The organism is Pseudodesulfovibrio sp. JC047 (assembly GCF_010468615.1).
Classification (GTDB): domain Bacteria; phylum Desulfobacterota; class Desulfovibrionia; order Desulfovibrionales; family Desulfovibrionaceae; genus Pseudodesulfovibrio.
Genome location: NZ_WUEH01000017.1, coordinates 1 through 57,671 on the forward strand (window position 1 = coordinate 1; position 57,671 = coordinate 57,671).

53 protein-coding genes and 1 other RNA gene (1 of these 54 running past the window's edge) are annotated in these 57,671 nt (G+C 54.4%); 38 read left to right on the forward strand and 16 right to left on the reverse strand.

The window, feature by feature from the left end; translation table 11 throughout:
• Nucleotides 1-44: 44 nt before the first annotated feature.
• The 4 genes from GO013_RS11655 to GO013_RS11670 are packed head-to-tail and all read right to left on the reverse strand — an operon-like array spanning nucleotide 45 to nucleotide 2,149.
• Nucleotides 45-236 (reverse strand): hypothetical protein, encoded by a 192-nt coding sequence (locus tag GO013_RS11655; protein WP_163811305.1) that lies wholly within the window; start codon nucleotides 234-236, stop codon nucleotides 45-47.
• Nucleotides 237-247: 11 nt separating this feature from the next.
• The gene (locus GO013_RS11660) at nucleotides 248-631 is read right to left on the reverse strand and encodes a PqqD family protein (protein WP_163811307.1); all 384 of its coding nucleotides are present in this window, start codon (nucleotides 629-631) and stop codon (nucleotides 248-250) included.
• The gene (locus tag GO013_RS11665) at nucleotides 603-1,529 is read right to left on the reverse strand and encodes a hypothetical protein (RefSeq protein ID WP_163811309.1); all 927 of its coding nucleotides are present in this window, start codon (nucleotides 1,527-1,529) and stop codon (nucleotides 603-605) included. The genes GO013_RS11660 and GO013_RS11665 overlap by 29 nt, the downstream gene beginning before the upstream one ends.
• A 2-nt stretch (nucleotides 1,530-1,531) precedes the next feature.
• Nucleotides 1,532-2,149: a hypothetical protein gene (locus GO013_RS11670; protein ID WP_163811311.1), complete on the reverse strand. Its 618-nt coding sequence runs from the start codon at nucleotides 2,147-2,149 to the stop codon at nucleotides 1,532-1,534.
• A gap of 216 nt (nucleotides 2,150-2,365) precedes the next feature.
• On the opposite strand from GO013_RS11670, the gene GO013_RS11675 reads away from it, so the two are divergent.
• The 16 genes from GO013_RS11675 to GO013_RS11750 all read left to right on the forward strand — a co-directional run bounded on the left by GO013_RS11675 (nucleotide 2,366) and on the right by GO013_RS11750 (nucleotide 23,764).
• Complete coding sequence (locus GO013_RS11675; protein ID WP_239057844.1) at nucleotides 2,366-3,844, forward strand: SpoIIE family protein phosphatase; 1,479 nt, start codon at nucleotides 2,366-2,368, stop codon at nucleotides 3,842-3,844.
• 6 nt (nucleotides 3,845-3,850) lie between these two features.
• Nucleotides 3,851-4,624 carry a polysaccharide deacetylase family protein gene (locus tag GO013_RS11680; protein WP_163811313.1) on the forward strand — a complete coding sequence of 258 codons (774 nt, stop codon included), beginning with the start codon at nucleotides 3,851-3,853 and terminating at the stop codon, nucleotides 4,622-4,624.
• Nucleotides 4,625-4,740: 116 nt separating this feature from the next.
• Complete coding sequence (locus GO013_RS11685) at nucleotides 4,741-5,412, forward strand: FtsX-like permease family protein (protein ID WP_163811314.1); 672 nt, start codon at nucleotides 4,741-4,743, stop codon at nucleotides 5,410-5,412.
• A 9-nt stretch (nucleotides 5,413-5,421) separates the two neighbouring features.
• Nucleotides 5,422-6,192, forward strand: coding sequence for an ABC transporter ATP-binding protein (locus tag GO013_RS11690; RefSeq protein WP_163811315.1), 771 nt, complete (start codon nucleotides 5,422-5,424; stop codon nucleotides 6,190-6,192).
• A 3-nt stretch (nucleotides 6,193-6,195) separates the two neighbouring features.
• The gene (locus GO013_RS11695; RefSeq protein ID WP_163811316.1) at nucleotides 6,196-11,094 is read left to right on the forward strand and encodes an FtsX-like permease family protein; all 4,899 of its coding nucleotides are present in this window, start codon (nucleotides 6,196-6,198) and stop codon (nucleotides 11,092-11,094) included.
• Nucleotides 11,091-13,097: a DUF6785 family protein gene (locus GO013_RS11700; protein WP_163811317.1), complete on the forward strand. Its 2,007-nt coding sequence runs from the start codon at nucleotides 11,091-11,093 to the stop codon at nucleotides 13,095-13,097. The genes GO013_RS11695 and GO013_RS11700 overlap by 4 nt, the downstream gene beginning before the upstream one ends.
• Before the next feature lie 53 nt (nucleotides 13,098-13,150).
• Entirely contained in the window at nucleotides 13,151-15,109 is a 1,959-nt protein-coding gene (locus tag GO013_RS11705; RefSeq protein WP_163811318.1) for a peptide transporter, read from the forward strand.
• 702 nt (nucleotides 15,110-15,811) lie between these two features.
• Nucleotides 15,812-17,188 (forward strand): bifunctional UDP-N-acetylglucosamine diphosphorylase/glucosamine-1-phosphate N-acetyltransferase GlmU, encoded by a 1,377-nt coding sequence (glmU, locus tag GO013_RS11710; RefSeq protein WP_163811319.1) that lies wholly within the window; start codon nucleotides 15,812-15,814, stop codon nucleotides 17,186-17,188.
• Between the two features lie 31 nt (nucleotides 17,189-17,219).
• Nucleotides 17,220-17,399: a cell division protein ZapB gene (locus tag GO013_RS11715; RefSeq protein ID WP_163811320.1), complete on the forward strand. Its 180-nt coding sequence runs from the start codon at nucleotides 17,220-17,222 to the stop codon at nucleotides 17,397-17,399.
• Between the two features lie 24 nt (nucleotides 17,400-17,423).
• Entirely contained in the window at nucleotides 17,424-17,663 is a 240-nt protein-coding gene (gene zapA, locus GO013_RS11720) for a cell division protein ZapA (protein ID WP_239057845.1), read from the forward strand.
• Between the two features lie 44 nt (nucleotides 17,664-17,707).
• Nucleotides 17,708-17,891, forward strand: a non-coding RNA gene (gene ssrS / locus GO013_RS11725) — 6S RNA.
• A gap of 183 nt (nucleotides 17,892-18,074) precedes the next feature.
• Nucleotides 18,075-19,631, forward strand: coding sequence for a ribonuclease Y (gene rny, locus GO013_RS11730; protein ID WP_163811323.1), 1,557 nt, complete (start codon nucleotides 18,075-18,077; stop codon nucleotides 19,629-19,631).
• A 206-nt stretch (nucleotides 19,632-19,837) separates the two neighbouring features.
• Nucleotides 19,838-20,701, forward strand: a complete 864-nt coding sequence (locus tag GO013_RS11735; RefSeq protein ID WP_163811325.1) for a protein-glutamate O-methyltransferase — start codon at nucleotides 19,838-19,840, stop codon at nucleotides 20,699-20,701.
• A gap of 72 nt (nucleotides 20,702-20,773) precedes the next feature.
• Nucleotides 20,774-21,550 (forward strand): TIGR00282 family metallophosphoesterase, encoded by a 777-nt coding sequence (locus GO013_RS11740; RefSeq protein ID WP_163811327.1) that lies wholly within the window; start codon nucleotides 20,774-20,776, stop codon nucleotides 21,548-21,550.
• A gap of 45 nt (nucleotides 21,551-21,595) precedes the next feature.
• Nucleotides 21,596-22,876: a tyrosine--tRNA ligase gene (gene tyrS / locus GO013_RS11745; protein ID WP_163811329.1), complete on the forward strand. Its 1,281-nt coding sequence runs from the start codon at nucleotides 21,596-21,598 to the stop codon at nucleotides 22,874-22,876.
• 195 nt (nucleotides 22,877-23,071) lie between these two features.
• Complete coding sequence (locus tag GO013_RS11750) at nucleotides 23,072-23,764, forward strand: queuosine precursor transporter (protein WP_163811331.1); 693 nt, start codon at nucleotides 23,072-23,074, stop codon at nucleotides 23,762-23,764.
• Nucleotides 23,765-24,361: 597 nt separating this feature from the next.
• Here the strand turns inward: GO013_RS11750 and GO013_RS11755 are convergent.
• The 6 genes from GO013_RS11755 to GO013_RS11780 form a co-directional block, all read right to left on the reverse strand.
• Nucleotides 24,362-25,057, reverse strand: a complete 696-nt coding sequence (locus tag GO013_RS11755) for an SPOR domain-containing protein (RefSeq protein ID WP_163811333.1) — start codon at nucleotides 25,055-25,057, stop codon at nucleotides 24,362-24,364.
• A 4-nt stretch (nucleotides 25,058-25,061) separates the two neighbouring features.
• Nucleotides 25,062-26,705 (reverse strand): arginine--tRNA ligase, encoded by a 1,644-nt coding sequence (argS, locus tag GO013_RS11760; protein WP_163811335.1) that lies wholly within the window; start codon nucleotides 26,703-26,705, stop codon nucleotides 25,062-25,064.
• A gap of 108 nt (nucleotides 26,706-26,813) precedes the next feature.
• Nucleotides 26,814-27,848 (reverse strand): DUF2157 domain-containing protein, encoded by a 1,035-nt coding sequence (locus GO013_RS11765; RefSeq protein ID WP_163811337.1) that lies wholly within the window; start codon nucleotides 27,846-27,848, stop codon nucleotides 26,814-26,816.
• A gap of 170 nt (nucleotides 27,849-28,018) precedes the next feature.
• Nucleotides 28,019-29,353 carry a tetratricopeptide repeat protein gene (locus GO013_RS11770; RefSeq protein WP_163811339.1) on the reverse strand — a complete coding sequence of 445 codons (1,335 nt, stop codon included), beginning with the start codon at nucleotides 29,351-29,353 and terminating at the stop codon, nucleotides 28,019-28,021.
• A 125-nt stretch (nucleotides 29,354-29,478) separates the two neighbouring features.
• Nucleotides 29,479-30,231 (reverse strand): ribonuclease Z, encoded by a 753-nt coding sequence (locus tag GO013_RS11775; protein WP_163811341.1) that lies wholly within the window; start codon nucleotides 30,229-30,231, stop codon nucleotides 29,479-29,481.
• 79 nt (nucleotides 30,232-30,310) lie between these two features.
• Nucleotides 30,311-30,565 (reverse strand): hypothetical protein, encoded by a 255-nt coding sequence (locus GO013_RS11780; protein WP_163811342.1) that lies wholly within the window; start codon nucleotides 30,563-30,565, stop codon nucleotides 30,311-30,313.
• A 230-nt stretch (nucleotides 30,566-30,795) separates the two neighbouring features.
• Here GO013_RS11780 and dapF point away from each other — a divergent pair, with 230 nt between their 5' ends.
• Nucleotides 30,796-31,647: a diaminopimelate epimerase gene (gene dapF, locus GO013_RS11785; protein WP_163811345.1), complete on the forward strand. Its 852-nt coding sequence runs from the start codon at nucleotides 30,796-30,798 to the stop codon at nucleotides 31,645-31,647.
• Between the two features lie 115 nt (nucleotides 31,648-31,762).
• Here dapF and gltA read toward each other — a convergent pair whose 3' ends face one another.
• Nucleotides 31,763-33,178, reverse strand: a complete 1,416-nt coding sequence (gene gltA, locus GO013_RS11790) for an NADPH-dependent glutamate synthase (protein WP_163811347.1) — start codon at nucleotides 33,176-33,178, stop codon at nucleotides 31,763-31,765.
• On the reverse strand, nucleotides 33,165-34,016 hold the full coding sequence (locus GO013_RS11795) for a sulfide/dihydroorotate dehydrogenase-like FAD/NAD-binding protein (RefSeq protein ID WP_163811349.1): 852 nt from the start codon (nucleotides 34,014-34,016) through the stop codon (nucleotides 33,165-33,167). Before GO013_RS11795 ends, gltA begins: the two co-directional genes overlap by 14 nt.
• Before the next feature lie 298 nt (nucleotides 34,017-34,314).
• On the opposite strand from GO013_RS11795, the gene GO013_RS11800 reads away from it, so the two are divergent.
• From GO013_RS11800 to GO013_RS11825, 6 genes are all read left to right on the forward strand, one after another.
• Nucleotides 34,315-34,731 (forward strand): hypothetical protein, encoded by a 417-nt coding sequence (locus tag GO013_RS11800; protein ID WP_163811351.1) that lies wholly within the window; start codon nucleotides 34,315-34,317, stop codon nucleotides 34,729-34,731.
• A gap of 45 nt (nucleotides 34,732-34,776) precedes the next feature.
• Complete coding sequence (recQ, locus tag GO013_RS11805) at nucleotides 34,777-36,978, forward strand: DNA helicase RecQ (protein WP_163811353.1); 2,202 nt, start codon at nucleotides 34,777-34,779, stop codon at nucleotides 36,976-36,978.
• 78 nt (nucleotides 36,979-37,056) lie between these two features.
• Nucleotides 37,057-39,540 carry a heavy metal translocating P-type ATPase gene (locus GO013_RS11810; RefSeq protein ID WP_163811355.1) on the forward strand — a complete coding sequence of 828 codons (2,484 nt, stop codon included), beginning with the start codon at nucleotides 37,057-37,059 and terminating at the stop codon, nucleotides 39,538-39,540.
• A 319-nt stretch (nucleotides 39,541-39,859) separates the two neighbouring features.
• The gene (locus GO013_RS11815) at nucleotides 39,860-40,069 is read left to right on the forward strand and encodes a cation transporter (protein WP_163811357.1); all 210 of its coding nucleotides are present in this window, start codon (nucleotides 39,860-39,862) and stop codon (nucleotides 40,067-40,069) included.
• Nucleotides 40,059-40,964: a DMT family transporter gene (locus tag GO013_RS11820; RefSeq protein WP_343219567.1), complete on the forward strand. Its 906-nt coding sequence runs from the start codon at nucleotides 40,059-40,061 to the stop codon at nucleotides 40,962-40,964. Before GO013_RS11815 ends, GO013_RS11820 begins: the two co-directional genes overlap by 11 nt.
• A gap of 14 nt (nucleotides 40,965-40,978) precedes the next feature.
• Nucleotides 40,979-41,623, forward strand: coding sequence for an isochorismatase family cysteine hydrolase (locus GO013_RS11825; protein ID WP_163811361.1), 645 nt, complete (start codon nucleotides 40,979-40,981; stop codon nucleotides 41,621-41,623).
• A gap of 75 nt (nucleotides 41,624-41,698) precedes the next feature.
• On the opposite strand, the gene GO013_RS11830 is transcribed toward GO013_RS11825, so the two are convergent.
• Complete coding sequence (locus GO013_RS11830) at nucleotides 41,699-42,673, reverse strand: TIGR01212 family radical SAM protein (RefSeq protein ID WP_163811363.1); 975 nt, start codon at nucleotides 42,671-42,673, stop codon at nucleotides 41,699-41,701.
• A 178-nt stretch (nucleotides 42,674-42,851) separates the two neighbouring features.
• Between GO013_RS11830 and GO013_RS11835 the strand changes: the two genes are divergently transcribed.
• The 13 genes from GO013_RS11835 (at nucleotide 42,852) to GO013_RS11895 (ending at nucleotide 54,677) form a co-directional block, all read left to right on the forward strand.
• Nucleotides 42,852-43,895, forward strand: coding sequence for a rod shape-determining protein (locus GO013_RS11835; protein ID WP_163811365.1), 1,044 nt, complete (start codon nucleotides 42,852-42,854; stop codon nucleotides 43,893-43,895).
• A gap of 99 nt (nucleotides 43,896-43,994) precedes the next feature.
• Nucleotides 43,995-44,873: a rod shape-determining protein MreC gene (mreC, locus tag GO013_RS11840; protein ID WP_163811367.1), complete on the forward strand. Its 879-nt coding sequence runs from the start codon at nucleotides 43,995-43,997 to the stop codon at nucleotides 44,871-44,873.
• Nucleotides 44,857-45,345 (forward strand): hypothetical protein, encoded by a 489-nt coding sequence (locus GO013_RS11845; RefSeq protein WP_163811369.1) that lies wholly within the window; start codon nucleotides 44,857-44,859, stop codon nucleotides 45,343-45,345. The genes mreC and GO013_RS11845 overlap by 17 nt, the downstream gene beginning before the upstream one ends.
• Nucleotides 45,329-47,203, forward strand: a complete 1,875-nt coding sequence (mrdA, locus tag GO013_RS11850) for a penicillin-binding protein 2 (protein WP_163811372.1) — start codon at nucleotides 45,329-45,331, stop codon at nucleotides 47,201-47,203. The genes GO013_RS11845 and mrdA overlap by 17 nt, the downstream gene beginning before the upstream one ends.
• The gene (gene rodA / locus GO013_RS11855; protein WP_163811374.1) at nucleotides 47,193-48,305 is read left to right on the forward strand and encodes a rod shape-determining protein RodA; all 1,113 of its coding nucleotides are present in this window, start codon (nucleotides 47,193-47,195) and stop codon (nucleotides 48,303-48,305) included. Before mrdA ends, rodA begins: the two co-directional genes overlap by 11 nt.
• Nucleotides 48,306-48,363: 58 nt before the next feature.
• Nucleotides 48,364-48,729: a polymer-forming cytoskeletal protein gene (locus GO013_RS11860; RefSeq protein ID WP_163811376.1), complete on the forward strand. Its 366-nt coding sequence runs from the start codon at nucleotides 48,364-48,366 to the stop codon at nucleotides 48,727-48,729.
• A 131-nt stretch (nucleotides 48,730-48,860) separates the two neighbouring features.
• Nucleotides 48,861-49,283, forward strand: a complete 423-nt coding sequence (locus tag GO013_RS11865; protein WP_163811378.1) for an ATP synthase F0 subunit B — start codon at nucleotides 48,861-48,863, stop codon at nucleotides 49,281-49,283.
• 28 nt (nucleotides 49,284-49,311) lie between these two features.
• The gene (gene atpF / locus GO013_RS11870) at nucleotides 49,312-49,881 is read left to right on the forward strand and encodes a F0F1 ATP synthase subunit B (RefSeq protein ID WP_239057852.1); all 570 of its coding nucleotides are present in this window, start codon (nucleotides 49,312-49,314) and stop codon (nucleotides 49,879-49,881) included.
• Nucleotides 49,878-50,429 (forward strand): ATP synthase F1 subunit delta, encoded by a 552-nt coding sequence (gene atpH, locus GO013_RS11875; RefSeq protein WP_163811381.1) that lies wholly within the window; start codon nucleotides 49,878-49,880, stop codon nucleotides 50,427-50,429. The genes atpF and atpH overlap by 4 nt, the downstream gene beginning before the upstream one ends.
• A gap of 4 nt (nucleotides 50,430-50,433) precedes the next feature.
• Nucleotides 50,434-51,942 carry a F0F1 ATP synthase subunit alpha gene (gene atpA, locus GO013_RS11880; protein ID WP_163811383.1) on the forward strand — a complete coding sequence of 503 codons (1,509 nt, stop codon included), beginning with the start codon at nucleotides 50,434-50,436 and terminating at the stop codon, nucleotides 51,940-51,942.
• 17 nt (nucleotides 51,943-51,959) lie between these two features.
• Nucleotides 51,960-52,832 carry a F0F1 ATP synthase subunit gamma gene (locus GO013_RS11885; protein WP_163811385.1) on the forward strand — a complete coding sequence of 291 codons (873 nt, stop codon included), beginning with the start codon at nucleotides 51,960-51,962 and terminating at the stop codon, nucleotides 52,830-52,832.
• Nucleotides 52,833-52,847: 15 nt separating this feature from the next.
• The gene (gene atpD / locus GO013_RS11890) at nucleotides 52,848-54,245 is read left to right on the forward strand and encodes a F0F1 ATP synthase subunit beta (protein ID WP_163811387.1); all 1,398 of its coding nucleotides are present in this window, start codon (nucleotides 52,848-52,850) and stop codon (nucleotides 54,243-54,245) included.
• A gap of 12 nt (nucleotides 54,246-54,257) precedes the next feature.
• Nucleotides 54,258-54,677, forward strand: coding sequence for a F0F1 ATP synthase subunit epsilon (locus tag GO013_RS11895; RefSeq protein WP_163811389.1), 420 nt, complete (start codon nucleotides 54,258-54,260; stop codon nucleotides 54,675-54,677).
• 141 nt (nucleotides 54,678-54,818) lie between these two features.
• Here the strand turns inward: GO013_RS11895 and waaF are convergent, their stop codons facing one another.
• Entirely contained in the window at nucleotides 54,819-55,856 is a 1,038-nt protein-coding gene (waaF, locus tag GO013_RS11900; RefSeq protein WP_163811391.1) for a lipopolysaccharide heptosyltransferase II, read from the reverse strand.
• Nucleotides 55,857-55,949: 93 nt separating this feature from the next.
• Between waaF and GO013_RS11905 the strand changes: the two genes are divergently transcribed.
• On the forward strand, nucleotides 55,950-56,189 hold the full coding sequence (locus GO013_RS11905) for a hypothetical protein (RefSeq protein WP_163811393.1): 240 nt from the start codon (nucleotides 55,950-55,952) through the stop codon (nucleotides 56,187-56,189).
• On the opposite strand, the gene GO013_RS11910 is transcribed toward GO013_RS11905, so the two are convergent.
• Both GO013_RS11910 and GO013_RS11915 read right to left on the reverse strand, forming a co-directional pair.
• Nucleotides 56,186-56,896: a SprT family zinc-dependent metalloprotease gene (locus tag GO013_RS11910; RefSeq protein ID WP_163811395.1), complete on the reverse strand. Its 711-nt coding sequence runs from the start codon at nucleotides 56,894-56,896 to the stop codon at nucleotides 56,186-56,188. The two genes, GO013_RS11905 and GO013_RS11910, sit on opposite strands and share 4 nt — an antisense overlap.
• Complete coding sequence (locus GO013_RS11915) at nucleotides 56,893-57,324, reverse strand: DUF523 domain-containing protein (RefSeq protein ID WP_163811397.1); 432 nt, start codon at nucleotides 57,322-57,324, stop codon at nucleotides 56,893-56,895. Before GO013_RS11915 ends, GO013_RS11910 begins: the two co-directional genes overlap by 4 nt.
• Before the next feature lie 68 nt (nucleotides 57,325-57,392).
• Between GO013_RS11915 and GO013_RS11920 the strand changes: the two genes are divergently transcribed.
• Nucleotides 57,393-57,671, forward strand: partial view of an MFS transporter gene (locus GO013_RS11920; RefSeq protein ID WP_163811399.1) — the start only. Its footprint extends 879 nt past the window's final position; only the first 279 of its 1,158 coding nucleotides appear in the window; its start codon is at nucleotides 57,393-57,395; the stop codon falls past the right edge of the window.

Sequence of the window (57,671 nt, forward strand, 5' to 3'; positions counted from 1 at the left end):
CCATCGACCAAGGAAGAAATTCGGATACAGGACAACCTGGGAAATCATTGAGGAGCAGGGACTTGCCGGGGTGTTAAGTTTGGTTTGACAATTTGCCCCAAGCAAAAAGCAAGTCGCCGTAAAGGCGAAACCTTTGAAATAATATCGAATGACTCCCCACCGCGCAGCGCGCAACGCTCAATAAACAAGGAAAGATTGAGCCTTTCTCTTCCCTCTTTTCTTCCTTCTTCAATCAAAAAGAACCACCTCACTTCAACCCGATGATACCTCGTTGCCCGAGCGTCTTAATATACGCCGTGACACTCAACTCAGCCTCACGGGGCTGAACCTCGTACTCGGCGGCGAGTTCAGCAGCAATCCGTTGAACCGACCGCACCCCGTCAATGCGTTGCCAGACAAATGTCCCAAGTTCATCCAGCTCCACCTGTTTGGTCATGGGCTTCTTGTCCCACATGCCAACCTTCTCGGCCAATCGGCCAAACCAGGGTTTGATCGCCAACGGATAGGCCAACTGCACCATCTCGCTCGAAAGCTCGACCTCCTCCACGGCATAATTTTTCACCGGCACCATGGACAATGCCTCGGTACGGGAAATGACAGGCTCAGTCGGTTTCTTCTTGAATAAGCGCATAGCTCTCACATATTTCGGGAAAAAGTATTGTGGGGACCGAATCTGTCCCAGACGCGCACACAGAGAGAATGGCGTTTCCCGAATCAGTTTGCCACGCCCGGCCTTGAGAAAAGGACTCGCGACGCATGACCGTGCGAAGCAACGATGTTTTGAGCACGGCATCCCAGCGCACCCCGTGCCCATCGGTTTGAAGGACGGCCACATCCGGCGAATCCGTGACGGTTTCGGCTATCCATTTGGCCAGACTGGTCGAACGCAAAAGAACGGATGCCGGAGCAAATCGTTCAAAGACAAGCTGTGTACCAGGGCCTTTTCCCGGCGGCACACGATCTGCCATCTTTCCGGAACGGGGCCGCCAATACTGAACGCGATAATGACCGGGCTGAAAAGAAAAAGTATCCAGAACAAAAGACGCTGGCACCCGCGCAGTCACTCCGAACATGGCCCACGGCAAACTCTTTCCGCCGAAATACTCACGAAACGAGGCAAGGACTTTGGCGGCTTGATCTTCGTCAGACGCAGCACGAATGAAGAATTGAACCAAAGCGGCCAACCCGGTCCCGGAATGGTACACCACGGCTCCAATGCCCCGAACTCCGGGGATCTTCCATATGAAACTGTGCGAACGGAACCCCGACGCAGTCAGCTTTTTCACGGCATCATGCCACGCCGGCGGAGTCTCGGCATCCGACACCCCGCTGACAGACGCTCCCTTGTGTCCCTTGGTGATCTTTTTGATATGCTTTTCAAAAGAAAATGAACCACGAACCCGATTCCACTTGAATTCGCACATAGGGAGCCCGTTCTCGGCAAACGTCAATCCATCCCGCTCGATGGCGGTCGGCTCCCACGAATCCGGCGTAACGATGCCCACGCCATTCCAGATATAATCAGCCATACCTACCGAGGAATGAACGGAGCCAAGGATTGAACGCGACTTTTTTGGTGCATCTTTTCCGTTTTTTCATCCATGGCAAGATAGCAGTCCAACTCCTGCTTTTCACGCGTCTTGTGCGTCATCTTGATGGAGACACCAGGGCGCATCTGCGGACTGCGGCTCCACATGAGCACAAGTGCGACCTCTTCTTTCTCGTCGTTGGTAAAAAGCCATTGCCAGGCAATAACGTTCTTGAAAGCATCCCCGACATAGGTCGCCGGCTCGCCAAATTCCTTGACATACCGCTTGTACAAACGATCAAACAATTTCTTGCTTCGGTCATGAAATTTCAATTTGATCCCGACAAGTTCGTGCTTGTGAAGACAATTACCAAAAATAAGACTGCCACCCCGCACACCGGGAAGCGCGTTGGGTTTAATCATTGCTTCGGATAAGAACGGCGCATCCGAACCCGGGACGGCCTTTTCTAAATGACAATATTCAGAATAGGTTGCGACAACATCTCCCAACCTGAACCCCGCAAGCGTGGTCGGGAAGGTGTCACCTGCCAAAGCAGGCACCCATCCGGAAAAGACACAACACACGAATGCCACGACGATACATACAAACTTCTTTTTCATTGATTCGACACTGCCTTTTTCAGAATTAGGACTTGTCCACAAGGGAGACACTGCTCTATGATTAAACAAGATCGTGACGCTTGGCAAAGGGATAGACGATAAAAAAGGACTGATTGCATGCGCAAGGAAACAACCATGTCGGCCACCAGACCCAGTATCTATTACCTGTTGGCCGTTTTTGGCGGCGCACTCTATGGGGGGCGGGTCTGACCATTCATGATACAGCTCCCGGTCTGGGAGCTGGGCTTGGTCATTCTGATTCCCATGGCAACCGCCTTTCTGATCCGCGAGCTGATTCAACGCCGATTGATTGAAAAAGCTCCACAAATTCGCCAAGCATTCTTGCAATTTAGATTGGATATACTACTTTTCCTTGGTGCGGGTCTCGTTGCCGCGCTCATCCTCCAATTCGGATATAATTTCCCAATCCTCCACAGCGGACTCAAACTCGCCCTCGCGCTGTTCACCGTGGGATTCTTCGCCGCGCTGGACCTCAGCCTGGAACGGGAACGCACGGTCATTCACATGGCATTGGCCGGAAAAGCCAGCTATATCCCGCCGCGCAAACTTTTCCCCATGACGCGCAAATTGTCCTTTGTGGCCACGCTGACGATCTGCCTCATCACCACCATTCTCCTTCTGGTCATCATCCGGGATGTTCAATGGCTGGCCGATCAGGAGCTGACCATGTCCGCCGTGGGATTTCTCAACCAGTCCGTTCTGGTTGAAATCATTTTCATCATGGCATTTCTGCTGGTCATGGTCATCAACCTCATCCTGTCCTACACCAAGAATCTTCGGCTGCTCTTTGAGACGGAAACCCACGTTCTCGAAAGCATCGCACAGGGCAACCTAACCAAACGCGTTCCCGTCATCACGTCTGATGAGCTGGGGATTATCGCCGCCCATACCAACACCATGATCGGTGCGCTGCGAGAAGGAGTCCGAATGCGGGAAGGACTCCTCATCGCCAAAGAGGTACAACAGCACTTTCTGCCGTCCGACCAGCCGGAATTCCCGGGGCTGGACATTGCGGGAATCAGTCTTTTTTCCGACGAAACCGGCGGGGATTTCTACGATTTCATCCCGTGCGACCTCGATGCCTGCGGTCAATTGGCCGTGGTTGTCGGCGATGTCTCGGGCCACGGCATCGGGGCGGCCCTGCTCATGACAGCGGCCCGGGCCGTGATTCGACAAAACGCAGCCACACCGGGGTCGGTCACGGAAAACATCGCTCGTGCCAACATCCACCTGACACGGGATATCGGTGAAACCGGACGATTCATGACGCTCTTCTTCATGGTCATGGAACCGGCCTCTCACACCGCGACATGGGTCAATGCTGGACACCAGCACCCATTGATGTACCGGCCACAATCCGACACATTCTCAGAACTCAAAGGCATGGACATTCCTCTTGGAGTGGAACAGGATTGGCAATTCAATGAACAATCCATGGACCTGCCCGGTCCGGGAGAGATCATGTTCATCTGCACCGACGGCGTGTGGGAAGCACACAGTCCGTCCGGCGAGATGTTCGGCGGCGACCGCATCCGCGACATCATTCGAAACACCACGAAACACGACGCTCAAACCATCATGACAACGATCTGCGACGCAGTGCTCGACTTTGCCGGTCAGGACTTCCGCGAAGATGATCTGACCCTGGTGGTCATCAAGGGCGTGGAGCCATAAGACACCATGATCGTCAAAACACACATCGCTTCCCTCTGGCACACACCGTCCCGGGACGGACTTCGACGGATCACCGACCTCATCGACGAGGCGCCGGATGACACCGCACTCTTTTTCCGAGCGGATGACGTGGCCGTTCCCGGTGGAAACTGCCGCCAAATGATGGACCTGTTCATCGCCCACGGTATCCCTCTGCACATGGCCGTGACCCCGGCGTGGCTCACGCAAACCCGTTGGGAAATCCTCAATGGTTGGGCCGGGGACAGCAATTTGTTCTGCTGGCACCAACACGGCTGGCAACATCGTTCACATCAGACCTCGGGCAAAAAATCAGAATTCGGCGATCACCGGCCCGCACAGGACAAGACAGCCGATCTGTTGAAAGGAAAAGAACGCCTCACACACATCATGGGACCAGCGTTCTCACCGGCCTTCACGCCGCCGTGGAACCGATTCGACGCACAGACGGGCACCGCTCTGGCCGAACTCGGATACACCTGTGTCTCTCGCTCTGCCGGTGAACAGCGCAAGGTGCCGCTTCCGGACAGCCTGCCGGACATCCCCATCAACGTGGACCTGCACACCCGAAACGAAGCAGACCCGAAACAGGGATGGACCGCACTGGCCACGGAGTTTCAAACCGCCATCCAGTCGGGCCGCATAGGCATCATGCTGCACCACCAACGGATGAACCCGGCGGCAATGGCGTTTTTGGACACCTGCCTGCACCACATCAAATCCAACCCCAAAATACAGTGCATCAGATTCAATACAGCATAAAACCACGCTTTTTCAATAAAATCATCCCAGCGGAGTCCATTTCACCTTGTCATGAATACGGGTTGCGCCTAGTATGAGAGGAAGTATATATTTATTCGCGAATTCGAAGGAAGCCTATGCACATTCCTGCTGAGAAGGTTGATCGCCTTATCTCGCTCCCTTTCTCCAAATCGGTGGAGATCAGTTTCAAAAGCCTGAAGGTCCGTTTTTTCCGCTCCATGATTACGGTCTCCAGTCTGGTCCTTGCCGTGTCGTTTCTCAGTTTCGTGCTGGTCAATCTGGACATTGCCACCGGACTGCTCACGCATAACGGCAAAGACGCGGCCCGGACACTGCTCCAGGCGGGCTATGACGTGGATGCCGCACAGGGCGTGGTCACCATGTCCGCCAAAGAACGCTGGATCGTCATTCTTTCCCTGCTGGTCTGCACGGTCGGCATCATCAACGCGCAACTCATGTCCGTGACCGAACGTTTTTCCGAAATCGGCGTCATGAAATGTCTCGGCGCGCTGGACTCGATGATCCTGCGCATATTTCTTCTGGAAGCGGGGATGCAGGGGTTGGCCGGAGCCAGTCTCGGCGCATTGCTCGGCGGCGCGATTTCCCTGCTGGTCGGCATTGCCCGATTCGGTCTCTCCGCGATTCAGGATATTTCCCTTATCTCCATGCTTGGTTCAATGGGAATGGCCACCCTCGGAGGGTGTCTTCTCAGCCTGCTCGGCGTCTTGTATCCAGCCCTGTTGGCGGCGCGCATGGACCCTATCAATGCCATGCGGGCAGAGCATTAAAGGAGGACCATGAGCGAAAAAAAACGCACCATTGTCCGTGTTATCGGCGTGACCAAGACCTTCACCATGGGAAAGGTCGACTTGCAGGCCCTCAAAGGAGTGGATCTGGAAATCTTCGCCGGAGAATACATTTCCATCATGGGACCATCCGGATCGGGGAAGTCCACACTTTTCAACATGATTGGCGGTCTGGACAAACCCACGGACGGCAAGGTTTTCATCGATGAAGTGGATATTTCCCAACTCGACGCCTTTGAACTGGCCTGGCTGCGCAACCGAAAAATCGGCTACATCTTCCAGACCTTCAATTTGATTCCTGTCATGACCGCCCTTGAGAACGTCACCCTGCCCATGACCTTTGCCGGAATGAATGCGGATGATGCTCAGGACAAAGGAATCGAGCTGCTCGAACTGGTCGGACTGGGCAAACGATTTCAACACAAGCCGCTGGAATTGTCCGGCGGCCAGCAGCAGCGTGTGGCTGTGGCCCGCTCATTGGCCAACGATCCCTCCATCATTCTGGCGGATGAACCCACGGGCAATCTCGATCTGTCCACGGGCGAAGAAATCATCGATCTGTTGCAAATGCTCTCGGTGGAACGTGGTGTCACTGTGATCTCCGCCACCCACGATTACAAGATGCTCAATGTCTCCGACCGGGTGGTGTGGGTCCGGGACGGACAGGTTGACCGCGTGGAAAAACGGGAAGAACTGGATATCACCATCGGCGGCATTGGCGACAAGCTCACTGGTCGGTCTCACGACGAGGAAAGGGCCTGATTCATGAAACGCTCAGGACTGACCATATTTATCTGCATCGCCCTGAGCCTTGTGTGGACTCTTCCTGCCATGGCAACCGGCGCGGATTTTCTCCGCCGACTCACCACCATCGAGGACCGATCCACCGGATCGCCCGGAGCGGCCAAGGCTGCGGACATGGTGGAAGCAAAGCTCAAAGCCCTGTTGCCCGATGCCACCGTGGGACGCCACTCGTTCCATGTCCCGGTCCCGATCAAGATGGGGGCACAACTGACCCTGAAGGAATCAGGGCGGACCATCGAACTCAGACAATTTCAGGCCAATGCACTCTCTCCCGGCGCGATATCGCCACCGGGAATAACCGGCCCACTGCTCTATGTGGGATCGGGGCGAGTCTCGGACTTCAACGGGCTGGACGTCCACGGGGCCATTGTTCTCATGGACATGGATTCCGGCAAAAACTGGAACAACGCGGCCATGCTCGGTGCCCGAGGGCTTGTGTTCATCGGGCAAGGAGGCGACGGAGGCCGCACGCCCCGCGCCCTGTTTGAAAGCAAATTCGAACTGACCCCAGTCGATTTCCCAACATTCTGGCTCGCCCGGGAACACGCCAATTCACTGCTGGGCACGGGATTCACCCGCAAAGGTCCTCGACATCTCGGAACCACCACCCTCACGTCCAAGGCGGCATGGCGCACTGTCCCGGCCGACACCATCTATTGTCGAATTCAAGGCAGCGACCCGGAACTCTCGCAACAAACCGTCAGCATCGAAGCATTCTACACCGCCACCGCACTGGTGGATGGTCACGCCCCGGGCGCGGATGAAGGCGCGTCCATCGCCGCACTGATTGATGCAGCGGCCCATTTTGCCAAAGCCCCTCCCAAACGGTCTGTCCTGTTGGTAGCCACGGCTGGCAAATCCTCGGCACGGGCGGGAATGCGAGAATTCACCTATGCCTTGGTCACCCCAAAAAAACGACTTGAACGCCACAAAGAAACCATTCAAACGCGGCTCGCCTCGACCGGACGCAGTCTCGATCTCCTCCGTGAAGACTCTCCGTTATCCGAAAAAACGCTGATGAACGCCGACGACCGGACACTTCTCAAGACCGCGCTCAAGAGTGTTGTCCGCAATCAGGAAGACGACATCACCAAGGAGTTGATGCGATTGCGACTCCTCGAACAACAAGGAGCCTCGGCCACTCAGGACACCCAGGACCGTCAGCGTCACATTCACCAACTCGCCAGTGACCGCATGGTGTTGAAACGGCTCAACTGGATCAACTCCACGGTCGCGGATTTTCCACTGTCCGCATCGGAACGCACCACGCTGACCACCTTTGTCCCATCAGCGATCCTGCACGAAACCGCCATTCTCGAAGAGACTTCCGGCACACTCAAGGATATCAATTCGACCCTGACCCTGCGGGAAACCATCGAAGACGCGCCCATTGTCGCCCATATTTCCCTTTTCCTGTCCAGCCACGGCAATGGCATCGGCGGCTTTGACAAGGGATGGCTCATCGACCTCAAACCAACGGTCAACCGGACCGCCTTTTTCCGGCCGCTGGACACGGTCATGAAAAACGCCGTCAAACAACTTGAGACTGAGCAAAACGATATCGCGGCCCTGTTCACCGACACGCTCCGTCCCGGGAAACGGGCGTGGCAAAGTTATCTGCCAGACACCCCTGAACTGGGCGGCGAACCCATGGCCCTCGCGGGATTTCCGGGATTCACCCTGACGACGGTCCACGATGTCCGACCAGCCTGGGGCACGCCGTATGACACCCTCAATCGGGTCAACTTCGCTTTTCTGCACAAACAGACACAGCTCGTGCTCACCCTGCTCGACGCCATAACCACTGAACCAATTGCCGATGCGGGCAAACGGAACAAGAACCAATTCGTCACCATTCAGGGCCGGGCCAACCTGCTCAGAAAGGGCGAGATCTTCCCGGACCGTCCCGGCACTGGACTGGTCGTCCTCGCCTTTCAGTGGAAAACACGCAATTACGGCATGGTCGATACGCAGGGAAACGTCCGTATTCCGGGCCTTGCCAGCAAGAAAGTCAGCTACCACAAGGCTGTACTCGAAGCATTCAAATTCAACGAAGACAGCGGATTGGCAGAATGGGCGATAAACAAGCCCAAAACCGGCAAGGCCGCCTATCGTATCAAGTTGAAGCGGGCAGAACAGGCCACGGACCTCATCCTGTTCAACTGCACCCAGACCTCGCTGTTCAATATGTTTGATCCACGAACCTTCAAATTTCTTTATCGTCCCACCCTCATTGATGGCCGCACCGAAGCCCCGCCGGTCAGCTTCTGGTACAGTCGACTGGATACCCGGACCTCGACACTGGGCACACTTTTTCTCGAACCGGACACGCCCATCAAGCTGACCTTGTCCGACACAGTACTGGACAAGAAAGTCCTACTTTTGAACACCGATAAAACCCATCCTCAGGGGCTAGGATTCATCGCCCGACAATGGCCGGTCATCCCCATGACCGAATTCCAGGCCGCCAAGGACATGTGGGGACTGCTCGGACCGCGCATCGACAATCTGGAAGACAAAGGCATCATCAATGAGCGCATCAGAGACCTGCGCCGTCAGGGTGATGAAGATCTTGCCAACGCCATTCACTACAAGGCCGAAAAGCAGTGGGACAAATTCGTGGAATCGGCTCGGTCCTCACTCTCCAAGGCAAGCCGGGTCTATAATGATGTGGACAAGACCCAAAAGGATGTCCTGTTCGGCGTGCTGTTCTATGTGGCCCTGTTCGTGCCATTTGCCTATTGCATGGAACGACTCTTCTTCTCCTTCGTGGACATCAAGAAACGCATTGTCGCCTTCCTCGGCTTCCTCACTCTGATCATCGGGGTGATCTCGTTCGTCCATCCCGCGTTTCAGCTCACCTATTCTCCCATGGTGGTCATTCTCGCGTTCTTCATTCTCGCGCTCTCGCTCTTGGTCTCGCTCATCATCTTTTTCCGATTCGAACGGGAAATGGTGGAGCTGCAAAAACGCTCTTCCCACATGAAAATCACGGGCATCAGTCCGGCTGCCGCCTTTGGCGCGGCCTTCGTGCTCGGCGTAGGCAACCTGAAACGCCGCCCGGTCCGAACATTCCTGACCTTTGCCACCTTGGTCATCCTGACGTTTACCATCATGAATTTCACCACGGTCAAATCCGTCCGACAGGCCGGATGGGCACAATTCAACAATTCAGCGTCGTACACGGGATTGATGCTCAAATACCTCAACTGGCAGGACGTTCCTCAGGAAGCCCTGTCTGTCGTGGAAACCGCCTTTGCCGACGAGGGTGTCGTGGCCCCACGCGTCTGGTATGACACCGGCTTCACCTCCGACAAATCCCGCGCCCCACTCATCCCCGTCACCCGAGGGACACAGACCGCACAGGCCCGGGGCATGGTCGGTCTCTCCGCCCAAGAACCACAGGTCAGCGGACTGGATCGCATTCTCATCAAGGGCCGTTGGTTCAAGGAAGGCGAGCGGGATGGCATCATGATGTCCGAACGCATGGCACGCCAGTTGGATGCCGATCCACTCGACCCGAACCGCAACACCGTCACCATCTGGGGAATCGATATCACCCTTGTGGGCATCTTTCGCGACGAAGGGTTGACAGACCATCCCGATCTTGATGGCGAACCGATCACACCGATCATCTTTCCCAATCAGGCCGCGACCCAATTGTCAGAAGTCGAGGCCGAAGCCATTGAAGACGGAGAGGACGTGGTGACCACGGAATCCCGGTACCAACATATTCCCAGTTCAGAAACAGTGCTGGTCTCTGCCGAGATGCTCCTCGCTCTCAAGGCCGGAAAACTCAAGGGCATTGCCGTCAAACCCGACACCGGCGCATTGTCTGAAGTCAGCACCCTCGGCGACCGATTCGGAATGCTTCTCTTCAAGGGCGGTCCCACGGGCACATCCCTGTACTTCGCCTCGGATGCCGTCAACTATTCCGGCATGGCCAATATCCTCATTCCGCTGGCCATCTCCATTCTGATCGTGCTCAACACCATGATCGGCTCGGTCTATGAACGCAAACCTGAAATAGCGGTCTATACTTCGGTGGGACTTGCCCCGCCACATGTGGCATTCCTGTTCATTGCCGAAGCACTGGCTTTTGCCGTCATTTCCGTGGTGGTCGGCTATCTGTTGGCACAGGTTTCCTCAGCATTCCTGGCCGGAACACCTTTATGGGCCGGAATGACCGCCAATTATTCCTCCACTGCCGGTGTGGCCGCCATGATTCTGGTCATCGGCGTGGTACTTGTCTCGGCCCTATACCCGGCCAAGGTCGCCGCCAACATCGCCATCCCGGACGTCAACAAGTCTTGGACCATGCCCAAGGCTGAAGGCGATGAACTCACCGTGATTCTGCCGTTTCTCATCAAGTTGCACGAGATAAACTCGGCAGGCGGATTCCTCCATGAATATTACATGGCGCACCACGACATATCACACGGCGCGTTCTGCATCGATGACATGCAGTGCAACTTTCTGGACCTCGAACAGGTCGAAGCCGACACCGGTCTGGTCAGTGGCCTTCCAAAGGATCACCCCATCCCGGACGATCTCTGTTTCTCCATGGATCTCCGCGTCTGGCTGGCCCCATTCGACTTCGGTGTACGCCAAAAGGTCAAACTCATTTTCTGCCCATCGGATATTTACACGGGCTTCCGGCAGATCAAGGTCATCCTCCACCGGGAAGCAGGGGAACTCAAGGCATGGGAAAACCTGAATCGAAACTTTCTCAATGACCTCCGCAAACAACTGCTGGCCTGGCGATCGCTCAATGACGAAGCTGTGGAAGGGTATGCCAAAGACATGAATGAAACCATCCAGAAATACGTAAACAACAACGGCGAGGAAACCACGGCATGAACGGACAACTCCGACTCCGCGCGCTCCTGACCGGCCTGTTTCTCGGGCTGATCCTGTGTGTTCTCACGCCCTTGAATAATACGGTGCTCCACAACGCGCCTCTGGGGGGTGGACACTTTCCCATGGCCCCCTTCTTCATTGTCGCATGGCTGTTCGTCTTTACCGCCTTGACCTCACGATTGACCAAACGGCCGCCAGTCTTCTCCGGAGTCGAGCTGCTTGTGGTCTGGCTGATGATGGTCCTGTTCACAGCCATCGGCTTTGCCGGACTCACCGAAACATTTTTCATCAACATCACCGCCCCGGAACGGTTTGCCAACGACGCCTATCGATGGACCGAAGTCCTGACCCCGCTTCTGCCGCAATCCTGGTTCCCGCACTCAGCCGATGCGGTCAATCAACTCTTTGAGGGGCTAGACAACGGTAACGCCATGGGCATCCCCGCCATTCTGGCCGCCATCCCCTGGAGTGCGTGGCTCCCGACTCTGCTTATCTGGTCGCTCTTTATCCTGGCTTCCTTTTTTATCATGCTCTGCCTCATGACCCTGTTTGGCCGTCAATGGGTCGTCAACGAACGCGTCCATTTCCCCATGGTTCGCGTCCCCATGCTCATGGGCGAAGCCCTGGACCAGAAACACTTCGCATCATGGTGGTCCAACACCTATCTGCTCGTCGGACTGCTGTTGGCCGGGACCCTGCATCTCATCAACGGATTGCACTTCTATTATCCGTCCGTCCCCCAGCTTCCGACACTCATTCTGGCCGGTTCCTATTTCCCGAAATTCGGACTTTTTTCCGGCTTTTACAAACTCAAGCTGTACATCATTCCGGCCTTCATCGGCTTCGCGTTTCTGACAACGCGACAAATTTCCTTTTCCATGTGGGTCTTTCACCTCATGGCCGGACTCTTCTTCGGACTGCTGTACATCCTTGGCTGGCAGCTCCCCGAAGCGGCTCTGGGCACGACCTTCGGCCCGGACCTGGCCCGTCCCGAAGGCGCGCAAGTCATCGGAGCCTATGCCATCTTTTTCATTTTCCTCATCTGGCTGGCCCGGCATCATCTCAGGGAAACACTCACCTGTTTCATACGTCCGTCCTGCCACAGCACCGAAATCGAAGGAAAAGGGAAATTCGACACCATTCCCGAAAACTGGGGGCCGCCTATCTGGCCGATATGGGGACTTGCCAGCGGCATGATCTTTCTCATGGTCTGGGGCTGGTGGTTCGGCCTCCCGATTCTGGCCGCCGTACTCCTGCCCTGCGCCTTTCTCATCGTCACACTGGTCACGAGCCGCCTTGTCTGTCAGGGAGGGCTTCCCTATTTCACCCTCACTGCCGCGCCCTCGGACGGCCTCATGGGACTCTTCGGCACGGGATTTTTCGGCCCAGTGGGAGTCGCCGCCACCGCTGTCATGCAAAAGATCCTGTTTCTCGACGTTCGCGAGGCCATCGCCCCCACGCTCTTTCACGGCTCGAAAATCAGGCAGGAAACCACCAAACGCAATCTGGTCCTTGTGGCCATTGCCCTGTCACTGGTACTCGCCCTGGCCACCGCATTCGTGACCATGCTCTATCTCGGCTACAAATACGGACTGCGAGAACTCAATCTCGACTGGGCCACCCAGACCGTGCTCGCCAATTACGAAAACGCACAACGGCTGGTGGATCAGCCCACCGGTCCCAACGAATGGCTGCTCACCTATGCGGGATTCGGCGCGCTGGTCATGTTTCTCCTGATTTTCTGCTATTACAAATTCCCATGGTGGCCCCTGCACCCGCTCGGCTATCTGGCCGCCTATTCGGCTGGCATGAAAATACTCTGGTTCCCGTTCTTTCTCGGCTGGATGTGCAATCATCTGGTGCTCCATTACGGTGGAACCAGTCTGTTCAACCGGGTCCGATTCCTGTTCATCGGACTGATACTTGGCGATTTCCTGATGGGCGGCATCTGGACCATGGTCGGACTCTTCAACGAACAGAGTTATCTGGTCTTTCCGCTCTAGAAACAGACAAAGGATGAGACGAGGTGGCCCACGGGCTACCGGAGGCACCCTGAATGTATGACGACAAAGAACTGAAAGAATATCGCGATCTGATGCAGCCCCCCGACAAGTTCGAGGAAGGGTTTGATTGGAAAACGATCGTTGGTGCCGTTTTCATTGGTTTCCTGATGATGCCGGGGTCCATGTATCTGCAATTGGTCATCGGACAAGGCATCGGTCCAGCCGCGCGCTGGGTCACGATCATCCTGTTTGCCGAAATCGCCAAGAGATCCTACACCCACTTGAAACAACAGGAAATATTCCTGCTCTACTACATGGCTGGAGCGGCGTTGGCGTCACCGTTCCAAGGTCTCTTATGGAATCAATATCTTGTGCAGTCGGACGCGGCACGAATGTTGGGATTGACCGAATTCATCCCCCACTGGGTGGCTCCGGCTCTCGGCTCAGGCTCCTATCTGGAGCGGACCTTCATGCACCGGGATTGGCTGATCCCGATTCTCCTGCTCGTGGGCGCGCAACTCGTCCAGCGTATCGACCATTTCGGGTTGGGCTATTCTCTCTACCGGCTCACGTCGGATGTGGAAAAGCTCCCCTTCCCCATGGCTCCGGTGGGCGCACTGGGTACCATGGCCCTGGCCGAATCCACGGAGGACAAGAAAACCGGCTGGAAATGGCGGGTCTTCTCCATCGGCGGGGTCATCGGCTTGGCCTTCGGCTTCTTCTATGTCCTCCTCCCGGCCCTGTCCGGCCTGCTCTTCAGTGAACCGATCCGTTTGATCCCCATCCCATGGATCGAGCTGACCATGCACACCGAAGACGTGCTCCCCGCAGTGGCAACCGGCATTCAATTCGACCTCGGGTTGGTCTTCATCGGCATGGTGCTCCCCTTCTGGGCGGTCATCGGTGGGCTGGTCGGTCTGATAATCACCATCGTCGCCAACCCCATTCTCTATTCTCAGGGCATCCTGCATCGCTGGCATCCAGGCATGGCCACTGTCGAGACCGTCTTTGCCAACAACTTCGATTTCTACATGAGTTTCGGCATCGGCCTCGGATTGGCCATTGGTGCCGTCGGCATCTACTCTGTCGTCCAATCCTTCCGAAGCTCCAGCGGCAACGGGCTGGATTTCTCCGCCCTGTTCAATCCACCCGAGGGGCGAGGCGACATCAATTTCTGGGTTTCCATCGGCATCTATGTCTTCTCCACGCTTTGCTACATCGCGTTCTGCGTCTGGCTGGTGCCGTCCTTTCCATGGATTTTCTTCGTGATCTACGGTTTCATCTACACCCCGATCATCTCCTACATCACTGCACGCATGGAAGGCATTGCCGGGCAGTTCATCGCGTTGCCCATGGTTCGCGAATTCTCCTTCATCGCTGGAGCAAAATTCTTCGGATATCAAGGACTCGAAATCTGGTACGCCCCCATTCCCATTCAAAACTACGGCGAAGCCACGGTCCAATTTCGCCAGATCGAACTGACCGGAACCAGTCTGCGCGGCATCATCAAGGCGGAAATCATCGTCTTTCCCATTGTCATGGTCTCATCATTGCTCTTTTCCCAATTCCTCTGGCAACTCGCGCCCATCCCGTCACCCGAATACCCCTTTGCCCAGGAACTCTGGCATCTTCAGGCCCTCAACACCCTGCTCATGCAGACCTCCACCCTCGAAGGTAACTCGCTCTTTTTCGAGGCACTGTCCGGTCCCATCGTCTTTTCCGGTCTCGGGTTGGGACTCATTCTCTATTCGGTTCTCAACGTCCTTGGCCTTCCCGTCCTGCTCGTCTACGGTGTGGTGCGAGGACTCGGCCAATCAACACCGCACGGCATGTTACTCGAAGTCATCGGCGCGTTGCTCGGTCGATTCTACTTTCTCAAAAAATACGGCAAACAATGGCGACACTATGCGCCCGTGCTCCTCGCCGGATTCTCCTGCGGTATGGGACTCACCGGCATGTTCGCCATGGGCTGCACCCTCATCATGAAATCCCTCGGCCGATTGGCCTATTGACCCCCCCTGCCGGGGGTCGCCTTCAGCGGGACCAGGACGCTGTCCTGGACCTGCCAGAGAACCTTTTGAAAAAGGTTCTCTGGACTCTCCAAAACTTTTTATCGCTCGCTTCGCGAGGGCTGTCGTCAGCGTGAGTTCGTGATATTTAGTGGGAAAAAAGGATTGAGAAATGCCTTTGGTCGCCGAAACTTTTTATCGCTCGCTTCGCGAGGGCTGTCGTCAGCGTGAGTTCATGCGGTTCTTGGAAACACGTTGTACAAAATTGCTTTTTTTGCAGACCCTTTTGAAATATCTTAAAAGAAATATTTTGTACAAGGGTCTCTTAATTCTTTAATTACCCCCTCTTTCTTCTCTCTCCTTCTTCAATCCCACTCAATGGATATCGTGAGACTTCGCCGAAGGCACGATACAAAGTTCTGGAAGGGAGTCCAGAGGGGAACCTCTTCCAAGAGGTTCCCCTCTGGCCGTCGGAGACATTCCACGCCACCCCGGCGAGGGGCCGCCGGAGGCATCACCTCTCATGCCCTATCGTTGTAAAAAGAACAGAGAGGATATGAGAATAAAACTATTCGATATGTATTCAGAATCACTGGGGCATGTTTCTGCAAACGGGTCTTGTTCTTTTGTCGTCAAGCAGGTAAATTATTTTCCGACGAACCATTGATACCAATCGTGCCTGTAACGAAAGACACGGAGAAAATAATGTCAGATACGAAAATCACTGCTTTGGTCCTGGCCGCTGGCAAAGGGACACGAATGCATTCTTCCAAGGCCAAGGTCTTGCAGACGCTTTTAAACGAGCCGATGCTGCATTATGTCTATGCCGCCCTCAAACCGATCATGCAGGACAACATCCTGACCGTTGTCGGTCATGACGCGGAAGCGGTCCAAAGGGCATTCCCGGACAGAAAAACAAAATTCATCACACAAGATGAACAACTTGGTACTGGCCACGCATTGCAGGTATCATGGGATGCGGTTGTAAAAACAGGCGCGACCCATTGTCTGGTCATTAATGGCGACACACCATTGGTGACGGTAGACGCACTGCATCGACTGACAAACGTCGCCGGGTGCTGCGATGTGGCATTCATGACGATCACCCCTCGTGACACCGGCGCATTTGGACGAGTTGTTCGTGACCCGGAACGCAGAATCACGGCGATCGTGGAAGCCAAAGACTATGATCTGAATAGACATGGCCCGGTCACTGGCGAGGTCAATGCAGGCGTGTACCTGCTCAAGATAGACACTATCGGACCGCTGCTTTCAAAACTCAAGAATGAGAATAAATCGGGCGAATATTATATCACGGACATTGTGGAACTGGCTGTCCAGGAAGGCTTGACTATTGACGGCGTCCAGTGCGGCGACGACATCAGCCTCATGGGTATCAATTCTCCGAGAGAACTGGTCACGGCGGAAAACACACTGCGCAGCCAGATCGTCAATGACCTGCTCGATGCAGGCGTGCTCATCCACAATCCGGAAACCGTCATCATTGGTCCCAAGGTTCGTGTCGAGCCGGGAGCAGAAATATTCGGCCACTGCGAAATTTACGGAAACTCAACCGTCGAAGCGGAAGCACATCTCGGATCGTACAACTACATCCTGAACTCGACCTTTGAGGGAGGAAGTGATATCCGCCAGTTCAATCACATTGAAGGCGCCATCGTGTGCAAAGGATGCCGTGTCGGACCGTATGCCCGCCTGCGCCCCGGTGCCGTGATGGAAAGGGATGCCCGTATCGGCAATTTCGTGGAGATGAAAAAAGCAACCCTGGGTGAAGGGGCCAAGGCGAATCACCTGACATATCTTGGTGATACCGAGGTCGGAGCAGGTTCCAATATCGGAGCCGGAACCATCACTTGCAACTACGATGGCAAAAACAAATTTCCCACCACGATTGGGGAAGGGGCCTTCATCGGCTCCAACACAGCATTGGTGGCCCCGGTCACCATCGGAAAAGACGCCCTTGTCGGAGCCGGATCAACCATCACGAAGGATGTCCCGGATGGACAGGGAGCCGTGGCCCGAGGCAGACAGATAAACATCAAACGCAGACTCAAGAAGTCTTGATTTGTTAAAAAAAAAGGACTAGATATACTCTATGGAACTTGTAGCCCAACTTGAAGAGAAATTTGACAAATTGTTGAGTGAAATTAACGATTTAAAAGAATATAACCAGCTATTGAGGGAAGAAGTCGAGACCGAGAAACAGACGCGTCAAGACATCGAATCTCGCATCGACACCTTGCTTGGAAAGATCCAAAACGAGCTGAAAGAATAGTGCGTTACGATGCCACGATACACGTTGACTCTGCTGGGACTCGAAATATCCTTCAAAACAGATGCGGATAACCCCCGCATTGAAGCTGCCCAAGCGTTCATTGAAAACAAGCACCAAGAGCTTGTTGCCGGAGCGGGTGACATCAGCAAGGAAAAATTGCTGGTCTATCTCCTTCTCAGCTTGGCGGATGACTATCTAGTCACTACAGACAAACTGGAGCGGCTGGAAACGAAGGTTGAAGAGATTTTAAAAAAGACCTCATAGAGACCCGTCCCGATACATGGACGGGACCAAAGGTCGGAAAGGATTTCCCCCTGGGGCGTGCGTGATGGTCTGGAGTGTTATTGAGCCAATACTCTGAAAAAGGGCGCCGACTCCAGTGAGCTGGTGAGCAAGCCCGGTATAACCGGGAAGCCTAAAGGTTCACGAGTCATGCCCACCTGGACATGCCAGGTTCAAAACAAACAGGCCACACGGCTCCCCGGGGATTTATAAAGCTCTCTGACCGGCAAAGAACGGCATTTTCAGAGCGCTATATAGTGACACTCCCCTTTCGTTAAAAATCCCCCTTCTTCACTCCTTCGCATAAGAGTACCTGTTGGTGTACTCTTCAAGTTGCATTGCGGCGTCAACAGACCGCCTAAGTCTGTCAACATACAATCAAGGAGTGACTCCATGTTAACCGAAATCGCCATGGTCGGCGGAGGAATTGCGGTCGGGCTAGGAACCGGCTTCATGTTCTTCAAATATATGTCGGACAAACAGATTTCAGACTCCAAGGGCCTGGCGGAGCGCATCGTCTCCGAAGCCAGAAAAGAGAGTGAAGCCTTGAAAAAGGAAACACGGCTCCAGGCACAGGACGAGATTTACAGCCAGAAAAAAGAGCTGGAACGGGATTTCAAAGACCGCGAAAGCCAACTCAAAAACGAAGAGAAACGGCTCCATTCAAAAGAAGAACGCCTTGATACCAAGCGCGAAAAAGTCGCTGACAAGGAAGCACAGATAGTCGAACTGGAAAAACAGCTCATCAAACAGGAAAAACATCTTGGCGACCTTGAGGAAGACCTGGAACACAAAGCCGATGAGCATGAACGAAAACTTCAGGAAATATCCGGTTTGACCGTTGAGGAAGCCAGGGAAGACCTGCTCAAGGAAATAGAATCACGGACCCGGCATGAAGCGGCCAAGATGATCCGCAGCATCGAGATGGAAGCCAAGGAAACCGCCAGTAAAAAGGCAAAAGAAGTATTGTCTCTCGCTCTGCAACGGTATGCCGGTGACTACGCCGGAGAACAGACCGTCACCGCAGTTGCCCTGCCGTCCGAAGACATGAAAGGCCGCATCATTGGCCGCGAAGGACGCAACATTCGCGCTCTGGAAGCCGCCACCGGCGTTGATCTGATTATCGACGACACCCCGGAAACCGTTGTTTTATCCGCATTCAGCCCGCTCAAACGGGAAATCGCCAAACAAGCACTCGAACGCCTCATTCACGACGGTCGTATCCACCCTGCACGCATTGAAGAAATCGTGAGCAAGGTCGAAAGCGAAATGGACACCAAGCTCAAGGAAATTGGCGAACAGGCCACCTTTGACGTTGGTGTTCACGGTATCCACCCGGAAGTCATCAACCTGCTCGGACGGCTGCATTATCGCACCAGCTTCTCCCAGAATGTCCTGCAGCACTCCATGGAAGTCGCATTCTTATGCGGCGTCATGGCGGCTGAATTGGGACTGAATGAAAAAGAAGCCAAGCGGGCCGGTCTGCTGCATGATATAGGCAAGGCCGTGGACCACGAAATCGAAGGACCACATGCCATCATCGGCGCGGACCTGGCCAAAAAGCATGGAGAATCCAAAGCGATTATCCACGCGATCGCGGCTCACCACGAAGACACACCGCCCATGACCATCCTTGCCAATCTGGTGCAGGCTGCGGACTCTCTGTCCGGCGCACGCCCTGGCGCACGCAAAGAACTGCTTGAAAACTACGTCAAGCGGCTTGAGGAATTGGAAGGCTTGGCAACCGGATTCGACGGGGTTCAAAAGGCCTACGCAATCCAGGCCGGACGTGAAATTCGAGTTCTCGTCGATTCTGACAGAATCGGTGATGAAAATACCTACGTCCTCTGTAAGGACATTGCCGAAAAAATCGAAAACAACATGACGTATCCCGGCCAGATTCGGGTCACGGTCATCAGAGAAAAACGCGCTGTCGGCTACGCAAAATAGACATCATACACGCACCCGGTCATCGACATGGCCGGGTGCGTTTTTCGATAAAGACCTGTCTCAAAGACAAATTCCTGATGCATATTATCATGGCATCATCGAGAAATTCCGGTATTCTACCATCACAGAACGATATCCCATGACGCACAAAACACGGGAAAAACACTCGGCAATGGGTCTCTTCCGGGACCAGCCACAGACACGGAATGGATACAAAACACGCAATGAACAAGCCCATTAACGTCACCCAGTCCCAGATGGGCGACACCGAATTTCGACGGTTCAGCGAACTCATTCACACAGAATTTGGCATCAAGATGCCACCGACCAAACGCGTGTTGTTGCAAAGCCGGTTTCAAAAACGGCTCCGTGCTCTTGGCATGGCTTCGTACAAGGAATATTGCGAATATGTCTTCTCCGAAAAAGGACGCGAAGAAGAACGATCTCACCTCATTGACGTGGTCACCACCAACACAACACATTTCTTCCGTGAGCCCAAACACTGGGATATCATGGACAGCGCAGTCCTGCCGGAACTCTGGAGCCGTGGCATTGGCCGCAACAGGGCATTGCGAATATGGTCTGCCGGATGCTCCAGTGGCGAAGAGCCATACACCCTCGCCATGGTCCTCCATGAGTGGCGCGCCACACATCACGGCTTCGATTTTTCCATTCTGGCGACTGACATTTCTCGCCAAATTCTGACTGAAGCGAGTGACGCTGTCTATGCCATGGAAAAAGTCGATGACGTTCCCATGCAGTACAAAAAAAAGTACATGCTCAAATCAAAGAGCAAGAAACTGGTCAAGATGGATGCAATTCTTCGCGACAAGGTCTCGTTTCAACGGCTGAACTTCATGGAAAATTTCAAATTGCCACATCCACAAGACATCATTTTCTGTCGCAATGTGGTCATTTATTTCGACCGCCCTACCCAGGCAACACTCTTTGCCAAATTCTGCAACAACCTGAAACCGGGTGGGTATTTGTTCATCGGTCATTCGGAAAGCTTGTCCGGGCTGACCCTGCCTCTCAAACAGGTTGCCCCCACGGTCTTTCAACGAGTATAATTTTTCCGCACCATTCACCCATTCACCCCACGCAACCGCCGTTTGTCACGGCCATTCACTGACAGGAGTCTCATGCGTATTCTGTTTCTCGGCGATATTGTCGGCATTCCCGGACGCACAGCCCTCAAAAAGTCTCTCGGTTCCATCAAGGAAAAACAATCCATTGATCTGATCTTCGTCAACGGAGAAAACGCCAGCGGCGGCTATGGGCTGAAAGCAAAACACGCCAAGGACTTCTTCAAGTCTGGCGTGGATGGCATCACCGGCGGCAACCATATTTGGAAATACAAAGACCTGTATTCCATGCTCGACTCGGACACACGCATTGTCCGTCCCCTGAACTATGCAGACCACCTGCCCGGCACCGGACTGCGCATCTTTGAAAAGAAGGGATTTCCGCCCGTGGCCGTCTTCAACGTCATGGGCCGAACATTCATGCCCCCCATTGACTGCCCCTTTGCGGCCATGGAAACGGCCCTGGATGCCCTGCCTGCGGACATCCCCATTCAACTTGTTGATTTTCATGCTGAAGCTACCGGAGAAAAAATCGCCATGGGCTATTTTCTGGATGGCAAAGTGTCCGCCGTGCTCGGCACGCACACCCACGTTCAGACCAACGATGCCAAGGTCCTCCCCGGAGGCACGGCGTATCTCACGGATCTCGGCATGTGCGGAGCCGTTGATTCCTGCCTCGGCATGAAGCCAGAAATCATTCTGGACCGATATCTGACGGGCCTGCCACGCAAACTTGAAGCCGCCTCTGGTCCAGGGATTTTACAAGGCGCGATTTTTGACTTAGATGAAACAACCGGCAACGCGGTTTCGATAACCACGTTCAAGCATAAATGACAGACCGTGAGACATTCAACACTTACGGGAAAAATGGGGAAAAACGTGAATATTTTTGACGAACTTAAATGGCGAGGGCTCATCAATCAGGTATCCGACGAAGACAAGGTGCGCGAATATCTCGACACCCCCGGAGCCTCCATGTATTGCGGCTTCGACCCCACCGCGGAATCCCTGCATATTGGGAACCTCGTGCCATTGCTCTGCCTCGTTCGCATGAAACGTGCAGGGCATAACCCGCTCTATCTCATGGGTGGAGCCACGGGGCGTATCGGCGACCCGTCCGGCAAGGACAAGGAACGTGAACTGTCCGATACCAATCTCATGGAAGAACGCCTTGAAAAAATCAAGGCTCAGGTTCGCCGCTTCGTGGAACGCAACACCGGCGATCGTCCAGATATCGTCAACAACTATGACTGGACCAAGGATTTGACCGCCATCGAACTGTTGCGCGACGTCGGCAAGCACTTCACCGTCAACTGGATGTTGCAGAAGGAATCGGTCAAAGGTCGCATCGGTCGCGAGGAAACCGGCATCTCCTATACCGAATTTTCCTACATGATCCTCCAGAGCTATGATTTCTATCATCTGTATAAAACCCGCAATTGCAGGATGCAGATCGGTGGCGGCGACCAATGGGGAAACATCACCTCCGGCTGTGAATTCACCCGGCGTCGTTCCGCGCACGAAGGCGAGCAGGCTGAAGTCTTTGCCTTGACCTTCCCGCTAATTACTACGGCATCCGGCAAGAAATTCGGTAAATCCGAAGGCAATGCGGTCTACATGAACGCGGAAATGACCTCGCCATACGCATTCTATCAGTATTTCGTGAATACCGATGATGCCGACGTCGTCAAATTTCTCAAGATCTTCACTTTCCTCGATCAGGAAGAAATTGCGACCTACGAAAAGTTGGTTGAAGAAGCACCGCACGAACGTGCTGCCCAAAAGAAACTGGCCGAAGAAGTCACGCGCATGATTCATGGTCAAATGGAATTGGATCGCGTTCTGGCCGCCACCGAAGCCCTTTTCGGCAAAGGCGATCTCAAGGCCATCGACCCGAGAACACTTCGTTCAGCCCTGGAATCCGCGCCCAACTTCCGCTATGCGCCCGGCGATGTTCCCGACCTTCCCCAAATGCTGGTTGACCTCGGTCTGGTCAAATCCAAGGGACAGGCCCGCAAGGATGTCAAAGGCGGCGGCGTCTACATCAACGGCGAACGTTTCGAAGAAAATCAGGAACTCGCTGATTCCGATTTCATCGCCGGAGAACTTCTTGTCATCCGCAAAGGCAAAAAGAACTACGGACTCATTACCAAAGGGTAACAGCAACCAACAGAACAGACTGAATGGCCACCTGAATCAGGTGGCCATTTTTATAGACATACTTTTTCAGATACACTTTATCACCCAAAGTCCCCCTTTCTCCTTCCTCTTTTTCTTCCCAATTCCGCTCTTTCTGCCCCCGGCCGCACCCCATAATACTTGACCTGACGCCCAAGAAGAGGCACACCCACGCCCATGAATGAAACGTTATGGATACTCTTCGCATTGGTGGACCTTTCCATGGTCCTGGTCGTCTATCGTCTTTTCGGACGCATCGGTCTTTTCGGCCTCATGGTTTTCAACCTGTTGCTTTGCAACATTCAGGTGCTGAAAACCGTTGAACTTTTCGGATTGACCACCACATTGGGCAACGTGCTTTATGCCAGCGTCTTTCTCTCCACTGACCTGCTCAGTGAATTCTATGGCAAAAAAGAAGCACGCAAAGGCGTTCTGCTCGGTTTCGTCACGCTAGTCATGATGGTGACCTATATGCAAATCGCCCTCTATTTTCAGCCGTCAGCCGATGACTTTGCCCAGCCTCATCTGTCCGCTCTCTTCGGATTCATGCCCCGCATCGCCCTGGCCAGCATGATGGCCTATCTCATCTCTCAATTGCACGACGTCTGGGCCTTCCACGCCATCAAAGCCCGAACCGGCGAAAAGCTCCTCTGGCTCCGAAACAATGCGTCTACCATGATAAGTCAGTTACTCGATTCCGCCATTTTTTGTTTCATCGCCTTCTGGGGACTCTTCCCCATGGACGTTTTCCTCGAAATTCTTCTGTCTACCTATGTGATCAAAATCGCGGTCGCAGGACTGGATACACCCTTCATCTATCTCGCTAAACGACTCTTCGCAGATCGACTCCAGGCTCCCAAAGAAGCATAAATTGCCTTCGGCGACTGGGGGAAAGGGAGAGACAAACCCTTTGAAAAGGGCTTTTTCTCTCCCTTTCCCCCAGACCCCCTATCTCTCTCTTTTCCTAAACTTTATATGTGCCTTCGGCAGGTGTGTGCGCTCGCGTGGGGGCATGGCTGTCGTGTATGGTGTGGAATGTCTCCGACGGCCAGAGAGGAACCTCTTGGAAGAGGTTCCCCTCTGGACTCCCTTCCAGAACTTTTTGGCGCGCCTTCGGCGAGGGCATCCGTTATCCATTGAGTGGGATTGAAGAAGGAGGGGATGGATATGAAAGAGGGAATGGGTAAAGAAAGAAGAGAGAAGAAGGGGAAATTACAAAATTAAAAACCCTTGCAAAAAATGCAATTTTTTACAACGTCTTTCCAAGAGCCGCACGAACTCACGCTGCCGACAGCTTCGAGCGAAGCGAGCGATAAAAAGTTTAGGAAAGTCCAGAGAACCCTTTTCAAAGGGTTCTTTGGTGGGTCCAGGGCAACGCCCTGGTCTCGCTGAAAGCGGCCCCCGGCAGGGCCGGTAGGGCCGGTAGAGTATAAAAAAAAGGCGAACGGTGAGGTTCGCCTTTTTTTATTATTGGGAGAGTGTTTTCTTTTTGAGGAGTGGCTTTTTGATGCCATGCTTGGCGAGGATCGCTTTCATGCCATCGGTGGATGATGGCGTCCCGTAGTGGAGCACTTGAACACGATGCCAAGTTGAACCTTTGGCTTCGCCTGCGGCGACCGTGGCACGCAATCCAGCGGCAACGAGGGCATCGCGGAGCTTTGCAGCCATGTCGGCTTTTTTGAAAGACGCAACCTGATAGACATAGTCATAGACCTGTTCGCCGGACTTGGCCGTGGCCGGATCAAACGCTTCGGGCTTGATAGGACTTTTGACAACGGGCTGCTTTTTCGGTGTGACAGGCTGCTTTACGGACTTGGCGGGCACCGGTTTCGGCTCTGGCTGATCCATGACCTGTTGCGTCGGTGTGGACAAACGATCTGCATAGTCCAACTCTTCGAGTTCGAGCACTTTTGGTGCTGCCAATTCATCTGCCTGCGAACGCTCTGCGGACGGCATGATCTGCTGAAGCGGCGGGACATCTGCTTCGGGGCGATATCCACGTCCGATGAGAATTCCCATGACAAAGAAAAAGGTTAATGCGAGAACTCCGGCTCCAACGGCACTAATCAGGCCTGAAAGAGACAGGGAAAAGGCATAGGTCTTCTTGGTCGCGTTGAGCTTGGGGACTTTGACCTTGTATTTCGGTTCTTTTTTTTCCGCCATAATTCTACATCGATTCCGGGGCGTTCACTCCGAGTAATCCCAGTCCATTCTTGACCACCATTGCCACACAATTCAGTATCATCAATCGAGCTCCCGCCACATCGGCCTCGGCAGAGAGCACATGACAATTGGTATAGTATCTGTGGAGCTTTGATGCAAGCTCTTGCAAATATGTTGCGATCACATTTGGACTTTGCGTGCGGGCAGCGGCCTCGACAGCATCCGGATACAGATCAAGATGCTGTAAAATTTCCATGTCGTACTTCGTGTTGAGCAAAGCCAGGGACTCTGAAGACAGAGATGCCGAAGCAATGCCGGCGTCAGCGGCCTTCTTGTTCAGGGAACAAATACGGGCGTGGGCGTACTGCACGTAATAGACCGGATTGTCCATGGTCTTCTGCTTGACCAATTCCAGATCGAAATCGAGCTTGGAGTCGGACTTGCGGGACAGGAACATGAATCTGGCGGCATCGGAACCGACTTCGTCCACAACGTCCTTGAGGGTCTCGAACTGCCCGGCCCGGGTGGACATGGCAATAGGCTGACCATCCCTGAGCAGGTTGACCAGATTGACCAAAATGACGTGAAGACCACCTTTTTTGCCAAGAGCCTCGCAGGCCGCCATCATGCGGGGAATGTAGCCGTGATGGTCCGCACCCCAGATATCAACGACGGTGTCGAAACCACGTTTGAACTTGTTGTCGTGATAGGCGATATCAGACGCGAAATAGGTGGTGTCACCGTTTGATTTACGAAGCACACGGTCCTTGTCGTCGCCCAGTTCGGTGGACTTGAACCAAAACGCGCCGTCCGCCTCGTAACCCATGCCGGACGCGGTCATGTCCGCAAAGGTTTCATCGACTTTGCCATCGGTGACCAAAGATTTTTCGGAAAACCAGACATCGTGACGCACGCCGAACGCGGCCAGATCCTGCTTGATTCCTTCGAGAATCACGTCCTTGCCGTAGACCTTGCAAATTTCGGTTGCCTCGGCCTCATCCATCTCCAACAGATCGGAATGCTTGGCCATGACGTCACGGGCGATGTCAATGATGTAGTCACCCTTGTAGAAATCCGTGGGTTCGGGAACATCGTGCCCGGCGAGCTTCCGCGCACGATACAGAATGGAACCACCCAAAATGAGCATCTGACGACCAGCGTCGTTGATGTAATATTCCGCTTCGACGTCGTACCCGGCCTTTTCCAGAATACGTGTCAGGGAATCGCCCAATGCCGCACCTCGACCATGGCCAATGTGCAGCGGCCCGGTGGGATTGGCAGAGACATATTCGACCTGAATCCGGGTGCCGTTGCCCATGGTGGATGTTCCGTATGCGGCACCGGCTTCGGTAACCACACTCACGGTTTCCTGCCAGAACGTCGGGGCAAAGGTGAAATTCAGAAAGCCGGGTCCGGCGATCTCGACTTTTTCAATCAGGGAATCGTTGTCAAAGGCCCCCTGAATATCTTCGGCAATTGCGCGTGGAGCCTTTTTGGCCTGCTTGGCAAGCATCATGGCGACGTTGGCCGACATATCACCGAACTTCTTGTCTTTTGGCGGTTCGATAACCGTCTTTTCCGGCCATTCCCACCCGAAACTCTCCAGCACTTTCTTGAGTGCCTCTTCCAAATGTATCTTTGCTCTCATGAGTATATATTCTCCTTAAACTGGCTTTGTGAGGCTGGAACTAGCACGTTTGAGGACGCAATCCAAGCGGAGATACACGACCACTCCCGGCTGGAATAGACAAATTCCCTAGGACCTGAACTGCGGTAGGGTCCGTCGTATCGATTCAGGCACCATGTTCAGGACCACTCGTTCAATGGCCTGCTGGTGCCGATGGTAGACCAACCCGAGCACAATGATGGCCACGCCCACGCCACTGAGGGCAAACGCGAAAAGCAGTTCGTTTTCAAAGACGTCATAGGCAAGGTGGCCGAGATACAGACATACCCCAAATCCACCGAAAATGATGAAGACACGCCGCTGAACAAGAATCGAGACACCGATCAATCCAAGATTCAGACAGACATAGACAAATCGTCCAAGTTCCGTCTCGCTGTCCATGAATGTCAGACCGCCCCAAAAAGCGAACAATCCGAACAGGTAGCCCCAAAATGCGAAATCCTTTTCCGTGCGCCGATCCACCAGAAAACTGCCGATCAGCATTGTCAGGCCGAACCAGATAGAGACGATCTTGCGGTGTTCCCATGAAAAATCAGAACCATACAGAACAGACGTCAAATCCATGGACATGAACCAGAGACTGAACGCGATCGGCAGTGTAATAAACGGAAAACGGAACCACTTCAGCGCGACGAGTCCCGCCAGAACAGTGCCGACCTCCATGACAAACCAGCCGCTCCTGACCCATTCATAAAAATCGGAATAGCTGCCCGGCTCATTCCAGCCCCACCACCCTGTCATTTCCTGAATCCCGTATATCGCCATGGGTGTCATGCAGACGGCGGCGGTTATCAGGATGCCGCCGGGGATGGTCTGCCCCTTGCGCGTCCACAGCCACCGACCGGAAAGGACAAAGGCTCCGGCATAGATCAATGCCACGGCCAAATGGCCGCTCCCGCCAAGGGCTTCCCAGGCCGAACTCACATACAACGTCATGGCCCCGATAATAATGAGTCCCCCCAGATAGGAAAGGACATGGGCAACGGACAGCGACGGGCTGTCGGCGTATCTGGTCTGAAACGCCGCAATCAGGGCATCACGTACTTCGGGAGCGATCACTCCGGTCTCAGCCGCCCAATCAAGATCCTTGCGTGAAAATTTCATTGGTCTCCTCCGAAACAGACTCCATTCAGCACACGGTACGACAAACACCCATTCGTGTACACCGCAGAGACATTCTCTCTGCAAAGAGAATGGTATGCTCCGCAATCACACAAGGCTCTCGCGCAGCACGGCGACCAAACCAACCATGGAGCTCGACCGTTCAGGCAGTCTTATGCGTTGTCTGAAATCGCGGCCAGCTTGCGCTGAGCCGTCATGTTTGTCGGATTCAAGGCAACGGCATTCTCGAAAAGAGGCACGGCCTTGTCGTATTCACGCAGTTCGTAAAAAAGCAGCCCCATATTCATGGAAACCACCTCACTGACCCGATAAAAATCCGGATTCTTTTGCAGGGCATTTTCAAAACACTTGGCCGCCAGCGTGCGCTCGCCCCCGTCCAGATAGGCCATACCCGTGTTGTAAAACAACCCTTCGTCATCCGGTGAAATCCGCAATGCCCGGATATAATTCTCGATGGCCTCTTTCCATTTTCCCTGACCACGAAGCGCGATGCCAAGCTTGTTGAAAAGCGTAATATCACTCCTGTCCAGCCGCTTTCCCTTGGCCTCCAGAACCTGCCGCAAATATTTTTCGGCCATCCGAGGTGACGCCTGCTGAACCGCTTCCGAAATATTTTCGACCACGGAACTGATAAGACTCATGGCCTCAGTGGTTGCGGCCTCGACCGCCTGGTCGAAATACTTTTCCGCCAGCTCCATCTTCTTGCGGTGGACGTAAATCTTCCCGATATCCGTCTTGCGCTCGGCATTGAGCGGACTCAATTTATCGAGCTTTTTCATGTATTCGAGCGCTTTTTCCTCGTCCAATTTCTTGTAGACACCGACCAGTTTCTTGATCGGTTCCAGATACAACTTCGAGTTGTCATGCGCCCGATGAAAGCACTCAAGGGCCTTTTTCGGGTCGCCCTGCGAAAGGAAAACGTCCCCTTTGAGCATCAGTCCGGCAGGGCTTTCGGGTTTGAGCCGCAAAATCTTGTCGGCGATCTGCATGGCATCCATGAACTTGCCAGCGGCAAGGCACCGCTTGCCAATGGACATATATTCGCTCAATTTCCCCTGCGGCTGGACGGTGAACGCCATTTTTTCGATGATATTATTGATGGACGCGGGCTTTGAGATGACATTATTCACGCCGATTTCATAAAAATACGCGATGTTTTCCCGCTTGGTTTCGCCAACCAAAACCACTATTTTCAAATTGGGCAAAACCCGTTTGAGGGTAATTATCGTATCAGTGCTGGGCCGTCCGGCCAGAATGCGTTCGATAAAAACAATCGTATCAACCGATCGTTTTTCCAGTTCCTGTATCTTTTTCAGTCCCTGCTGCACGCCTTCGTAGGCAAAAAGACAATTTCTTTTTGTGCCAAGAACTTTGAAAAGGGTGGTGGCAAGTGTCTTCTTGAAAAGCTGATCCTCAGTGATAAGGACAACACTCCCACTCAATTTCGAAAAAAAATCATACACGATCGAGTCGTATTTTCCCGCCATACTTTCCCCATAAACCAAAAAAACTGCATCACAAAAGCCCTTACCACCGGCTCCACAGGGTGAAACCAAAAGGTAAATTGACATAAAAAAATCGTATTGAAAACAAGAAAGAGGTGGTTAACGGTCTATAAAATATGAATATCACCTGGTTCAGGTAAAAGAACCTTCATATCCGTCACGCCGTTGGCCCGTGCGCGGATCACCGCTTTTCGTTCGCGCCTGACCGTGCGTTGCAAATGTACCAATGCACAGGCTTTAGCCCCGGCCTTGCGTGCAAAATCGACGGAAGCGGTCACACTTCCATGCCCGACATGCTCCGGCTCCAGGGTATAGGACTCATGGACAACCAGATCACTCCCCGACGCCAACGCCAGCGTATCGGCGGTGGATTGGCCGTCTCCCGAATAAAAAAGCGATGTCTTCTGATCGTCAAGTCGAATGGCCTGACACGGCATGGCATGGTTGGTCATGGCAAAACGAAACCGAAAACCAGCGTGTCTGAAGTCCTGTCCCGGATCACATTCCACAAAAAAAATACCAAATTGTGCCCGGGCCATGGCATTGGAATACGCCATTTCCATCAATCGCGTCACGCGGGACTCGATCCCGGACGGCCCGAGAATGGTCAACCGTTTGGTCCGACCCTCCTCAATGGAACGAACCAACAAGGCTGGAAGACCAAAATAGTGGTCTCCGTGAAAATGTGAAATATACACCGCATCCAGGGCGAGTGGATTGTCGGCCATCCCCCAAAAAGCGCAGGCAGCCGTAAATCCGCAATCAAGCAGGACCGACGACCCGCCGGAATGGACCAACAGGGACGTATTGGGCACGGTTTCATCAAAAGCCTCGCCAACTCCGGCAAACGTCACTCGCATGAAAAAAGCTCCGAATCTGAATGTTCATACATGCGAATGGTTATTACCTGAAAAACAGCTTTGGGCAAGGGGCAGAGAATTATTTATCATCATCCCTGTTTCGAACGTCGTCACGCCACAAGTTCAGCGGAGCATAACACCCCTGTCCCGCGTGCTGAGACCGGCGGACCTGCTCGCCCATTTCCGGGTCAAGCATGAGACCACACATGTACCGCCCTTTTTCTTCATCCCAAAAAAGGTCGGGGCATCGGCGCATGTATCCATATTTGCGGTGTGATTCCATACACGGGTCCTGAATGCAGCACCATCCGCATCCGACGCAAGGCTTGGACATATTCACTCTCCTGATTCGTCTCACCCCGCGATACCCGTGGCCGAAACAAATGGCAAGAAAGACACTTGACATTTCTCGTGATCGTTCCGATTCTCTCATCATCCGAGGCCAAGCGGTTTGTACTTTTTTTTGGGCACTCGATCCGCCAAGAAATTGGTATCCATATGCAAAAAGAATTGGACCATATGGTTTTCACCCAGTATTTTTGCAAAAAAATGGAGCTTCATATCATGACTATATTCACGCAATCCGTTCCTTTCTACAAAATGCAGGGATGTGGAAACGATTTCGTTGTTCTCGACAACCGGGAACTGGGCGTCCCCGTCTCCGACATGGGGGCATGGGCAAAAGCGATCTGTGCCCGGGCCTTTGGCGTGTATGCGGACGGACTGTTCTTTCTCGAAAATTCGAATGATCCGACCCTTGACTACCGTTGGCATTTCTACAACTCGGACGGCTCCCGCGCAGAGATGTGCGGCAACGCCTCCCGCTGTGCGGGCAAACTTGCCCACGCCATCGGACTGGCTCCGGCCAACCACACCTTTGGCACCGATGCCGGTCCCATCTCGGCTTCGGTCCTGCTCGACGGCCCGGACGCCGGACGCGTCAAGGTCCAGCTCACACCGCCACGAGCCACCAAAACCAACATTTTACTGGATATGGGCACAGAAACACTGACCGCGCACTTCACCGACACAGGCGTGCCCCACGCCGTGGTCTTCGTGGACGACGTCGCGGCCCTCGACATCATGGACCTCGGTGCAAAAATCCGTCACCACGCGGCCTTTGCCCCTGCGGGAACCAATGTCAACTTTGCGCAGGTCATCGATAGAAACACCCTGCTGCTGCGCACGTATGAACGGGGTGTCGAAGCTGAAACCTATGCCTGCGGAACCGGTGCCGCTGCCACGCAAGTATTGGCCCACACCCTCGGCCTGACGGATGATGTCGCCAACCTGACCACCTCGGCCGGAGAAGTGCTGACCATCTTCCTGAACGGAGAAACTGTTTTTCTACAGGGCGCTGCGGAACTGACGTTCCAGGGCGAACTGTATCTCGGGCCGCTGGGGTTGTCCTTGTAAAAACCTCCACAGACACCCCGGCACACAGAAAACGCGCCCCCAATTCATTGGAGGCGCGTTTCTTTTTCATGACAGCCGAATTCCCGCACGCGGGTTCGGCATGGGGGCATTCGTTCTACAACAGCCGTCGGGCTATCTCGGTCGCGGCCCGCCGTCCCGCACCCATGGCAGAAATGACCGTGGCCGCACCAGTGACGATATCGCCACCGGCAAAGACATTGGGAATCGAGGTTTCGCCGGTTTCAGCATCGGCCTGAATATAACCCCACTGATTCAAGGCAAGGTCCGGCGTCGCGTCCAGCAAAATCGGATTGGGCCGCGTGCCCACGGCAATGATCGCCATATCGCACGGGACCTGTTCGGTCGCACCCTCAATACAAATCGGCGAACACCGACCGGAATCATCCGGTTCTCCAAGTGCCATTTTCTGAACGGTCATACCCTTGAGTCGTCCCTGGTTGTCCCCATGAAAGGACACCGGGCCACACAAACAGCGCAACCGGACGCCTTCTTCCACCGCGTGCTGAATCTCTTCACGCCGGGCAGGCATTTCCTCCTCCGAACGACGATACACGATCGACACTTCATTGGCTCCCATGCGAAGCGCGGTCCGGGCGGCATCCATGGCCACATTGCCCGCACCAAGCACCACCACTTGTCGTGCTGAATACGCCGGAGTGTCGTAGTTGGGGAATTCATAGGCATGACCAAGATTAACGCGAGTCAGGTACTCGTTGGCCGAAAACACGCCAACCAGATTTTCACCTGGCACGTTCAGGAATCGGGGCAGCCCGGCTCCCACTCCCACAAACACGGCCTGATACCCGTCATCGAACAAATCCTGAATCGTGACGGTCTTGCCGCCCACCCAATTGGTACGGAATGTCACGCCGAGTGCTCGCAGACCATCCAGTTCCCGACTGACCACGGACTTGGGCAACCGAAATTCCGGAATACCGTACACCAGCACTCCGCCCGGTTCGTGCAAGGCTTCATAAACATCCACTGAAATACCACGTGTCGCCAGATATCCGGCCACGGTGAGCGAAGACGGTCCGGCACCAATACAGGCGACCTTCACCCCTTCCTGCTCCGAAGCACAGGTCGGCACATCGGCCACGGCCTCACACGCGGAGGTTGCGGCGTATGTATCCGCCACATACCGTTCAAGACGACCAATGGCCACTGGCTCATACTTTTTGCCAAGGATGCACTTGCCTTCGCATTGGGTCTCCTGCGGACACACCCGCCCACAGACTGCGGGCAACGAATTGGTCGAACGAATTACCTTGTACGCTTCGTCAAGCTCATCATCCACCAGATGGGCAATAAATCCCTTGATGTCGATATTGACGGGACACCCTTCCTGACACAACGGTTTCTTGCATTGCAGACACCGTTCCGCCTCTACAAGTGCCTGTTCCCGGGAATAGCCGAGCGCGACTTCCTTGAAATTCTTTCCCCGTTCCAGCGGATCCTGGTGTGGCATGGGGGTCCGGGCACGGACCTTTTTCTTCTTATTTTCCGCCATGGCAGTGACACTCCCTGCTGAACTGTTTCATGGACTCCCCTTCCTGTTCCTTGAACTGCCACAATCGGGCCTTCAATTCTCCAAAATCCACAGCCTGTCCGTCAAATTCGGGACCATCCACACAGGCGAACCGAGTCTCGCCGCCAACCGTACATCGACACGCGCCACACATGCCGATTCCGTCTACCATAATGGAATTGAGAGACACCGTGGTTTTGGTACCAAACGGCTTAGTCACCCGGCAGACCGCTTCCATCATGGGAACCGGACCAACGGCGACCACTTCGGCCACTTCGTCTTCGGTTTCGAGAATATCCTGCAATACCTCGGTGACAAACCCCTTGTGCCCGGCACTGCCATCATCGGTGGCAATACGGACCTCGGGACAAAGCGACGACAATTCGGAACAAAAAAGCAGCAGATCCTTGGACCGCGCACCAATGATCGCGATCACCCGATTGCCCACGGCGGCGTGTCCCTTGGCAATATGGTGCATGGCGGCAATACCGGTTCCACCGCCCACACAGACTACCGTGCCGGATTTCTCGATATGGGTGGGATTGCCGAGCGGTCCACACACATCCAGAATCTGGTCACCCTGCTCAAAAGTATTCAACTCGGCAGTGGTTTTGCCAACCACTAGATAGACGATGGTGATCGTTCCATTGTCCTTGTCACAATCCGCAATGGTCAAAGGAATACGTTCACCGTTTTCCGACGTCCGAAGCATGACAAAATTCCCGGGCAGGGCCTTTTTCGCAACCTGAGGAGCATCAATAACCATCAATGTGGTTTGGCCAGGAATCAATGCTTCCTTGACTAAAATTTCGTAACCCATTTCCATTTTTCTCGCGTGTTGAAGTGACTCTTTTCGACCGCTCCAAAAGATCTTCGGAACAATCAGGTTTCTGCTAGTAGCGTCTTCGGGGCAGGGTTGTCAAAAACCGTCCAAAAGAGTAGCCTATCGGATCTGAATGGTGAGAACAGGTGCCACTTCCCATGGATGGGAAGCGGAGAGCCACGGGTCCCTCTGGGTTGAGCGGGGTAAAAACCCCAGGGACGACCGGGCTGCGACAGAATGTCACGGCCTTTTTTGTCCGCAAAAAAGGTCGACAACCACACCGGAGCAATTGGCCGTGCGCATCGAAGGCCACGCAACAGCACTGTATCGACGGACATCGGCTCTTGCTGAAAAGCAGCCTGTCCGCAAGCAGGAACCGCCACAGGCGACGACAAAGACCACGTCTTTCGGTTTTCGGCTGGGCAAGTTCGGCCTGGACTTTCAACAGCAGAAAACCACACTCGACCCCTCTTTTTCTCACACGCCGTCACCAGACACCCTGACAGCCCGGGCCTTCAATGCCGAGGCCGAAGTCGAGACACTCCGCGCCTCTGTCGGAATGGACGGGGCGTCCTATCGCAATCAAAATACCGACGCCGCACCCACCTCCTCCATCTCGCACACCCGCATCAGGACCGCTTTGTCGGCCTATGCCCGAAACGCCGCGCCAACCATGCCGTCTCCCGGGGCCATGCTGGCGAGTGTGGTCTAGGGTTCCCATTGCCTTGAGCCTCGCTTTGGCATAGGTTCTCCCATCATGAATTCTCCGACCCCGTCCCCCCGCGAGCTGCTTTCGTCCGTCTTCGGTTTCACCGATTTCATCGGACTCCAGGAACCGATCATCGACAACACCATGCGTGGCGGCGATTCGCTGGTCCTCATGCCCACAGGCGGCGGCAAATCGCTGTGCTACCAAATCCCGGCCATGTTGCTGGATGGTATCGGCATCTGCGTTTCCCCACTCATCGCCCTGATGCAGGACCAGGTCCAAGGCCTGACCCAGATGGGCGTCCGCGCGGCCTGTCTCAATTCATCATTGGACCCGAACACGGCCTACGACATTGAACAGATGGCACTCAACGGTCAGTTGGACCTGTTGTACGTGGCCCCGGAACGGCTGTGCAGACCAAATTTTCTCGATTTTCTCTCCCGGTGCAATCCCTGCCTGTTCGCCATTGACGAAGCGCATTGCGTCTCTCAGTGGGGTCATGACTTCCGGCCAGAATACACCCAGCTTTCCGTACTCAAAGAGCGGTTTCCACAGGTGCCCCGACTGGCCCTGACCGCCACGGCAGACACACCGACGCAGGCGGATATCGTCCGCAACCTGCAACTGGAACAGGCCGAGGTCTTTGCCACCGGATTCGACCGCCCCAACATCAGGTATACCGTGGTTCCCAAAAAGAACGCCACGGCCATGCTCAAACGGTTCATCGAGGATAACCATCCGAACGACGCGGGTATCGTCTATCGACTCAGCCGAAAAAAAGTCGATAAGACAGCCGAATTTCTCCAAAAGAACGGATACACCGCCCTGCCGTATCACGCGGGCATGTCCGCCCAGGACCGCGCCGCCAATCAGAACCGCTTCATGCGGGAAGAGGGCGTCATCATGGTCGCCACGGTCGCCTTCGGCATGGGTGTGGACAAACCGAACGTGCGATTCGTCTGTCATCTGGAACCACCCAAGTCCCTTGAAGCCTATCATCAGGAAACTGGACGCGCCGGACGCGACGGCCTACCCGCATCCGCGTGGATGTGCTTCGGAATGCAGGATGTGGCTGTCCTGCGATCCATGATCGACTCGGGAGAGGCGGACAACACCAGAAAACGCATCGAACACGCCAAACTCAACTCGCTGTTTGCCTTTCTGGAGACTGCGACCTGCCGCCGTCAGGCCCTGCTCGCCTATTTCGGCGAACACATCGACCCCTGCGGCAACTGCGACAACTGTCTCAATCCGGTCGAGACATGGGACGGCACCGAAGCCGCGCAAAAGGCACTGTCCAACATCTTTCGCACCGAACAACGATTCGGCGTCAATTATCTCGCACAGGTCCTTGTGGGCAAGGAAACCGACCGCATCACCCGGTTCGGGCACCATCGCGTGTCCACCTTCGGCATCGGCACGGAACTCACTCAGGACCAATGGAAATCCGTGTATCGCCAACTCCTGGCCAGTGGGCTGGTGTCCGTGGACCTCGACCGATTCAATGCCCTGACACTAAACGCCCACTCCTGGCCCGTGCTCAAAGGTCAGCAAACCGTCCGGTTCCGCACCGACCCGGTCCTGCCCCGCAAGTCCAAAAAGAAAAAACGGGCGGTCGTGGCCAGCGAGGTCCTCACCTCATGGGAAAGCGAAACCCTGTTTGACACGCTCCGGGATCTACGACTTCTCGTCGCCGAAGAACAAGGCGTGCCTCCCTACGCCATTTTTCCGGACAAGACGCTGCTGGAATTCGTCCAGTACCGTCCACAGGACCTCGACGAGTTGGGCCTCATGTCCGGTGTTGGTCAGGTCAAACTCGATCGGTTCGGTGATCGCTTCCTGACCGCATTGACCGCCCATGAATCCGAACACGGACGACCGGCGAATGTCGCGGCCATCCCGGAGGAACGGATTGATCGCCGTGACAAGAAACAGGCGCAAAAAAGCACCTTTTCCAACACGGCACAGACATCACTCGACCTGTTTCTGAAACTTCAGGACATCGATCTGGTCGCCGAAGAACGCGGTCTCAAGCCGTCGTCAATCTGGCGACACCTGACACAGGCTGTAGAATTTGATAAAATCGAATATCGAACGGTTATCAAACTGCCCGAGGATGAGATAGAAACCATCACACTCACGCTCAAGGCCTTTGAAAAACAAGGAATCAGCTCATTGACTCCGACCTTCGAAGCCTTGGACGCACGCTATCCATTCGACCTTCTCAGACTTGTCAGATCGTCCTTGTAAACAAAATTGAATTCTCGCTTGCAAAATGTGCCTTCTGTGCGCAGTATGTGCACCAACCATTGAGAAGGATTATCAACGATGAAGAAAGTTCTGGTACAAATCAACGGAATGCATTGCGCGGCATGTTCTGGCCGTATCGAACGCACGGTCAGCGGTATGGACGGCGTTGCATCGGCCAGCGTGAACCTGGCCGCAGAGACACTCAATCTGACGTATGAGCCCGAAACGATCTCGGCCGAGGCCATTACGGCACGCGTCAAGGAACTCGGCTTTGAAGCCATATTCCCCGTGGAAAACGGATTGGAAACCCTGAACCTCGCTCTCGCCGGAATGCATTGCGCGGCCTGCGCCGGACGCATCGAACGGACAGTCGGAGCCCTATCAGGCGTGGAAAGTTCCGCAGTCAACCTCGCTGCCGAGACCGGAAAATTTGCCTTTGACCCGTCTGCCATTTCCCGCCGGGATATCCGACAAGCCATCACGGATGCTGGATTCACCTCGGACGTCCAATCGGACACGGTTGGGCTATTCGAATCCCGACGCAAAAAGGCCGAACAGCGACTCGCCACGCAAAAAAAGGCCCTGATTCCCGCGTTCCTGTTCGCCCTGCCCCTGCTAATTCTGTCCATGGGACACATGTGGGGAATGCCGTTGCCCACATTTCTTGATCCAACACACGCCCCGGCCAATTTCGCGCTTGTGCAGTTGCTGCTGACACTGCCCGTGATCTGGTCCGGTCGGAATTTCTACCTTCAGGGGGTTCCCGCCCTGTTGCGCGGCGGCCCGACCATGGATTCTCTCGTTGCCATGGGAACCGGCGCGGCCTTTCTGTATTCCCTCTGGAATACCTTCGCCATCGTCGCGTCCATTGGTGATCCTCATGTCCATGCCATGGATTTGTATTATGAATCCGCCGCCGTACTGATCGCCATGATTTCCACTGGCAAATATTTCGAGGCCCGGTCCAGACTCAAGACCTCGGACGCCATCCGCGCACTCATGCAGTTGACGCCGGATACCGCCACCCTGCTGACCGATGGCGAACAGTCGTCCATTCCGGTTGACGAAGTAGAAGCCGGAGACCTGCTGCTCATCAAACCCGGAGAACGTATTCCAGTGGATGGCGAAATCGTGAACGGTCGGTCCTCGGTCGATGAATCCATGCTCACCGGCGAACCCATGCCCGTGGGCAAAGACATCGGCGACACCGTGGCCGGAGGGACACTCAACACCCACGGCGCATTGACCATGAAGGTCACCCGCGTGGGAGAAGACACCGTCCTGTCCCGCATCATCAAGCTCGTTCAGGAAGCGCAAGGGTCCAAGGCCCCCATCGCCAATCTGGCCGACACCATCAGTTTCTATTTCGTCCCCACGGTGATGCTCATCGCTTTGGTGGCCGGACTGTCCTGGTACTTTATCGGCAACGCGAGCTTCCCGTTCAGTCTGCGCATCTTCGTGGCCGTCATGGTCATTGCCTGCCCCTGCGCCATGGGACTGGCCACGCCGGTCTCCATCATGGTCGGCACCGGACGCGGCGCACAGCTCGGTGTGCTCATCAAGTCCGGCCAGGCATTGCAGGAAGCTGGCACACTGGATACCGTGATTTTTGACAAGACCGGCACCCTGACTCATGGTCGGCCCGAACTCAGTGCCATCACCATGGTTCGCGGCACCATGGCACAGACCGAGGCCATCTATCTGGCGGCCGCAGCCGAAAGTCAGTCCGAGCACCCTCTGGCACAGGCCATTGTCCGCTATGCCAAAGACAAGAAACTCGAATTCCCGGCACCCAATTCCTTTGAAGCCATTCCAGGCCGAGGGATCAAGGCAACCATTGACTATAGAGAAATCCTCATAGGTAACTGGGCCTTCATGGAAGAGCACGGGCTTGGTTTCGGGGAAGACGGTATAGCGCGAGAGGCCGTCGGCCATTATGAACAACAGGGCGCAACCGTGGTCTACTTTGCCTCGGAAAACAAATTGAATGCCCTGTTCGCCATTGCCGATGAAATGCGTGACGAAACCCCGGACGTTGTCGCCCGACTCAAGGCCGAAGGATTGACCCCGGTCATGCTGACTGGCGACAACGAAGCCAACGCCCGTGTTGTGGCGGACCAGGCTGGTATCGAAACCGTGATCGCCGGCGTCATGCCCGACCGCAAGGCCGAAGAGGTCGTTCGACTCCAAAAAGAAGGACACAAAGTCGCCATGGTGGGTGACGGTATCAACGACGCCCCGGCTCTGGCCCAGGCAGACATTGGCATCGCCATGGGTTCCGGCATTGACGTGGCCGTGGAATCCGGCGACGTGGTGCTCATGAAATCGAATCTGCACGGCCTGCTCACCGCACTCAAATTGTCAAAGGCCACCATGACAAATATCAAGGAAAACCTATTCTGGGCATTCGCCTTCAACGTCATCGGTATCCCCGTGGCCGCAGGTGTGCTGCACATCTTTGACGGCCCGACCCTGAATCCCATGATTGCGGGCACGGCCATGGCCATCAGTTCGGTCACCGTGGTCTCAAACGCCTTGCGACTGCGCTTTTTCAAAGGATAAGAAAACACGTTCTCATGGTTTTCTCTCGTGTGGTTCGGAACAGACTCACCTGTTTCGAACCACACATTTTTTCAATCCTCCGACAACGCGACACCATATCAAACAGAATTTTTGCATCGCTCCGGTACAAAAATCGGGATCGGGATATTGATTTTCTTGCCTAACAGCAAAAAAACACACACAATCAGACAGACACCATGATCAGCTTCAAAGTGCTGGTCATATATCCACAGAAACAGGCCGTCAGACCGTCTTCGAAGCCGTTTTTTTCAACGACTCCCAGCGTGTTCGAACCTTTTTCTCAACCAAGGAGAACCCCATGCCCACCATCACCGTCACAGGCATGAGCTGCCAACATTGTGTCGCATCCGTTACCCAGGCTCTGGAAGCCCTGGGAACCAAAAACGTCACCGTTGATCTACTTTCCGGCGCAGTGACCTTTTCGGAAAATCCTTCACTCTCCCCAGAAGCGGTGAAGGAAGCCATCACCAAAATAGGATTCGAAGTGGTTGCATATCGTGACATCTAATAAAACTCTCGGCTCGATCTGTGCCCTGCTCGCCACACTGGTCTGGTCCGGCAACTTCATCATCGCACGCGGTCTCGGCGACGTCCTCCCTCCACTCACACTCGCGACACTGCGCTGGGCAACAGCCTCGATTGTCCTCCTGCCATTCACGGCGCACATCATGTGGCGTGAACGCGCGCTGCTCCGCACGCACTGGAAGCACCTGTTCATCTCGGCCATGTTCGGCGTGACCATTTTCAACTCATTCATCTACAAGGCGGGCCACACCACCGAAGCGTTGAACCTTTCACTCATCGCCACCACCACACCCGTTTTCGTGGTCATTCTCTCACGCATCTATTTCGGGGAAGCGATCACCCGATTCCGGGCCATGGGACTGCTGGTGTCCATTTCCGGAATCGTTCTGCTGGTCACCCGAGGCCAACTCCAGGTTCTCCAGGACCTGTCCTTCCATGAAGGCGATCTCTGGATGTTGGGAGCGGGTTTTCTCTGGGCAGTCTATTCCATCCTCCTCCAGAAAAAGCCCAAAACCATCAATCCTTACGCGTATCTCGAAACCACATTTATCATTGGTCTGATCCCGCTGATCTTCGGCGCGTTCATCGAGCAATCCATCAGCCCGCAATTCAGCTGCACCCCGACAATCATCGGGTCTGTCCTGTATATCGGTATCGGAGCATCCCTGATCGCCTACGTTCTCTGGACAAAGGCCATGGCCACCATCGGCCCGACCACGGCTTCATTCATCTACTATACACTTCCCGCCTTCTGCGCGGTCGAAGCGTACTTTATCCTGAATGAATCCACGTCATGGGCGCAGGGTGTCGGTTTTCTGCTGATCGTCAGTGGTATTCTGCTGGCGACACACCCTCGCTTCAATCCACAAAAACTCTAACCAAAGCACATATCATGCGCCAAAACGACCCACATACCTGTCCAAATTTCGATGCCTGTGCCCTTGTGGTCATTGACATGCAAAACGACTTTGTCCATCCCAAAGGGAGCGTATCGAGACCGGAAGCCCTTGAAATCCTGCCCGCCACCGTGGGCTTGACCGAGCACTTCCGTCAGGCCGACCGGCATATCATCCATGTTGTTCGTCTGTATGATCCAAGCGGACACAAGGCCGAGCCCTGCCGCCGGACCCTCCTTGAAAATGGAACGGAACTGGTTGTGCCAGAGACTTGGGGAGCGCAGATCGCGGATGGACTTATTGCACCGGACGCCGCCATCAACCACGAAGAGCTTTATTGGGGCAAACCGCACCCCCTGTCACCCAAGGAATGCGTCCTCTACAAGCCAAGCTGGAGTGCCTTTCACAAGACCCAACTCGAATGGCATCTGTTGGAAGCCTCGGCAAACACGCTTGTCGTGACAGGCACGTGGTTTCCCAACTGTGTCCGCCAGACCATCTATGATGCCATGAGCTGTCATCTCCGCGTGATGGCCGTGCGAGATTGCATTGCCGGACTGACGGACAAGGATTGTGCCGATCTCGAAAAGGTAGGGTGTTCGGTCATGACAGCGAAAGAAATCGCCGCGCAACTGAAGTAATCACCTTCGGATTCGTCCGACAGGGGAAAAACAACAATCCTCTGTCCATGCCCCAAAAGAGAAATCGCGTGTCTCTTATCCTTCAAAGGAAGGGGAAAACCATTCAGGAGGACCGCTTTCCGCGCCGTTTTTCTTGCCCTGCCAGATATCATGCTCTTTGAAATGGGCACGAATGGCATTGTGCATCCCGCGCATGTTGGCGGCCCAATCCGGAGCAAGGAGTTCCCCTTTCTGGGGATTGCCGTTGAGTCGGTGAATCACGATTTTCGGATCAAGGCATTGAATGGCCTCGGACAATGCGTCCAGGAATTCGTCCCGAGTCATGGGAACATAGGTTCCAGCCTTGAACCACCGTGCCAGAACAGTTCCGCGACAGACATAGAGATTGTGAAATTTGATCCCGTGGACGGGTAACGCATTGACATACCGGACCGTGTCCAGCAGTTCGTCCACTCCTTCCCTGCCATTCTGTGTAGGTAATCCGGCCATGACATGGGCCACCACCAGCAGCCCGCGCTCGGCAGCGGCATGAACAGCCTCGGCAAATGTGGCCGCGTCATGCCCTCTATTGATATGGGTCAAAGTCGCGTCATTGGACGATTGCAATCCCAACTCAAGGACCACTTCGGCCAACCCCAACGCCTTTTTCTGCTCCACCAACAAATCAAGCTTCTCCGCATCCAGACAATCGGGCCGGGTCCCGAGGGCCAGCGTGGTCAATCCGGGAAGCCCGTCAAGAGCGGTCAGAGTCTCCGCCAGTTTCTCCACGGGACCATAGGTATTGGAATAGGATTGAAGATAGGCCGTGTACCGTTCAATGCCATGTGTCCCGAGATGGATATCTCGCCAAAAGGCCCATTGTTCCGCCAGAGACAGACCGCGTTCACGCATCCCGGAGCCAGAACCGAGCGGATTGCAGAACACGCACCCGAGTTTGGACAAAGTTCCATCCCGATTCGGACAGGAAAATCCGGCATCCAGTGGTATTTTTTGAACACGCTGCCCAAAATGGTGGCGCATATATGTGGACAAAGCAAAGGTTCGGTGCATCGTTTTTTTAGAAAAAGTTGAGAAAAAGCCGTCAAACCACACCTGGCGTATTGCCTGACGGGGTTTCATTTGGTACGAATCTTCTGTTGAAAATGTACGCTAGCGCACTTGTCCACTCTTGGAAAGGGCGCACCACACACAGGGATTTCATAAAAGTTTCGTATTGACCGGGGGATACATGGGTAACCTGCTCAACAGAATTATCGGCTCTTTCTCCAATGATCTTGCCATTGATCTGGGCACAGCGAATACGCTGGTCTATGTCAAGGGCAAGGGAGTCATGCTGTCCGAACCGTCCGTCGTTGCCGTGAAGAAAAATTCACGCGGCGACAAAACCGTACTGGCCGTAGGTGCCGAAGCAAAAAAAATGCTCGGTCGCACGCCCGGTAACATTGTGGCTATCAGACCCATGAAGGACGGCGTTATCGCCGACTTCGAGGTGACTGAAGCCATGCTCAGACATTTTATCTCCAAGGTCCACAACTCTCGGCGGCTGGTCCGCCCTCGCATCATGATCTGCGTTCCCACCGGCATTACCCAGGTGGAAAAACGCGCGGTCAGGGAATCCGCACAAAGTGCCGGTGCCCGCGAGGTCTACCTCATCGAGGAACCAATGGCAGCAGCCATCGGGGCCAACCTGCCGATTACTGAACCGACCTCAAACATGATCGTGGACATCGGGGGTGGCACAACGGAAATCGCCGTGATCTCTCTGTCCGGTATTGTCTACGCCCGAAGCGTTCGCATCGGCGGCGACAAGATGGATGAAGCGATCATGCAGCATGTCAAACGCAAGTACAACATGCTCATCGGTGAATCCACCTCGGAACAGATCAAGATCCACATCGGCTCCGCATACCCTCTGGGCGACCAGGAACCGATCATGGAAGTCAAGGGACGCGATCTGGTCACGGGTATTCCACAGAACCGGCCCATCACGGCCGAAGAAGTCCGCGAGGCCATCAGCGAACAGGTAGAGGCCATTGTTCAGGGCGTGCGTATCGCGCTTGAGCAGACCCCGCCGGAACTGGCGGCCGACATTGTTGACCGAGGCATCGTCCTGACCGGCGGCGGCGCGCTGCTCAAAGGACTCGACCAATTGTTGCAGCATGAAACGCAACTGCCTATCACTGTTGTCGAAGACCCGCTCACTGCGGTTGTCCTCGGCTCAGGCAAGGCATTGGACAACATTGACCTGTACAAGGACGTTACAACCGATTAACAGGCACCCGGCGTGACCACGCAAATACGGTGTTCATCAGCGCACGGTTGCTTCTTTTTGGCAGCCGTGCGTTTTTTAACGGTTCGATAGGACGCACATGTGAAAGGCCCGAAAAAAATAGCCATCATCATTCTGGCAGGACTCTTCGTCTACCTCTCGTTGTATACGTGGAACCTGCGAACAGGACATCTTGACGCCTTGTCCAGTTATACCGGACTCGACATTTCCGGGACCGTGCTCCGCCCTGGCATCTGGGTCACGGACACGGTGTCTGACTTCTGGCATCGATACGTCTATTTCGTCGGACTCAAGCAGGAAAACGATACACTCAAGGCGGAAGCTGCCACGCTTAAACGCGAAAACATGTTACTCCACGCCCAAGCCAGTTCGGCTGAACGGCTGGAACGACTGCTCGACTTCACCCCGCCCGACCAATGGGAATACTTTGGCGCGCGCGTCATCGCCCACCGGATGGGACCGGCCGGAGCACTCGATACCCTGGCCGTGGACAAGGGTAGCCGTGCGGATGTGGAAGACGACATGCCGGTGGTGGCACTGGATGGAATCGTTGGTCGTGTTTTGCGAACCGGAGCCGTGACCTCGTCAATCCTGCTGCTTACGGACGCCAACAGCCGTATCGCGGTCATTGGCGCACAGCATCGCGCTCCAGCCATGCTCGCCGGGCAGGGATACGGCAATCAGCTCATCCTCAAATACATCAATCAGAATGCGGAAATCGAACCGAACGAACTTCTGCTCTCTTCAGGGCTGTCCGGCATCTTTCCAAAAGGGCTTCCCGTGGCCCGGGTGACCCGGATTCAACGATCCGACATCTCACTTTTCCTGACCGTCATGGCTGAACCGCTGGTGGACATGGCCAGCCTGGAAGAAATACTGCTGCTCAAACGCATTCCCGGCACACTCCCGTCCACGCCCCCTGTCACAAAGGAGGATACACACGGTGCCGCTGACCAATAATGTTTTGACCGTGCTCTGGTGGGGTGGATACACCATCCTCTGCATCTGGGGCCAACGAGCGATACCCGGCGTCGATTTTTTCGCGGCAGGACTCATCCTGTCACTGCAAAAAGAAGAACGCCTCGAAGTGACCCTCTCCCTCATCGTTCTCTGGATGCTTCTGCTGGAAGGCACAGGGAATCTCCCCTTTGGCTATGGACTGGCATGGTACGGCCTGCTCACCGCATTCTATTTCATGGGACAATGGTTGTTTGAAGCCCGATCGTTTCTGTTCATGGCCCTGTTGGGTTTGGCTCTGGGAATTCTCCACCCAATCCTCGTCTGCTCACTGTCGTCGCTGGCCAAACTCCATGTTCCCGTACAACCGCTTCTCATTCAAGGAGCGATGCAGGCTGGGGCCTTTTTCCTGATCTGGCTGATCGTGGACTTCTCCTACCCGCAAAGGCTGCGCCAGCATGTCAAATCTCTATAACGAATCAGACCAACAGCCACCCCGATCCGGCCTGCTCCTGCTCCAGACACTTATCCTGGGACTCTTCTGCCTCTTTGCCGTCCGACTCTGGTACCTCCAGATTCACCACGGGGATGAATTCGCGCTCAAGGCAAAGGATAACCAACTCCGTCAGGAATCCATTTTCTCCCCACGCGGCCTGATCCGCGATCGCAACGGTGACCTGCTGGCCATCAATGAACCAGCATACGCACTGGGACTCATCCGCGAAGATTGCCCGGATATCGAAAAAGCCCTGCATCAGGTCGCGCAATGGACTGACGAAGACTATGGCGAGCTTGACGCCCTGTACAAAAAAAATCGCAAACGGGTCAAACCCTTCGAACCGTTGATCCTTGTTCCGGATTTGACATTTGACCAACTGGCGGTCATCGAGACCAATAAACTTCGGTGGCCGGGGCTTGAAATTCAATTCCGTCCACGCCGACTGTATCTTTACGGCACACTTATGGCGCATGTTCTCGGCTATGTGGCCGAAGCCAACGAAAAAGAGCTCTCGAAAAACCCGGACCTTGCGTTGGGCGACGTCGTGGGCAAACAGGGCATTGAATTCATGCTCGAAGACCGGATGCGTGGCGTCAAGGGACTCACCCAGTACGAGGTGGATGTCACTGGCCGACGGCTTCAGGAACGCATTCTCAAACATCCCCGCGCCGGTCATGAAATTTCCTTGTCACTGGATCTCGGTCTACAACGCCTTGCCATGGACTGGCTCGATGAAGAAGCCGGTGGCGTGGCGGTGATGGATGCGGACACCGGCCAACTTCTGGCCCTGGCAACCGCCCCATCCTATGATTCCAATGATTTTTCATCGGGACTGACATCCAAACAATGGGCACGGCTCAGAGACAACCCGCTTCACCCGATGCAAAATCGGGTCATCCAATCCGTGTATCCTCCAGGTTCCGTGTTCAAACACGTTATTGCCGGGGCCGGATTGAGTTATGACATGATCGATCCAAAAGAAACCGTGACATGCACTGGCGAAATGCGCCTTGGCCGACGGATTTTCCGATGCTGGCGCAGAGGCGGCCATGGCAAGGTCGATCTGGAACGGGCGTTGGTCGAATCCTGCGACGTCTATTTCTATAAACTGGGCAAAAAACTCACGGTTGACCGCATGAGCAATTTTGCACAAGCAGTTGGTTTCGGCGAAAAGACCGGCATTCGACTACCGCATGAAAAAGCGGGAAACATCCCGACCCGCGAATGGAAGCGGCGACGTTTCAACGAAGGCTGGCAGGGCGGTGACAGCCTGAACATGGCCATCGGTCAAGGATTTACCCTGGTCACTCCACTTCAGGTCGTTCGATTTTTCGCCAGTCTCATCAATGGGGGAAAACTGTTGAAACCCCTGCTGCTCAAGGATGAAAAGACCGTTGTGCAACGCGAAATCCCTCTGACACCCGATCAACTCGCCCTGCTCCGGGATGCCCTGATTGAAACAGTTGACAACAATCGAGGGACTGCTCGCCGTCTGCGTACAAAAGGCGTGATCGTCGGCGGCAAGACCGGCACGGCCCAGGTCGTTCGTCTGACTGATGAACTGAAGGGGCTCAAGGACGACGAAATTCCCTATCGATTCAGAGATCACGCTTGGATGGCAGCGACAGCTGAAAAAGACGGACGCCGGTACGCCATTGCGGTTCTCATTGAACACGGCCTGCACGGCGGGAGCGGCGCAGGTCCCATCATCAAAGCGTGCATCGATTATCTGTTCAGCGGCACGGTCACCTTGAAACCCGAAGCCAGAAAAGCCAAGGCACGCGCAGTTCGAGCGCTGTCCCTCAAGAAAAAGGAGAAACGCCGTGCCAATTGATCGCAGGCTCCTGCTTTATATTAACTGGCCGTTGCTCGGCATGGCCGTCATCCTTTTTCTGGTCGGCGTTCTGAATCTCTACTCGGCCAGCGGATTTCGACTCGAAGGTGGCATGAATCTCGCCCCGTACTATCACAAGCAACTCTTGTGGGGTGTTCCGGGACTGCTCGGAATGCTCGTTTTCATGTTTTTCGATTATCGACACCTGCGCACCATGGCGTGGCCCCTTTTCTGGACCACGGTCATCCTGCTCATCGCCGTCTTTTTCATGGGCAAAACCATTTATGGGGCTCGTCGGTGGCTCGATCTCGGTTTCATGAACTTTCAGCCCTCGGAACTGGCCAAAATCGCCATTCTCGTCGTGGGTGCACGCATCCTTTCCAAAGAACGAGAACCGCTCGGCTTCATCCGACTCGGCTACGTGCTTGGCGTAGGGATGATTCTGGCGGGATTGATTATCAAACAACCCGACCTCGGCTCCGGCCTGTCCATTCTCCTGATTCTCGGCGGCATGATCCTTTTCCGTGGCGTGACACCAAAGGTCTTCAAAACAGCACTGGTGGCTATCCCGGCCCTCCTCCCCATGTCGTGGTTTTTCCTGCATGACTACCAAAAGCAACGGATCATGACATTTCTTGACCCCACAACCGATCCATTGGGTGCCGGATATCATATCATTCAATCCGAGATTGCCATTGGGTCCGGCGGATTCTGGGGCAAAGGCTTTCTTCAGGGAACCCAATCCCAATTACGATTCCTGCCCGAACGGCATACGGACTTCGCCGTGGCCGTCCTTGGCGAAGAATGGGGCTTCTTCGGAACCCTGCTGTTACTGGCCCTTTTCTGCCTCTTTCTGTACCAAATGGTCCTCATTGCAAAAGACGCACGAGGCTTATTCGGGTCCTACCTCGCAGCCGGCGTGTTCTTCTATTTTTTCTGGCAAATCCTCATTAATACGGGTATGGTCCTCGGGCTTATGCCAGTGGTCGGAATTCCGCTCCCGTTCATCAGTTACGGAGGAAGTGCGACTCTGGTAAATTTTTGTCTTGTCGGGCTTGTGCTCAATGTATCAATGAGACGTTTTCTTTTCAAACAAAACTAAATCTGATACGGCACATGGCCTAATTTCTTCAACACGGTTTTTGCAGGAGCGGTTGTTCATGGCGAGAGACGAAATCAATGCATTTTTGGGGGCCGGAACCAACTACCAGGGAAAATTGCATTTTCAAGGCGCAGTGCGCATTGATGGCAACTTTCAGGGAGAAGTGGTTTCCGAGGGGACACTCGTCGTTGGACAGGAAGCCGTTGTAGACGGACTGGTCAAGGTGGGCCAGCTTGTGCTCTCCGGAAAACTCAAAGGGGAAGTTGAGGCAAAAGACAAGGTCGTCTTGCATAAAACGGCCAACTTGCAAGGGAACATCAAGACACCGAGCCTCGTCGTCGAAGAGGGCGCGGTTCTTGAAGGCGAGCTGGCTATGGGCAGCCGCAGCGTGGGTTCGGACGCACAACCGAAAAATGAATCCTAACAGTTGTAGTAGGTTTTGAATGGCACTAGACGAGTCGTGTCAACGCAAAAAGGCTTTGACACAACCCGCTAAATTGGGTACTTCCCAGTGACTTTGCGCCAAAATTCACAACCTCATCGGGGGCATATGGTATGGTATTACCTGACAAAACAATTTTTATCCAAGGTCTAAACTTCTTGGCTATGATCTTCTTGCTGAATATCGTGCTTATCAAGCCGATTCGCGAGATTATCAAGAAACGCAAGGGGTTAATGGACGACCAGCTGGAAAAAATCGAAGGCTTCAACAAAAAAGCAGAGACGAAAGTTCTTGATTATGAAGAGCAACTCGCCGCTGCCCGGAAGGAAGCTGGAGAGATTCGCACCGCAGCCAAGGACGCAGGGGTAGTCGAGGAGCAGGCGTTGTTGTCCGCCGCTGGCACCAAAGCATCCGGCACCATTCACGCGGCCCGCACCGAGATTCAATCTCAGGTACAGGACGCGATGAAGCAGTTGACCAAGGACGTGGACAAATACGCTGAGCAGGCTACAGGCAAAATCCTGGGCCAGGCTTAGGCAAGAGGAGGGTTTCATCTTGAAACGGATGTATGTGTTTTTTGCGGTCCTGCTGACCGCTTTGGCTATCTCCTCTGTCGCTTTTGCCAGCGCTGCGGAAGGCCACGCACTCTTCACGGCGGATAACGTGAAGGACTATGGCCTGCGTATTCTCAACTTCGTCATTTTCGCATTTCTGCTGTACAAATTCGGTGGTGCGAAAATCAAGGACTTCTTTATGGGTCGCCGCGACGGTATCAAGCAGGATCTCGACGACCTGCAGACCCGTCAGGCCGATGCGGAAAAGAAGCTCACCGACGTTGAGTCCAGCATCGCCAACATGGCGCAGGAAAAGCAACAGATTCTCGACGATGCCAAGGCACAGGGGGAGGCCATCAAGGCCGCTATTATTGCCAAGGCTGAGAAGGATGCACAGGCTCTGACCGAACAGGCCAAGCGCACCGCTTCCAATGAGGCACAGGCTGCCATCGAAACCATTCGTGCCGAAATGGCCGACATGGTCGTCGAAGCCGCCGAAAAGATCGTTGCCGAGAAGCTGAGTGCCGAAGACCACGAAAAGCTCGTGGATGACTATTTAACAAAGGTGGTGCTCAATTGATCGGTAACGTCGTTTCCCGCCGCTATGCCAAAGCGCTGTTTACCGTTGGTGCTGCCAAGGGTGAAGCTGAGCAGGCAAAGTACGGCGAGCAACTGATCGCTATCGGTGCTTCCATCAGTGAAGTTCCCGAGGCGACAGCCTTTTTCAAAAACCCGGCATTCTCTGTCGAGGAAAAAAAGGCTGTCCTGAATCAGTTGATCGAAAAGGTTTCGGTTGACCAGATGGTCAAGAACTTCTGTGACCTCATGGCTGACAAGGGCCGGGTCGAGATGCTTCCCGCCGTCGCTTCCGATTACAAGGCTATGATGGACGCCGTTTCCGGCGTTATCTCCGGCGAACTCACCACGGTGGGTGAACTGAATGAGGAAAGAAAATCTGCAATCCAGGCAAACCTTGAGAAACAGGCCGGCAAGAAGCTGGAACTGTCTTTCTCGACCGACAAGGATATCCTTGGCGGCATTGTCCTCAAGGTGGGGGACAAAGTCATGGACGCCAGCCTCAAGGCGCAACTGCAGATTTTGAAAGAAAATATTAAAAGGGGTGAGTAGGGCAATGCAGATTAAAGCAGAAGAAATCAGCAAAATCATTCAGGACCAGATTCAGAATTATGAGTCTCGTGTTGAAATGAGCGAGACAGGTACCGTCCTCTCCGTAGGTGACGGTATCGCTCGTGTTCACGGCGTTGAGAACGTCATGGCCATGGAGCTGCTGGAATTCCCCGGCGGCTTGAAGGGCATGGTTCTGAACCTGGAAGAAGACAACGTTGGTGTTGCCCTGTTGGGTCCCGCCTCCGGTGTCAAGGAAGGAGACCCGGTCAAGCGGACCGGCGAAATTTACTCCGTGCCCGTCGGTGACGGCGTCATGGGTCGCGTTGTCAACCCCTTGGGCGAACCGCTTGACGGTTTGGGACCCCTCGAGACAACAGAAACCCGTCCTGTGGAATTGAAGGCTCCCGGCATCATCGCCCGTAAGTCCGTCCACGAACCGTGCTACACCGGCCTCAAGGCAATCGACGCCATGACCCCGGTCGGACGTGGTCAGCGTGAGTTGGTCATTGGTGACCGTCAGACTGGTAAAACCGCTGTCTGTGTGGATGCCATCATTGCCCAGAAAAACACTGACGTGCATTGCTTCTACGTCGCCATCGGACAGAAAAAAGCTTCTGTAGCTCTGGTTGCCGACATTCTCCGTCAGCACGGTGCAATGGAATACACCACCATCGTTTCCGCAACCGCATCCGAACCCGCTCCGCTCCAGTACATCGCTGCATACACTGGCGTGACCATGGCCGAGTTCTACCGCGATAAAGGCAAACACGCACTGATCTGCTACGATGATTTGTCCAAGCAGGCCACCGCATACCGCGAAATGTCCCTCCTTCTTCGTCGTCCTCCGGGCCGTGAAGCTTTCCCTGGTGACGTTTTCTACCTGCACTCCAGACTGTTGGAACGTTCCTGCAAGGTCAATGACTCCCTGGGTGCCGGTTCTCTGACCGCCCTGCCCGTCATTGAAACGCAGGCTGGTGACGTGTCCGCATTTATTCCGACCAACGTTATCTCCATTACCGATGGACAGATCTACTTGGAACCGAACCTGTTCTTGTCCGGTGTTCGTCCGGCCATCAACGTCGGTCTCTCGGTCTCCCGAGTCGGTGGTTCCGCACAGATCAAGGCCATGAAACAGGTCGCAGGTACGCTGCGTCTGGATCTGGCTCAGTATCGTGAACTGGCAGCATTCGCTTCCTTTGGTTCCGATCTTGATAAAGGCACTCAGGAAAAACTGAATCGTGGTGCACGCATGGTCGAACTGCTGAAACAACCGCAGTACAAACCGCAGACAGTGCAGGAACAGGTTGCTGTGCTCTTCGCCGGTACCCGTGGATTCCTTGATGACGTTCCTGTCGAGTCCGTGCAGAAGTTCGAATCAGAATTCCTCGAGTTCATGAACAACGCCAAATCCGCTGTGCTCGACTCCATCGTTGAGAAACAGAAGATCGATGACGCTGTCGAAGCGGACCTCAAAGCCGCTATCGATGAGTTCAAGAAAGGCTTCAGTGCATAACCAAGGGGATTAACTGAATGGCTTCTTTACGAGACGTCCAAAATCAGATTGTTGGCGTCAAGAAAACCAAGCAGATCACCAAGGCCATGAACATGGTGGCCTCGGCAAAACTGCGCAACGCACAGGAGCGTATCGAACGCTTCCGTCCGTATGCGGACAAGTTTTACGAGATGCTTGGAGACTTGGCGGCCGGCGCTGATGAATCGGTACACCCGCTGCTGGAAGTCCGGGATGAAGTAAAAACCGTGGGTATCATGGTGACGACTTCAGATCGCGGCCTCTGTGGCGCATTTAATGTCAATATTATCAACAAGGCCATGAATCTGGCAAACAAGAAAGCCGCCGAAGGCAAAACCGTCAAGGTGTATTGCATCGGCAAAAAGGCCACCGAGGCTTTCAAGAAGACCGAACATGAACTCATGCGCGCCGAAACGGATGCCATGACAAAGTTCGACTTCACGCTGGCTGCCAGTATCGGCAATGAACTCATTTCAGGCTACATTCATGGCGAACTGGACGAAGTCCATGTCTGCTATGGTGAGTTCCAGTCCATGGGCAAACAGCCGCCTATCGATCTGATGGTTCTGCCTATGGCAGCTCAAGAAAAAACCGAAAGTGAAAGCGGCTCTGGTGACTATTTGTACGAACCGTCTGTCGAGGGGCTGCTGGCCGAGCTGTTGCCTCGATTCATCAAGGTCCAAGTTTACCGCGGTCTGCTGGATACGTCGTGCTCCGAGCACGCGGCCCGCATGGCTGCCATGGACAACGCCACCAAGGCGTGTGACGAGTTGACGGATTCCCTGACCTTGCTCTTCAACAAGACAAGGCAGGCCGCCATCACTGGCGAACTTTTGGACATTGTTGGCGGCGTCAACGCGCTGCAAGGATAAAGGGGGCTATGAAAAATGGCTAATACTGGTAAAATCTGTCAGGTAATTGGCGCCGTTGTCGACGTCGAATTTGCCGAAGGGAATCTTCCCAACATTCTGTCTGCGTTGGAGATTAAAAACCCCAACAATACTGACGCACCTGAGTTGATCTGTGAAGTCGCTCAGCATATGGGCAACAACGTTGTCCGTACCATCGCCATGGACGCGACCGAAGGTCTTGTCCGCGGCATGGAAGCGGTTGACTTGGAATCACCCATCACCGCTCCGGTCGGATCCGGCTCTCTGGGCCGTATCATGAACGTCGTCGGCGCACCCGTTGACGAAATGGGCGACATTCCCTGCGAAAAACGTCTGCCCATTCACCGCGCTGCCCCCGCCTTCACCGAGCTGTCCACCAAGGTTGAACTGCTCGAAACCGGCATCAAGGTCGTTGACCTGCTCATCCCCTTCCCGAAGGGTGGTAAAATGGGCCTGTTCGGCGGCGCCGGTGTTGGCAAGACCGTTATCCTCATGGAAATGATCAACAACATCGCCAAACAGCACGGTGGTATTTCCGTGTTCGCCGGTGTTGGAGAGCGGACCCGTGAAGGAAACGACCTCTATCACGAAATGAAAGAGGCCGGCGTTCTGGAGAAAGCCGCATTAGTGTACGGCCAGATGAACGAACCTCCGGGAGCCCGTGCTCGTGTTGCTCTGACCGCACTGACCTGCGCAGAATACTTCCGCGACGAAGAAGGCCAGGATGTGTTGTTGTTCATTGATAACATCTTCCGCTTCACCCAGGCTGGTTCCGAGGTTTCCGCACTGCTCGGTCGTATGCCTTCCGCAGTTGGTTACCAGCCCACGCTGGGTACTGACCTCGGTGGTCTTCAGGAACGGATCACATCCACCGACAAGGGTTCCATTACCTCTGTCCAGGCTGTCTACGTCCCTGCTGATGACTTGACTGACCCCGCACCGGCAACCACCTTTGCTCACTTGGACGGTACACTCGTTTTGTCCCGTCAGATCGCTGAGCTGGGTATTTACCCTGCGGTTGACCCGCTTGACTCCACGTCTCGTATTCTCTCCCCCGAAGTTCTCGGTGAAGAGCATTACCGGACTGCTCGTGAAGTCCAGGCCGTGTTGCAGAAGTACAAGGACCTCCAGGACATCATTGCCATTCTCGGTATGGATGAATTGTCTGATGACGATAAGGTCGTTGTTGCCCGCGCCCGTCGTGTGCAGCGTTTCCTGTCTCAGCCGTTCCACGTTGCCGAGATTTTCACCGGTTTCCCTGGCAAGTACGTCAAGACCGAAGACACCGTAAAGGCGTTCCGCGACATTCTGGACGGCAAGTATGACGACCTGCCCGAGCAGGCCTTCTTCCTGTGCGGCGGAATCGAGGAAGCCATCGAAAAAGCCAAGCAATAAGCGAGGTACTTCATGGCCACATTGAAACTAGAGATCGTCACTCCCGACCGGAAAGTACTTTCCGAGGACGTGGATTACGTGGGCGCACCCGGTATCATGGGTGAATTCGGTATTTTGCCGAACCACGTTCCCTTCCTGTCCGCTCTGGGAATCGGCAATCTTCATTATAACCAAGACGGCAAGGCGTATTATGTCTTCGTCTCCGGTGGATTCGCCGAAGTCAGCAACAACAAGGTCACCATTCTGGCTGAAGTTGCTGACAAGGCCACCGAGATCGATACAGAACGCGCGAAACTGGCCAAGGAGCGTGCTGAAGAGCGCGCGGCCGCAGCCAAGGAAAAGATTGACCATATCCGTAACCAGGCGGCTTTGAAGCGCTCTATCATGCGCATCAACTGCAAGTCGTGCGGCCAGGATGCAGGTACCTGCTAGTCACTCTCTTCTCCACCCTACAAATAAAAGGGCAGGCTCATATGAGCCTGCCCTTTTTTCTGCAAATATCCCGTTCTGAAAAACGATTGATTCCGTCAAAAAACATTTTGAAAAACAATAAAAAACCGTGGAAAAAAGCGATCAAAGACTAAGCTTCTTTCGAAGTACATCCCACACCATATCTGGCGTGACCTGTTTCATACATTTGAAATGTTTTTCTGGACAGGTCTTGGACCCGTGCAATCCGCAAGGCCGACACGACAACTCGATTTCCATAACCGTTGAATTGGCCCCTCGCGGAAAAAAGCCCAATGACCGCACGGTCGGTCCGAACACGGCGACCAACGGGACATCCTGGGTCCAGGCCAGGTGCATCGGCCCGGAGTCATTGCTCAAATACGCATCCAGCCGCCCAAGGTAGGCGGCCAATTCCGGCAATGACAACGTGCCCGCCAGATTCGTCACATGCCGTGGATCGCACTGTGCCCCACGTTCCACCTGACTGGCGACCGATTCTTCGCCCGGTCCGGCAAAAATGAGCACATGTGCCCCATTCTCGACAGCACGCGCTGCAATGGCACTAAAATACTCCACTGGCCAGCATTTAGTCGGCCAGGTTGACCCCGGGTGGATACCCAAAACGGGCCGATCAAACCCCATCGTTGTCCAATAGGTTCGGGCCGCGTCTCGACTTGCCTCGGACAGGGTCAATTGTGCGGCCGGAGCCGGTCCCCGAATCCCGAGCGGCTTCACCAACTCCATCAGCCGTTCAATCTCATCCAATTCAGTGAATCGCCGACTCACGGTCTCGGTGTAGGCAAATCGGTTGAACCAAGGCGCATTATACCCGATACGACGACCAATGCCCGTGGCCCGACTCACCAACGCCGAACGAAAACTCGTATGCGGAGAAACCCATAGGTCAAACCCCTGTTTTCCCAGTTCCTTTCCATAGAGGATGGCGTGGTTCAACGACTTCTGCGCCCCCCGTTTGGCAAATCCGTGAACCTGAGTAATCTCCGGTTGTCCGGTAAAAAGCGACTCAAAACCGCTGCGCACAAAAAAGTGCACTTCGGCCTGAGGAAAACGCTCCCGCACTGCCCGAAGCATAGGCAACGTCAAGACGGCATCCCCGAGAAAAGCGGTCTGCCAGACGGCTATTTTTGTGTATTCATGCATCAAAATCAGGTGTATCCTGTCTGGGACTCTCAGGCAACAGGTTGATCTCAGGCCATGTTCCCAGTAGTATGACGGTCATTCAAGGAGACACCCATGAAATACATCATGTTCAAAGACTTTTCCAATACCGCTGTTCCAGTGATTTTCCCGAACCGTATCAAATTTGACGAAATGCGTGAACAAATGCCCTATACCACCGTCATTTCTGCCGGGTACGTGTCACACGGTCCGACCGGATTCGCCTGTCATGGCAAATCCAAAGGGCTGAATGTCGTGGCCCGTCAAGAAGATGGAGCGATCATCACCGCCCGGTTCGAAGACGCAGAAAGCTAGACAAACCAGGCCGGAACATGGATTCCGCCATACTTAACCGCGTGTTCCAAACGCCGATAGTCGGGTTGGAATGACTCCACCAAGGCCCAATACCGATCTGAATGGTTCATTTGCCGGGTATGACACAATTCATGCAGCAACAGATGATCGACCAATTCAACAGGAAGAAACAGGAGCTTGGCATTGAGTGAAATAGTCCCTCGTGCCGAGCAACTGCCCCAACGCGTTTTCTGTCGTCTAATCTGAAAAGCGGCATACGTCAGCCCAGTGTCCCGACTCATGACTTTCAATAGGGGAAGAAGTACCTCCCGAGCCTTTCGGGCGGTAAAAAATTGTAATGCTTCAAAAATGGCCCGCCGATCCTCAAGCGGCCCACTCACCAGAAGCCTCCCGACATTTTCACGGACCACGATCCGCCCAGGCCTGTCCACATACGCCACCTGATACATCCGATCACACGCCATAAAGGAAATGGTGTCAGGCAACTCCGGCAGCACGCCGGACACATCCTGACCTTCTGCCTGCATGGCATCACGGGTCCGCTCGATCCAGCCCTGTTTTTCGCGCAGGATGTCCGGAATCAACGTCTGATCAAACCCGGGGGGCAGCACGACTTCCAGCCCCTGACCAACCACCAGTTTGACCAACACCCGTTTGGCCCGGACATTGGTCTTGACGGTCAAGGGTAACCCTGCAAACGAGATCATGCTGGCAGATCCTCTTCAGTCCGCACGCTCATCCCATTTTCCTTGAGCAATTGCGCAAAAATGCCATCCCCCGGAACCCGAATCGACGCAAAAGTGCCGTCATAGATTTCGCCACTCCCGCACGACGGGGAACGCGCCTTGAGAATGGCTTCCCGACTTCCAATGAGTCGAGCCAGTCGCAACCCTTCTTCGGCTCCACGACAAAACGCAGCGGTGCGATCAATTCCGTCCCGGTCAATGATCTTTTCACCGAGTTTTTCACAGGGTGCCCGTGGGGTGGGCAGCCCGCCATGCACTTCGGGACAAAAAGGAACGGCCCGGCCCTGACGGACCAATTCGACCACTCGTTCATCGGGGACCGTGTCGCCATTATATCGACAGAACAGACCGGCCAGACAGGCTGAGACAAGAATTGGTGTATTTTTCATGCGCGCATTTTATACTTGATCTTTTCCATGTCAAAGCCCTATTGTCCCCCTCACACAAAAGGATTTCAATGACAGATCAGCTCAAAAAACGGCGCATGTACCTCTACCTCCTCGTTCTGGTGGTGGGTTCTGGTATCGCTTTTCAGGGATGGCGCACCCTGCTCAACAATTTTGCGGTAGATGTCGCGGGTCTTGACGGACTGGGGATGGGTATTGCCAGCTCGGTTCGGGAAATCCCCGGATTTCTGGCACTCCTCGCGCTCTACGTCATCCTGATTCTCAAAGAACATCGACTGGCGGCGCTCTCTGTCGTTGTTACCGGCATCGGTGTCGCTCTGACCGGATTT

Bases quoted from the DNA above. Each gene is read 5' to 3' on its own strand.
- GO013_RS11885 (WP_163811385.1), top strand. From the start codon at position 51,960: ATGGCTTCTTTACGAGACGTCCAAAATCAGATTGTTGGCGTCAAGAAA.
- GO013_RS11775 (WP_163811341.1), bottom strand. From the start codon at position 30,231: ATGCGAGTGACGTTTGCCGGAGTTGGCGAGGCTTTTGATGAAACCGTG.
- GO013_RS11825 (WP_163811361.1), top strand. From the start codon at position 40,979: ATGCGCCAAAACGACCCACATACCTGTCCAAATTTCGATGCCTGTGCC.
- GO013_RS11835 (WP_163811365.1), top strand. From the start codon at position 42,852: ATGGGTAACCTGCTCAACAGAATTATCGGCTCTTTCTCCAATGATCTT.
- atpD (WP_163811387.1), top strand. From the start codon at position 52,848: ATGGCTAATACTGGTAAAATCTGTCAGGTAATTGGCGCCGTTGTCGAC.
- GO013_RS11685 (WP_163811314.1), top strand. From the start codon at position 4,741: ATGCACATTCCTGCTGAGAAGGTTGATCGCCTTATCTCGCTCCCTTTC.
- GO013_RS11700 (WP_163811317.1), top strand. From the start codon at position 11,091: ATGAACGGACAACTCCGACTCCGCGCGCTCCTGACCGGCCTGTTTCTC.
- GO013_RS11740 (WP_163811327.1), top strand. From the start codon at position 20,774: ATGCGTATTCTGTTTCTCGGCGATATTGTCGGCATTCCCGGACGCACA.
- GO013_RS11715 (WP_163811320.1), top strand. From the start codon at position 17,220: ATGGAACTTGTAGCCCAACTTGAAGAGAAATTTGACAAATTGTTGAGT.
- GO013_RS11865 (WP_163811378.1), top strand. From the start codon at position 48,861: ATGGTATTACCTGACAAAACAATTTTTATCCAAGGTCTAAACTTCTTG.
- GO013_RS11765 (WP_163811337.1), bottom strand. From the start codon at position 27,848: ATGAAATTTTCACGCAAGGATCTTGATTGGGCGGCTGAGACCGGAGTG.
- GO013_RS11795 (WP_163811349.1), bottom strand. From the start codon at position 34,016: ATGGGTTACGAAATTTTAGTCAAGGAAGCATTGATTCCTGGCCAAACC.
- GO013_RS11735 (WP_163811325.1), top strand. From the start codon at position 19,838: ATGGATACAAAACACGCAATGAACAAGCCCATTAACGTCACCCAGTCC.
- atpF (WP_239057852.1), top strand. From the start codon at position 49,312: ATGTATGTGTTTTTTGCGGTCCTGCTGACCGCTTTGGCTATCTCCTCT.
- GO013_RS11770 (WP_163811339.1), bottom strand. From the start codon at position 29,353: ATGGCGGGAAAATACGACTCGATCGTGTATGATTTTTTTTCGAAATTG.
- GO013_RS11815 (WP_163811357.1), top strand. From the start codon at position 39,860: ATGCCCACCATCACCGTCACAGGCATGAGCTGCCAACATTGTGTCGCA.
- GO013_RS11675 (WP_239057844.1), top strand. From the start codon at position 2,366: ATGATACAGCTCCCGGTCTGGGAGCTGGGCTTGGTCATTCTGATTCCC.
- GO013_RS11665 (WP_163811309.1), bottom strand. From the start codon at position 1,529: ATGGCTGATTATATCTGGAATGGCGTGGGCATCGTTACGCCGGATTCG.
- gltA (WP_163811347.1), bottom strand. From the start codon at position 33,178: ATGGCGGAAAATAAGAAGAAAAAGGTCCGTGCCCGGACCCCCATGCCA.
- GO013_RS11780 (WP_163811342.1), bottom strand. From the start codon at position 30,565: ATGTCCAAGCCTTGCGTCGGATGCGGATGGTGCTGCATTCAGGACCCG.
- atpA (WP_163811383.1), top strand. From the start codon at position 50,434: ATGCAGATTAAAGCAGAAGAAATCAGCAAAATCATTCAGGACCAGATT.
- GO013_RS11810 (WP_163811355.1), top strand. From the start codon at position 37,057: ATGAAGAAAGTTCTGGTACAAATCAACGGAATGCATTGCGCGGCATGT.
- argS (WP_163811335.1), bottom strand. From the start codon at position 26,705: ATGAGAGCAAAGATACATTTGGAAGAGGCACTCAAGAAAGTGCTGGAG.
- GO013_RS11905 (WP_163811393.1), top strand. From the start codon at position 55,950: ATGAAATACATCATGTTCAAAGACTTTTCCAATACCGCTGTTCCAGTG.
- GO013_RS11705 (WP_163811318.1), top strand. From the start codon at position 13,151: ATGTATGACGACAAAGAACTGAAAGAATATCGCGATCTGATGCAGCCC.
- GO013_RS11910 (WP_163811395.1), bottom strand. From the start codon at position 56,896: ATGATCTCGTTTGCAGGGTTACCCTTGACCGTCAAGACCAATGTCCGG.
- mrdA (WP_163811372.1), top strand. From the start codon at position 45,329: ATGTCAAATCTCTATAACGAATCAGACCAACAGCCACCCCGATCCGGC.
- recQ (WP_163811353.1), top strand. From the start codon at position 34,777: ATGAATTCTCCGACCCCGTCCCCCCGCGAGCTGCTTTCGTCCGTCTTC.
- GO013_RS11755 (WP_163811333.1), bottom strand. From the start codon at position 25,057: ATGGCGGAAAAAAAAGAACCGAAATACAAGGTCAAAGTCCCCAAGCTC.
- GO013_RS11830 (WP_163811363.1), bottom strand. From the start codon at position 42,673: ATGCACCGAACCTTTGCTTTGTCCACATATATGCGCCACCATTTTGGG.
- GO013_RS11860 (WP_163811376.1), top strand. From the start codon at position 48,364: ATGGCGAGAGACGAAATCAATGCATTTTTGGGGGCCGGAACCAACTAC.
- waaF (WP_163811391.1), bottom strand. From the start codon at position 55,856: ATGCATGAATACACAAAAATAGCCGTCTGGCAGACCGCTTTTCTCGGG.
- GO013_RS11695 (WP_163811316.1), top strand. From the start codon at position 6,196: ATGAAACGCTCAGGACTGACCATATTTATCTGCATCGCCCTGAGCCTT.
- rny (WP_163811323.1), top strand. From the start codon at position 18,075: ATGTTAACCGAAATCGCCATGGTCGGCGGAGGAATTGCGGTCGGGCTA.
- dapF (WP_163811345.1), top strand. From the start codon at position 30,796: ATGACTATATTCACGCAATCCGTTCCTTTCTACAAAATGCAGGGATGT.
- GO013_RS11690 (WP_163811315.1), top strand. From the start codon at position 5,422: ATGAGCGAAAAAAAACGCACCATTGTCCGTGTTATCGGCGTGACCAAG.
- GO013_RS11670 (WP_163811311.1), bottom strand. From the start codon at position 2,149: ATGAAAAAGAAGTTTGTATGTATCGTCGTGGCATTCGTGTGTTGTGTC.
- GO013_RS11750 (WP_163811331.1), top strand. From the start codon at position 23,072: ATGAATGAAACGTTATGGATACTCTTCGCATTGGTGGACCTTTCCATG.
- GO013_RS11915 (WP_163811397.1), bottom strand. From the start codon at position 57,324: ATGAAAAATACACCAATTCTTGTCTCAGCCTGTCTGGCCGGTCTGTTC.
- GO013_RS11895 (WP_163811389.1), top strand. From the start codon at position 54,258: ATGGCCACATTGAAACTAGAGATCGTCACTCCCGACCGGAAAGTACTT.
- glmU (WP_163811319.1), top strand. From the start codon at position 15,812: ATGTCAGATACGAAAATCACTGCTTTGGTCCTGGCCGCTGGCAAAGGG.
- GO013_RS11680 (WP_163811313.1), top strand. From the start codon at position 3,851: ATGATCGTCAAAACACACATCGCTTCCCTCTGGCACACACCGTCCCGG.
- GO013_RS11660 (WP_163811307.1), bottom strand. From the start codon at position 631: ATGCGCTTATTCAAGAAGAAACCGACTGAGCCTGTCATTTCCCGTACC.